The sequence below is a fragment of the Azospirillum sp. OGB3 genome (assembly GCF_014192915.1).
Classification (GTDB): domain Bacteria; phylum Pseudomonadota; class Alphaproteobacteria; order Azospirillales; family Azospirillaceae; genus Azospirillum.
Genome location: NZ_JACHYN010000024.1, coordinates 1 through 57,671, shown reverse-complemented (window position 1 = coordinate 57,671; position 57,671 = coordinate 1). Strand labels below are relative to the sequence as shown.

Annotated in this window: 42 protein-coding genes (1 of these 42 running past the window's edge); 25 read left to right on the top strand and 17 right to left on the bottom strand. The window is 67.9% G+C overall.

Annotation, left to right across the window (positions count from 1 at the left end; genetic code table 11):
- The 13 genes from FHW79_RS33595 to FHW79_RS29110 all read right to left on the bottom strand — a co-directional run.
- A protein-coding gene (locus FHW79_RS33595; protein ID WP_183182167.1) for a glycosyltransferase crosses the window boundary here: on the bottom strand, positions 1 to 759 show its 5' end (the start). 2,241 nt of this gene lie to the left of the window's left edge; only the first 759 of its 3,000 coding nucleotides appear in the window; it begins with the start codon at positions 757 to 759; its stop codon lies off the left edge, out of view.
- Positions 760 to 1,051: 292 nt separating this feature from the next.
- Positions 1,052 to 2,092 carry a UDP-glucose 4-epimerase GalE gene (galE, locus tag FHW79_RS29165; protein WP_183182166.1) on the bottom strand — a complete coding sequence of 347 codons (1,041 nt, stop codon included), beginning with the start codon at positions 2,090 to 2,092 and terminating at the stop codon, positions 1,052 to 1,054.
- 91 nt (positions 2,093 to 2,183) lie between these two features.
- Entirely contained in the window at positions 2,184 to 6,941 is a 4,758-nt protein-coding gene (locus FHW79_RS29160) for a glycosyltransferase (protein WP_183182165.1), read from the bottom strand.
- Positions 6,942 to 7,030: 89 nt separating this feature from the next.
- A complete protein-coding gene (locus tag FHW79_RS29155; protein WP_183182164.1) occupies positions 7,031 to 7,969 on the bottom strand; it encodes an NAD(P)-dependent oxidoreductase in 939 nt (312 codons plus the stop codon).
- Positions 7,966 to 8,532, bottom strand: a complete 567-nt coding sequence (gene rfbC / locus FHW79_RS29150) for a dTDP-4-dehydrorhamnose 3,5-epimerase (protein WP_094305474.1) — start codon at positions 8,530 to 8,532, stop codon at positions 7,966 to 7,968. Before rfbC (FHW79_RS29150) ends, FHW79_RS29155 begins: the two co-directional genes overlap by 4 nt.
- Before the next feature lie 18 nt (positions 8,533 to 8,550).
- Entirely contained in the window at positions 8,551 to 9,597 is a 1,047-nt protein-coding gene (locus FHW79_RS29145) for an SDR family oxidoreductase (RefSeq protein ID WP_183182162.1), read from the bottom strand.
- A gap of 58 nt (positions 9,598 to 9,655) precedes the next feature.
- Positions 9,656 to 10,426, bottom strand: a complete 771-nt coding sequence (rfbF, locus tag FHW79_RS29140; protein ID WP_183182160.1) for a glucose-1-phosphate cytidylyltransferase — start codon at positions 10,424 to 10,426, stop codon at positions 9,656 to 9,658.
- A 496-nt stretch (positions 10,427 to 10,922) separates the two neighbouring features.
- Positions 10,923 to 13,466 (bottom strand): glycosyltransferase, encoded by a 2,544-nt coding sequence (locus tag FHW79_RS29135; RefSeq protein ID WP_183182159.1) that lies wholly within the window; start codon positions 13,464 to 13,466, stop codon positions 10,923 to 10,925.
- 17 nt (positions 13,467 to 13,483) lie between these two features.
- Positions 13,484 to 14,563 (bottom strand): glycosyltransferase family 61 protein, encoded by a 1,080-nt coding sequence (locus FHW79_RS29130; protein ID WP_183182157.1) that lies wholly within the window; start codon positions 14,561 to 14,563, stop codon positions 13,484 to 13,486.
- A 152-nt stretch (positions 14,564 to 14,715) separates the two neighbouring features.
- Positions 14,716 to 16,188, bottom strand: coding sequence for a mannose-1-phosphate guanylyltransferase/mannose-6-phosphate isomerase (locus FHW79_RS29125; RefSeq protein WP_183182156.1), 1,473 nt, complete (start codon positions 16,186 to 16,188; stop codon positions 14,716 to 14,718).
- Between the two features lie 146 nt (positions 16,189 to 16,334).
- Positions 16,335 to 17,378 (bottom strand): rhamnan synthesis F family protein, encoded by a 1,044-nt coding sequence (locus FHW79_RS29120; RefSeq protein WP_183182154.1) that lies wholly within the window; start codon positions 17,376 to 17,378, stop codon positions 16,335 to 16,337.
- A gap of 43 nt (positions 17,379 to 17,421) precedes the next feature.
- Positions 17,422 to 19,182, bottom strand: coding sequence for a class I SAM-dependent methyltransferase (locus tag FHW79_RS29115; protein ID WP_183182152.1), 1,761 nt, complete (start codon positions 19,180 to 19,182; stop codon positions 17,422 to 17,424).
- A gap of 159 nt (positions 19,183 to 19,341) precedes the next feature.
- Complete coding sequence (locus tag FHW79_RS29110) at positions 19,342 to 20,808, bottom strand: DUF2142 domain-containing protein (protein WP_183182150.1); 1,467 nt, start codon at positions 20,806 to 20,808, stop codon at positions 19,342 to 19,344.
- Between the two features lie 192 nt (positions 20,809 to 21,000).
- Here FHW79_RS29110 and FHW79_RS29105 point away from each other — a divergent pair, with 192 nt between their 5' ends.
- From FHW79_RS29105 to rffA, 8 genes are all read left to right on the top strand, one after another.
- A complete protein-coding gene (locus FHW79_RS29105) occupies positions 21,001 to 22,506 on the top strand; it encodes a glycosyltransferase (RefSeq protein ID WP_183182148.1) in 1,506 nt (501 codons plus the stop codon).
- 165 nt (positions 22,507 to 22,671) lie between these two features.
- On the top strand, positions 22,672 to 23,577 hold the full coding sequence (gene cysD / locus FHW79_RS29100) for a sulfate adenylyltransferase subunit CysD (protein ID WP_183182147.1): 906 nt from the start codon (positions 22,672 to 22,674) through the stop codon (positions 23,575 to 23,577).
- On the top strand, positions 23,577 to 25,481 hold the full coding sequence (gene cysC, locus FHW79_RS29095) for an adenylyl-sulfate kinase (protein ID WP_183182145.1): 1,905 nt from the start codon (positions 23,577 to 23,579) through the stop codon (positions 25,479 to 25,481). Before cysD ends, cysC begins: the two co-directional genes overlap by 1 nt.
- Positions 25,482 to 25,602: 121 nt before the next feature.
- Entirely contained in the window at positions 25,603 to 26,562 is a 960-nt protein-coding gene (locus FHW79_RS29090) for a UDP-glucuronic acid decarboxylase family protein (protein ID WP_183182143.1), read from the top strand.
- Between the two features lie 483 nt (positions 26,563 to 27,045).
- Complete coding sequence (locus tag FHW79_RS29085; RefSeq protein ID WP_183182174.1) at positions 27,046 to 27,984, top strand: replication protein RepA; 939 nt, start codon at positions 27,046 to 27,048, stop codon at positions 27,982 to 27,984.
- Between the two features lie 173 nt (positions 27,985 to 28,157).
- Complete coding sequence (locus FHW79_RS29080) at positions 28,158 to 29,225, top strand: glycosyltransferase family 4 protein (protein ID WP_348984310.1); 1,068 nt, start codon at positions 28,158 to 28,160, stop codon at positions 29,223 to 29,225.
- A 161-nt stretch (positions 29,226 to 29,386) separates the two neighbouring features.
- Positions 29,387 to 30,175, top strand: coding sequence for an ABC transporter permease (locus tag FHW79_RS29075; protein WP_183182141.1), 789 nt, complete (start codon positions 29,387 to 29,389; stop codon positions 30,173 to 30,175).
- 196 nt (positions 30,176 to 30,371) lie between these two features.
- On the top strand, positions 30,372 to 31,505 hold the full coding sequence (gene rffA, locus FHW79_RS29070; RefSeq protein ID WP_183182140.1) for a dTDP-4-amino-4,6-dideoxygalactose transaminase: 1,134 nt from the start codon (positions 30,372 to 30,374) through the stop codon (positions 31,503 to 31,505).
- A gap of 24 nt (positions 31,506 to 31,529) precedes the next feature.
- Here the strand turns inward: rffA and FHW79_RS29065 are convergent, their stop codons facing one another.
- Together FHW79_RS29065 and FHW79_RS33000 are read right to left on the bottom strand one after the other, a co-directional pair.
- Positions 31,530 to 32,408, bottom strand: coding sequence for a class I SAM-dependent methyltransferase (locus FHW79_RS29065; RefSeq protein ID WP_211108539.1), 879 nt, complete (start codon positions 32,406 to 32,408; stop codon positions 31,530 to 31,532).
- A 62-nt stretch (positions 32,409 to 32,470) separates the two neighbouring features.
- Complete coding sequence (locus tag FHW79_RS33000) at positions 32,471 to 32,908, bottom strand: EamA family transporter (protein ID WP_183182139.1); 438 nt, start codon at positions 32,906 to 32,908, stop codon at positions 32,471 to 32,473.
- Between the two features lie 81 nt (positions 32,909 to 32,989).
- Here FHW79_RS33000 and FHW79_RS29055 point away from each other — a divergent pair, with 81 nt between their 5' ends.
- The 5 genes from FHW79_RS29055 to FHW79_RS29035 are packed head-to-tail and all read left to right on the top strand — an operon-like array spanning position 32,990 to position 36,929.
- Positions 32,990 to 33,694 carry a WbqC family protein gene (locus FHW79_RS29055; protein WP_183182137.1) on the top strand — a complete coding sequence of 235 codons (705 nt, stop codon included), beginning with the start codon at positions 32,990 to 32,992 and terminating at the stop codon, positions 33,692 to 33,694.
- A complete protein-coding gene (locus FHW79_RS29050) occupies positions 33,691 to 34,635 on the top strand; it encodes a glycosyltransferase family 2 protein (protein ID WP_183182136.1) in 945 nt (314 codons plus the stop codon). Before FHW79_RS29055 ends, FHW79_RS29050 begins: the two co-directional genes overlap by 4 nt.
- Positions 34,632 to 35,270, top strand: coding sequence for a class I SAM-dependent methyltransferase (locus FHW79_RS29045; protein WP_183182134.1), 639 nt, complete (start codon positions 34,632 to 34,634; stop codon positions 35,268 to 35,270). The genes FHW79_RS29050 and FHW79_RS29045 overlap by 4 nt, the downstream gene beginning before the upstream one ends.
- Complete coding sequence (locus FHW79_RS29040) at positions 35,267 to 35,929, top strand: acetyltransferase (protein ID WP_183182132.1); 663 nt, start codon at positions 35,267 to 35,269, stop codon at positions 35,927 to 35,929. The genes FHW79_RS29045 and FHW79_RS29040 overlap by 4 nt, the downstream gene beginning before the upstream one ends.
- 31 nt (positions 35,930 to 35,960) lie before the next feature.
- Positions 35,961 to 36,929, top strand: coding sequence for a hypothetical protein (locus FHW79_RS29035; protein ID WP_183182131.1), 969 nt, complete (start codon positions 35,961 to 35,963; stop codon positions 36,927 to 36,929).
- 34 nt (positions 36,930 to 36,963) lie between these two features.
- Here the strand turns inward: FHW79_RS29035 and FHW79_RS29030 are convergent, their stop codons facing one another.
- A complete protein-coding gene (locus FHW79_RS29030) occupies positions 36,964 to 37,791 on the bottom strand; it encodes a phytanoyl-CoA dioxygenase family protein (protein ID WP_183182130.1) in 828 nt (275 codons plus the stop codon).
- 13 nt (positions 37,792 to 37,804) lie between these two features.
- Positions 37,805 to 38,929 (bottom strand): class I SAM-dependent methyltransferase, encoded by a 1,125-nt coding sequence (locus FHW79_RS29025; protein ID WP_183182129.1) that lies wholly within the window; start codon positions 38,927 to 38,929, stop codon positions 37,805 to 37,807.
- Between the two features lie 457 nt (positions 38,930 to 39,386).
- On the opposite strand from FHW79_RS29025, the gene FHW79_RS29020 reads away from it, so the two are divergent.
- The 12 genes from FHW79_RS29020 (at position 39,387) to FHW79_RS28965 (ending at position 57,626) form a co-directional block, all read left to right on the top strand.
- Positions 39,387 to 41,363, top strand: a complete 1,977-nt coding sequence (locus FHW79_RS29020; protein ID WP_211108538.1) for a hypothetical protein — start codon at positions 39,387 to 39,389, stop codon at positions 41,361 to 41,363.
- Between the two features lie 253 nt (positions 41,364 to 41,616).
- Positions 41,617 to 44,910 (top strand): glycosyltransferase, encoded by a 3,294-nt coding sequence (locus FHW79_RS29015; RefSeq protein ID WP_183182124.1) that lies wholly within the window; start codon positions 41,617 to 41,619, stop codon positions 44,908 to 44,910.
- A 3-nt stretch (positions 44,911 to 44,913) separates the two neighbouring features.
- Positions 44,914 to 45,465 (top strand): dTDP-4-dehydrorhamnose 3,5-epimerase, encoded by a 552-nt coding sequence (gene rfbC, locus FHW79_RS29010; protein WP_183182123.1) that lies wholly within the window; start codon positions 44,914 to 44,916, stop codon positions 45,463 to 45,465.
- Positions 45,466 to 45,483: 18 nt separating this feature from the next.
- Positions 45,484 to 46,539 carry a dTDP-glucose 4,6-dehydratase gene (gene rfbB / locus FHW79_RS29005; RefSeq protein WP_183182122.1) on the top strand — a complete coding sequence of 352 codons (1,056 nt, stop codon included), beginning with the start codon at positions 45,484 to 45,486 and terminating at the stop codon, positions 46,537 to 46,539.
- Complete coding sequence (gene rfbD / locus FHW79_RS29000) at positions 46,536 to 47,423, top strand: dTDP-4-dehydrorhamnose reductase (protein WP_183182121.1); 888 nt, start codon at positions 46,536 to 46,538, stop codon at positions 47,421 to 47,423. Before rfbB ends, rfbD begins: the two co-directional genes overlap by 4 nt.
- Before the next feature lie 27 nt (positions 47,424 to 47,450).
- Positions 47,451 to 48,314: a glucose-1-phosphate thymidylyltransferase RfbA gene (gene rfbA, locus FHW79_RS28995; RefSeq protein WP_183182119.1), complete on the top strand. Its 864-nt coding sequence runs from the start codon at positions 47,451 to 47,453 to the stop codon at positions 48,312 to 48,314.
- Between the two features lie 167 nt (positions 48,315 to 48,481).
- The gene (locus tag FHW79_RS28990; protein WP_183182118.1) at positions 48,482 to 51,298 is read left to right on the top strand and encodes a glycosyltransferase; all 2,817 of its coding nucleotides are present in this window, start codon (positions 48,482 to 48,484) and stop codon (positions 51,296 to 51,298) included.
- A complete protein-coding gene (locus FHW79_RS28985; RefSeq protein ID WP_183182117.1) occupies positions 51,295 to 53,208 on the top strand; it encodes a glycosyltransferase in 1,914 nt (637 codons plus the stop codon). Before FHW79_RS28990 ends, FHW79_RS28985 begins: the two co-directional genes overlap by 4 nt.
- 45 nt (positions 53,209 to 53,253) lie before the next feature.
- Positions 53,254 to 54,360, top strand: coding sequence for a UDP-N-acetylglucosamine 2-epimerase (non-hydrolyzing) (wecB, locus tag FHW79_RS28980; RefSeq protein WP_183182116.1), 1,107 nt, complete (start codon positions 53,254 to 53,256; stop codon positions 54,358 to 54,360).
- 24 nt (positions 54,361 to 54,384) lie between these two features.
- Positions 54,385 to 56,226 (top strand): class I SAM-dependent methyltransferase, encoded by a 1,842-nt coding sequence (locus FHW79_RS28975; protein WP_183182115.1) that lies wholly within the window; start codon positions 54,385 to 54,387, stop codon positions 56,224 to 56,226.
- A gap of 88 nt (positions 56,227 to 56,314) precedes the next feature.
- A complete protein-coding gene (locus tag FHW79_RS28970) occupies positions 56,315 to 56,668 on the top strand; it encodes a 4-amino-4-deoxy-L-arabinose-phospho-UDP flippase (RefSeq protein WP_183182114.1) in 354 nt (117 codons plus the stop codon).
- A gap of 265 nt (positions 56,669 to 56,933) precedes the next feature.
- Complete coding sequence (locus FHW79_RS28965; RefSeq protein WP_183182113.1) at positions 56,934 to 57,626, top strand: acyltransferase; 693 nt, start codon at positions 56,934 to 56,936, stop codon at positions 57,624 to 57,626.
- Positions 57,627 to 57,671: the final 45 nt, after the last annotated feature.

The following is a 57,671-nucleotide window of genomic DNA, read 5'->3' as shown; positions in this document are numbered from 1 at the left end:
ATCCACGCCATGCAGCTTGACCGCGATGCTCAGGACATCGCTTCCCAGATTCTCCCTTGAGATGTCCAGGTGGAAGCCGTGGCGGGTGCTGCCGTACTCGTCGAAAAGATCGGTCCTGACGCCATCGGCCAGAACCGTGAAGGTCTTCTCGTTGGCGGAGACATCAAGCTTCACCGGCCCGGACCCAGGGGTCTTGTTGATGATCCAGCCGGAAATCTTATGGAAGTCCACGGAATCGATGAATCCGCGGTAGTCCGCCTGGTAGGTCCTCGGCGAACCGTGAAGCGGGACCCCGTTGCAGCGCACCTCGATCGTGTGCGGACGGCCGTCGACGCAGATCGGGGGCAGCGGAATCGAGTAGGCGGAATTCCTGATGTGGATGCCCGTCGAGGCGAGGTCGGCGCGGGGATGGTCCGCCGTCGCGCTGCCGCTCGGCACGCCATCCACGTACAAGTCGACGCGGCACGGGTCCGTGAAGGAGCGCGGGCAGCACCAGCCCTCTGCCGCCCCATCCTTGATGTAGTCGAAGAATCCGTCGAACTGGTCCTTGCCCAGGAAATAGGGGCCTCCCGGCAACGGGGCCAGCACGCCGTCTTCCTGGACGGCGAACACCTCGACCTTGTGCGCGGCGCCGCTGAAGAACCGGCCGGGCAGCGGGATGCGGAAGCCCGTGTGGGCTTCCGGGCCGTTGCCGAGATACGGGAAGTGGCAGTTGGCGATGCTCTGGGCGATCGTCTGCCCGTCTATATGGACGACCACCCTCGCATGGTCTTCGCAGCCCTCTCCCCAGCTTGCCCAACCAGTGGCGAAGACACCGGAGAAACCTTCAAAGCGTCCCCTCAGATCGACTTCATTCGACGTGGCTTGCATCATTCGGAGACTCTTTGTTGCGTCCATAGGGGCGATCCAACTTTCTAAAGCCGCTCTTCCGGCCGAGCAAACACGACACGTCCCAAAGGCCGGAAAACCGCCCCAGGCGCAAAGTAGTAAGAGGAACGACCGAATGGATTACGTGGTCCGGCCCGTTCTGACAAGTCCAGAATCGGAGACATTATTTTTTCTCCGCTCCTGTCTCCTTGCCGTCGGGTGACCGGCACCGGACCGCTTCCTGACTGACTGTGTACTCCCGTTGTCGCCACCGCCACGCATCGGCGATTTGCACGTCGAGGTCATCGCGCTGCGGTCGCCATTTCAGCAAGGCGCGGGCTTTCCTGGCATCGCCCACCAGAACCGGCGGATCACCCGGCCGCCGCGGCCCCACCGTCAACGGCACCCGCCGGCCGGTGACACGCTCGGCCGCATCGGCCACCTGTCGGATCGAGAACCCCTGGCCGTTGCCCAGGTTCAGCGCCACGCTGTCGCCGCCGTCGAGCAGATGGCGCAGCGCCCGGACATGGGCGTCCGCCAGATCGGAAACGTGGATGTAGTCGCGCACGCAGGTGCCGTCCGGGGTGTCGTAGTCGTCGCCGTTGACCGTCAGATGCGGAATGCGGCCCAGCGCGGCATCCAGGGCCAGGGGAATCAGATGGGTTTCCGGATCGTGGTTCTCTCCGATCTCACCCTCCGGATCGGCGCCGGCGGCGTTGAAGTAGCGCAGGATCACGGCACGCAGGCCGGAGGCGGCACCGACGTCCATGATCATCCGCTCCACCATCAGCTTGCTGGCCCCGTACGGATTCACCGGCTGCTGAGGGTGATCCTCCGGAATGGGGGTCACCCGAGGCGCGCCATAAGTGGCGCAGGTGCTGGAGAAGACCAGCATCCCGACCTCCGCCGCGGCCATGGCTTCAAGCAGCGTCAGCGTCCCCGCCACGTTGTTCCGGTAATAGCGCAACGGCTTGGCCACCGACTCCCCGACATAAGCGTATGCGGCGAAATGAAGCACAGCCACGGGTTGATGTTCGGCAAAGGCCCGGTCGAGCGCGGCGCGGTCGGCGAGATCGCCCTGCAGCAGCGGCCCCCAGCGAACCGCGTCGCGACGGCCATGCTCCAGGCTGTCGAAGGTCACCGGCAGGAAGCCGGCCGCCGCCAGGGCCTTGCAGGCGTGGCTGCCGACATAGCCGGCGCCGCCCGTCACCAGCACGGCCGTCATGGAGCACCTTTTCCGGTCCCGGCATCCCCGCGTTCGGGATCGCCACGGTCCACTGCCCGCATCCAGCGCGCACGCTTCATCTTCGCCGTCCTCAGACCGTAAGAAGCATGACGAGCTTCTTGTTCTTCCGCAATGTCTCTTCCATGATCCGCAAGTATTCACCCGCCACACGACTTGCATCGAACAGCTTGTCGAACACATAGCGCGCGTTGGCTTTGTGTTCGGCGTAGAGACCGGGTTCCGTCATGTAGCGCAGCATCAATCCCGCGAGATCGCCGGCCTGGAACGACAGCACCCCGCGCAACGGCAGCACCAGGGCGGCGGCGCGCCCATCGGCCGACACCATCTCCGCGATCGAGCCGTTGTCCGTCGTGACCGCAGGAATGCCGCAGGCGAAATACTCGATGATGGTGGACGGCAGGGATTCCGACAGGAAGCGGCTGGGCAGCAGCCCGGCGTCGCACTGCGCCACCACCTCCACCACGCGGGGCATCTGGCCGAGGAAATCGACGGCGTCCAGCCCGGCGAAGCGCTCGGCCAGCTCGTCGGCGTACGGGCCGCCGCCGACCAGCACGAGACGGGCGCGCTTCCCGCCGCGTTGCGCGGGCGGCAGGGCGTTGATGCCGGCCACGGCCTCGATCGCCTCCTCCCAGCCCTTTTCCGGAATGGCGCGCGAGCAGAGGCAGAACACGAACTCGTCCGCGGCCCGCCGCAGCCGGGTCCGGGGCGCCTTGGGCACTTCCGCCGGATCGAAGCCGTTGAAGAGCTGCACGGTCGCCTTTGGCACCGGCAGGCCGTATTGGCTGAAAACCTGGAGGTTGCGCGTCGTGGAGTAGATGATTCCGGAAGCCGATTGCAGCAGAGACGGCACCAGGCCGTGGAACTCCGGGTCCCAGTCCGGATGGGTCATCAGCCCCTCGTAGCAGCCGTGCATCCGCAGGAACCAGGGGACGCCGAGGCCACGGGTGACGGCATGGGCCAAGCGGTCGGCCCACCAGACATGGGACAGCACGACGTCGATCCGATGGAACGCGATCAGGTCGCGCAGCAGGCGGATGCGGTCGGGCCCCTCGGCCAGTTGGTTGGGATTGTGGCCATGGTCGTGCCGGGCGGCCCACTCCGTCATCCCCAGCGTGCCTTCCAATGGCAGGACGCGGTCGCTCACCAGCCCGGTGACATCGGGGTCGCAGAGCGCCGGGCGGGCGTTGACGATGAAGCTGTCGTGCGCTCCGGCCAGGGCGTTGGCCAAGCGGATCGCGGCGGTCTGCCCGCCCCCCACCTCGGCGTCGGGAAGCACGGTCAGAATGCGCAGCCGCCGCGCGGAACCGTCCGGGTGGATGCTGCGGTGGAGGTCCGACAGGACGGACGCGAAGGCGGGGTTCTCGAACATCCCCGGCCGCCGGAGGTCATGCTGCCGGGTCAGCCGGTCGTACTCGTAGGCCGACCAGGCGACGCTGCGGCACTTGGCCTGCGCCGGCACCCGGAAGGTGTGGAACAGCTCCCGCTTGACGGCCAGGGCCTCGCCGATCGCCCGGTCTTCCTTTTCGATGTTGTGCGTGACCGTCTTCGGATGGCGGCGGTGATGGTTCAGGACCTGCGGGACGAAGGCGATCCGGCCGCCCTGGATGGTGTGCGCGTAGAACCACCAATCCCCGCACAGGCGGTATTCCAGGAGCTTCGCCTCCACCGCGCCGGGATCGGGCCGGCGGAAGACGACCGCACTGGCGTTGGGAATGCTGTTCTTCTGGCTCAGCGCCAGAGCCACCTCCTCCTCCGCCGGCACGCAGTACCAGCCGCGCCAGTGCGTCGGGGAAAGCTCGTCCGTGTAGCCGTGATAGTCCGGGGCGTAGATCTCCCCGTTCGGGCCGGCGATGTCCGACTGCGCAAAGGCCAGCTTCACCGCGTCGTCGTAGAATTCCGGAACCACGCGCTCCAGAAAATCCGGCTCGCACCAATCGTCGGATTCCGCAATCCACACGAGGTCTCCGGACACCAGGGAGAAACCGCGCAGCCATTGCCGGAAGGTGCTGCCGTTGTTCTGTTCGTTGACGACGACGCGGAACGGCACCGGAGAGACGGCGGCGTAGCGGCGCGCGATCGCCACGCTGTCGTCCTCGGACCGGTTGTCGATGAAGACGATCTCGTCGGGAAGCCGGGTCTGCTTCAGGATGCTTTCGATCCGCTGCGGCAGATAGGCGGCGTAATTGTAGTTCGGGATGATGACGGAAACCGTCAGCGTCCGCTGTTGGCGGTAATGGAAGGCCTGCGCCAGCAGCTCCTCGAAACGGGCGGCGTACCGGTCCCAGCCGCAGTCACGGGCGATCCGCGCCGCCGTGATCTCCCCCCGGCGCCGCGTGGCCGCCGGATCGGCGAGGAGCCGGCCCAGGGCCACGGCCATCGCGCGCGCGTCCGCGTAGGGGACGACGACGCCCTGCCCGTCGCCCAGCATCTCCACGGCCCCGCCGGCTCCCTCGAAGGCAACGACCGGAAGCCCGTGCGACAGGGCCTCCATGTTCACCATGGGGAACGGGTCCTCCCGCGAGGTGAGCGCGAACGCATCGGCGGCGGCGAAGTAAGGTGCCGGCTCGGCCCGCGGCCCGGCCAGGATGACGCGGTCGGCAACGCCCAGGCGGACCGCGTCATGCTCCAGCCAGCGGCGGAAGCGCCCGTCGTAGCCGTCGCCGACCCAGACGAACCAGGTGTCCGACGCGCGCCCGGCGTCGGCCGACAGCAGGGAATGGGCGGCAAGGACGAACAGGTCCGCGCCCTTGCGCATGTCCACCGTGCCGCAGCCCAGGACGATCCGGGCGTCGGGTGGAAGCCGGAACTCCTCCCTCACCCGCCGGCGGGCGGCGGTGCGGTCGAGACCGGCCGGCGGACGCTCGGTGCCGTTGCGGATCGCCACGACCTTGCCGGGATCGAGCGCGTAATGGGAGACCAGCGCGTCGCGCACGCACTCGGAGGGGCATAGGATTCGGCTCGCCGCCCGGTCGATCCGCGCCACGGTCGCAGCCCCGTCCAGGAAGGCTTCGATCGAGGTCGGCAGTTCGTGCAGCCACGCCAGAACCGGCACGCCCCAGCGTCCGAACATCTCGGCGTACTCCGCGCAGGCCGCCGTGTTGACGACGACCAGACAACGGGTCGAATCCTCGCGGAACAGCCGGGCCACACGATCGATGGCCGCCGCCCGCGCGCCGCCGCCGCCGCCGCCGCCGGCCGCGACGTCCGCGATCCGCAAGGTCGGAACCAGCGCGGCGAACTGCGGCGTCAGATCGCCGTCCTCGTTCACCAGGACCCGGCAGTCCAGGTCCGGCCGCGTGGCAAGCTGTTCGAGCAGGCGCAGGATGCACAGCGGCGCGCCGGTCCGGTTGGCGATGTGGGTGACGAACAGGACCCGGAAAGGCTTCCGCCCGAGCCCGGCCGCCGTCCCTGCCGGACCATCGTGACACCATGGCAGATCCGCGAAGCCTTCCGTCCCGGCGGTTCCGCCGGAACGCCCGCGGTGGCGCAGGAAATGGAGGAAGGGCGGTTCGGCGGAGCCGCGCAGCTCCGGGTGCAGGTTGCGGTAAGCCCCGGGGTCGAAACCGGCGTTCGGGCGGCGGTCTTCGAACACGCCATAGTCCAGGAAATGCGCCAGCGGATCGCATCCCCCCTCGCGCACGTCCGCGTTGGCGTCCAGATAGTAGGCCGGATCGAAGTCGGCGTGCGGCCGGAGCCGCTCCCCCGCGCCGCGCCGCATGTAATGGTCGAGCGGATCGGTCCCGGGCGGCAGGTCGGCCGATGCCGAGGACCGGTAGAAGGCCGGGTCGAACAGCGGATTGGGCGACCGGCCCTCGGCCCGTCCGTTCGTCAGGAAATGCGCCAGCGGATTCACGCCGGCATCGCCGACATCCCGATGGGCGTCGAGGTAGAAGGCCGTGTCGAAATAGGGATGCGGCTTGCAGCCCTTGGCGGTTCCGATCTCGACGTAATGCTCGACCGGATTGAGGCCGGACGCACGGGCGTCGGCGTGGCGTTCCAGATAATAGCGAACGTCGAACAGCGGGTTGGGCTGGCATCCCTGCGCAAGGCCGACCGCCAGGAAATGAGCGAGCGGGTTCACGCCCGGGGCTGCGTCCGGATAGCTGTCCGTGTAGAAGCGGCCGTCGAAATAGGGCGAGGGCGCGCGGCCCTCGGCCGCGCCCTCGCGAACGTAATGGATGAGAGGGTTGTACCGCCGGGCCACGGCCTCGCTTTGCAGAACGCAGGCGGCCTGGGGAAACAGCGGATTCGCGCGCTCCGCCAATCCGGGATCCATTCCCAGATAAAAGCGCACGTCGAACATCGGGTTGGGGTCCCGCCCCTCGAACCCGCCGACGGCCAGGAAATGCACGAAAGCCGGACAGGCCGAAAGGTCCACGTCCGGGTTCCGGCGGATGTAGAAGGCCGTGTCGAACAACGGCGACGGATCGAGCCCCAGGGCGAGCCCGAACCGCACGAAATGGAGAAGCGCGTCGTTCGGCGGCGGCAGGCCATGCTGCCGGAAGAGGCCGCCGTAATGGGCCTCGTCGAACAGGCCCGACACGGCGATCCAGTCCATCAGGGCCGCCTCTCCCGCCGACGGCGGGGCCGGCGGAGCCGCCAGGGTGAAGCGAAGCGCTGCCGCCGCCTGCACCGAACGAACGGCCGCCGCCTCCCGCCGCGCGCGGCCGGTGGTCTCGGCGACCATGTCCATGGCCCGGCGGCGCTCGTCGGCCAGCCGGCTCTCAGACGCCGTGCGCTGGGCCTTCGCCTCGTCCAGTTCGGCCTGAAGCGCCGCGATGCGCGATGCCGCCGCATCCGCGGCTATGACCGGCTTGACGAGTTTCATGAACGTCCGCGACCCCAGCGTCTGTCATGATGGTGTTCGGCGAAGAACAGCCTCAGATACCCTGCGAAAGGCAAGCATCGAGCGCATGTTCAAGCCAGCAGGCCAAACTCCCGGCAATAAGCCGCGATGGCGTCCCAGGCGTCCCTCTCCGACCAGCCGAGCGCCGCGGCGTCCACCCGGTCGGTGTTGATCCGGACCATCGGCTCGCTGAAGTCGGTCTGTTCCATCAACTCCACCCGGCAATCGAGACCGACGCGCGGCCGCAACTCCGCGGCGTAGCGCACCGCGAAGGCTCCCTGGCTCTCGACATAGCCGCTGACGTTCCTGCGGTAGAAGCCCGGAGACTCCGGCAGCTCCGCGCAGAAGGCCGCATAGGACAAGGCGAGCAGATCGACGTGGATGTTGTCCCGGGCGTAGAGAGGCGTCTTCACCGAAGCCGTTTCGCCCTTGCTCCAGCACTTCAGCAGATAGGCGCAGAAGCGCGGCTCCTCGAACGGGCCGAAGGGGTTCGGAATGACGAACTTTCCCATCGGCATGCCGACGGCCGCCGTCCAGTACCGGAAGGTCTGGTCGGTCAGGCCCTTGGACAGGCCGTAGGGGGAGAAGGCGTGCAGGGGCTGCGTGCCGGCTCCTTCGTCCTGCTCGAACACGCTTCCCGTCAGGACGACTCCGCGGGACCCCTGGTCGGCCAGCCGGCGCAGGAGGACCGGCAGGTTGCGGGTGTTCTCGGCAAGGGCACCGGCCGCGTCGAAATCCGGGCTGCGGTAGTTGGTGACGTTGGCCGCGTGATGGCACAGCAGATCCCATCCGCCGGCCTGCACGAGATCAAGGAACCGCGCTTCGCCGAACACGCAGTCGGGCACGATCTCCGCGACCCCGCCCAGGCGGCGCACCCGCTCGCCGCGCACGCCGTCGTACCCCTCCGGCGCGCCGCGGAGGGTGGCGACAACATGGTGGCCGGCCTGATGCAGCGCCCGGGCGATCCAATAGCCCGTAAAGGAGCTGGCGCCCGTCAGGAGGATCTTCATACCAGCCCCCGCAGGCGCTCCACGCCGTGCCATTCCGGATCAAAATCGCGCCAGTTGCGATCCTTGTCCGAAATCTCGGTCGGCGCGATCGGCCATTCCACGCCGAAGCGCGGGTCGTTGTACCGCACGCCCCGCTCGTTGTCCGGACCGTAGAAGGCGCTGACCAGATAGAGCGCCTCGGTGTTGTCGGTCAGCGTGATGAAGCCGTGCGCGAAGCCCTGCGGCACGTACATCATCAGCCGGTTCTCCTCGTTCAGCTCGGCCCCGAACCACTTGCCGTAGGTCGGGGAGTCGGGCCGCAGGTCGAGGAGCACGTCGTAGAGCGCGCCCTTCAGGCAGCGCACCACCTTCACCTCCGCGTCGGGGGTGAGCTGGTAGTGCAGGCCGCGCAGCGTGCCCGCCTTGGCGCTGAGCGAGTTGTTGATCTGCACGAAGCGGGTGCACAGCCCGGCTTCGGCGAACTCGCGCTCGCAGAAGAAGCGGGCGAAGAAGCCACGGTCGTCGCCGCGCTTCTCCAGCTCGATCAGGTGGGCGCCGTGCAGGGGGGTCTTGTGGAACTTCATCGCGTCGGCTCCCGTGGCTCAGCGGATCCAGTGGAGGTCTTCGCCGAGGCGGCCCTCCTCCATGTGGCGCTCCAGCACCTTCAGGCGCATGAACTGCGAGTTGCGGAAGGACGCGTCGCGGAAGTTCATGCCCTCCAGCCCGTTCTTCAGGCCGAGGATGGCCTCGGCAAGCGACACCTGCGGCTGGTGGCCGGGCGCCAGCTCCCGGTACAGCGAGAAGTCGACGCTGTAGGAGCGCTTGTCCGGCGGAGCATCGGTGTTGATGCTGACGCGGGTGCCCGGAATCGCCTCGGCGACGGCGCCGGCCAGATCGCGGACCTGATAGTTCCACTCGTTGCAGCCGGTGTTGACGGCCAGGAACTGGCCCCCGTTGCCGGCCTCGCGATGGATCGCCCAGTCGATCGCGCGCGCCATGTCCTCGACATGGATCAGCGGGCGCCAGGGGGTACCGTCGCTCAGCACGGTGATCTCGCCGGCCGCCAGGGCGCAGGCCACGAAGTCGTTCAGCACGAGGTCGAGGCGGGTGCGCGGCGACATGCCGCAGGCGGTGGCGAAGCGCAGGGCCGTGGACACCATGCCGCCGAGATCAATGGTCTGCAGCCCCCGCTCGGTCGCCACCTTGGAGCGCGCGTAGGCGGTCAGCGGGTTGAGCTGGTCCGTCTCGCGGCGCGGGCCGCCCTCGGCCGCGCCGTACATGCTGCAGCTCGACGCGAAGACGTAGTTCTTCACGCCGGCGTCGCGCGCCAGTTCGGCCGTGCGCACGGCGGCCCGGTGATTGATGTCGTCGGTCACCGCTTCGTAGCGGTTGCCCATCGGGTCGTTCGACACGGCCGCCAGCTGCACGACCGCGTCGACGCCCTCCAGCAGCGACTTCGGCAGGAGACGGGCATCACCGAAATGCTGAACGTCGGCCTGCGCCTCCGGGAGAAGGCCCGCGCCGGTCAGGCAATGGCCGAAGAAGCCGGAATCGTAGCCGATGATGACGGCGTGGGGATACCGGGCGCGCAGGTAACGGGTCAGCACCGGGCCGACGTAGCCCATGTTGCCGGTGATCAGGATCTTCATCGTGCGTCTCTACAGTCGAAGGCGGGGCGTGGGGCTGATCGGGCGGGAAGCGGATGGCTTACCAGCTTTTCCAGGGAGGATTGCCGCCGTTCCAGAGATCTTCCAGGTACCGCTTGTCGCGCAGCGTGTCCATCGGCTGCCAGAAGCCGTGGTGGAAGTAGACGCTGAGCTCGTTGTCCTTGGCGAGGTGTTCCAGCGGCTCGCGCTCCCAGACGGTCGCGTCGCCGTCGATGTAGCGGCCGACCTGCGGCGACAGGACGAAGAAGCCGCCGTTGATCCAGCCGCCGTCGCCCAGGGGCTTCTCCTCGAAGGCGATGACCCGCGTCCCCTCGTAGCGCAGCGAGCCGAAGCGGCCGGGAGGCTGCACGGCCGTGACCGTGGCCAGGCGCCCTTCGCGCTTGTGCAGGTCGATGCCGGCCCGGATGTCGACGTCGCCCACGCCGTCGCCGTAGGTCAGGCAAAACGCCTCGTCGGCCTCGACGTAGGGCAGGATGCGCTTGATGCGCCCGCCGATCATCGTCTCCTCGCCCGTGTCGACCAGCGTGACGCGCCACGGCTCGGCGTAGTTCTGATGAATCTCCATGCCGTTCGCGCGCATGTCGAAGGTCACGTCAGACATGTGCAGAAAATAGTTCGCAAAATACTCTTTAATGAAATATCCTTTGTATCCCAGACAGACAACAAACTCGTTGATGCCATGGGATGAGTACATCTTCATAATGTGCCAAAGTATAGGGCGGCCACCAATCTCGACCATAGGCTTCGGCCGGGTTGCCGTTTCTTCAGATATTCTCGTACCCAGACCGCCCGCCAATATAACCGCTTTCATAGCACACTCTCCTTAAATTTTCCCGCCTCGACTCTTGGCTCTCGTGCTTTTCAATTTTCAGCCATACATGGCCTTATTTGGAAATGAAGAACTTCTTCCAATATACTTTCTGTATTTTTGAATTTCTCAAAGCCCACAATCGGGCCTACCAAAAGTTATTACAGCAGCCCGCCGTTTTCGGTCGGGGCTCCGGCGTTTCGGAAGCATGCGAAGGATGTGTGGACGCCTGGGGATGGTGACGAAGGGGGATTGGCTTCCTTCACCGCGAACATGCGAAGAAGCGTTCTTGCACGCCCCGTCTCCGGCTTCCCCAGTCATAATAGCCTTTGTCATAACCTAGTTACGCCAAGTGCCCTAGGCACCGGCACCATCCGGCATAAAGGTAAAAAATTCAATAAAACAGTTCATGAGTATTGTTAAAATCCAGAAACATTCCCGGCGGATGAGCGGAGAAGCGGCATGATGCCGGCAAGTCATGGCATCGGCCTGCAAAAGGTCACCGCAGGCCTTTCACGCGCAGCAAGGCGGACAGGGCCGCCTCCGGTGCGATCGGCGACACGATGAAACCGTTCGGCCAATGGCGCAGCCGCTCGGCCGGTGCGCCGATGTCGAAGGCGCCGACCGGCAGGCCCAGCCCGACCATCTCATCCAGCACGTAGCAGTAGGTTTCCGGCCAGATCGACGGCAGGAAGACCGCGTGGCAGCCCCGTTCGGCCAGAAGCCTGGGAAGCTGCTCCGGCTCGTAGCGGCCGTTGTCGTGGAAATGCGCCGAATCCAGCCGCCGGTCGATGTTGCCGAACAGCTCGAACTGGACCGGCAGCCGGTGCGCCTCCGCCAGCCGCACCATCCCGGCCAGCATCGCGGCGCCCTTGGCGACGTTGAGGCCGCCGACAACGGCGACGCGGACGACCGGCCCCGGAACCGGCGGAGGCAGGGGCTTCACGGCCACATGGTCGGCCAAGTGAGGGATAATCCGTACCCGCTCGTCCGGCAGCGTGAAGGCCCGGCGCAGAACGGCAAGCGCGCTCCGCGAGAAGACGATGTGGCGGTCGGCCAGATCGAACAGCTCCTGCCACGCCCGGCGGCGGGCGGCCATGTCGAAGTCCGTGCCGGGGATGGCGGCGGCCCCAGGATCGGCCCCAGGATCGGCCCCGGAATCGGATCCGGGATCGACGGCGCTTCCCTCCCGCCAGCGGGTGTGCGCGTTCGCCGGGGCGCAGGTCCGGCAGCGCTCCAGCGTCGGCACGCCGCAGTAGCGGTCCTCGGAATCGATCAGGTTCAACGAGGGGCAGACCGGGAAATAGTCGTGATGCAGCAGCCTCAGCGGCACGACCCGCCCATCGCCGCCCTGCCGGAGCGTCCGGACGAAAGCCATGGCCCTGTCCACGTCCGCGTAGCCGACCAGGGAATTGACCACGATCTCCGAGAGCGGCAGCGCGGAGGCCAGGGCGGCCAGGTCGGCAAGGTCGTTCGCGGGGAAGCGGAAGGCGGTGCCCCCGTGCAGCAGCTCGATGTCCAGCGCGCCTTCGGGCATGCCGAGAACCGGCTCGGCGGTTGGCCGCACCAGCAGGACCGACTGACCCTGCGCCTGCAGGCGCGCGACCTCCTTGGCGCGGAAGGTGGCGGCCCCGCCCGTGCCCGGATGGTCGAACAGCAGCACCGTCCGCGGGCGCCCGGGCGCGCCCCGCATCGCCAGGACACAGGCGGCCGCCGCGGCCCGGATGGGGCGCAGCGGGTCGGCGCGGATGAAGTCCTGCACCTCCGCGTCGAACTCCGGGTAGCGATGCCGGATCACCGCCCCGGACGCCTCGACCAAAGCCGCCTTCTCCGCGCTGGGGAAGCTGCCACCGTGGCGATGGTGGACGTAGAGGCCGGGCACGATCACGTTGGTGAAGCCGTGTCTCATGGCGCGCCGGCACCAGTCCACCTCCTCGCCGTAGCCGCGCCCGAAGGCCGCCCCGTCGAAAAAGCCGATTTCCCGCAGCGCTCGACGGTTCAGGGCCATGCAGAAACCGACGCCGGTCGGCGCCTCGACCGGCGGCAGCCCGGCCATGGCCGCGAAGGCGGCATCGATCTCCCCGATCGGGGCGTCGAGAAACGGCGGGTTGTCCTCCGGCATGGTGGGGAAGCCGCAGATGGTGCCGGCGTTCGTGAACGGGGTGGTGCTGGCGATCGACGGACTCGCCTCGATCGGGCCGACCAGCCGCTCCAGCCAGCCGGCAGGCACCTCCACGTCGGTGTTCAGCAGGACAATGTGGCCGTCCGGGTTGAGGCGGGTCGCCACCTCCATCCCATCGGTCACCGCCTTCAGGTAGCCTTCGTTGCGCGGCTTGACCACGACCGTCACATGGTCGAGCGAGACGCCGAGCGCCACCAGGAAAGCCGTAATGCTGCGGTCCGGGTTGCCGTCGTCGACGAACACGATGCGGTGCCGCGGCTCCACCGTCTCCACCAGCGCGTGGACGAGCGGGGTCAGGAAGGCCTTGCCGCCGTAGACCGGCACGACGATGGACACGGGGGCGGCCAGCGGCGCGGGGAGCGGGGCGGCGGCCGGCGCACCGGCCCCCGGAGCGCCGCCGAACAGGCCGAGCGCCGCGCGCGCGCGGGTCAGCGGCGCCGGCAGGGCAGCGGCGTAGCGCAGGCCGCGCTCGGTCAGGAAGCGGTGCTCCACCGCCGGCACCGCGCGCTCGCAACCCACCTCCCAGCTGCGCAGCGACAGGCCCGTGCGCAGCATCAACGGGACGGCCTCCCGCTCCGCCCCGGCGCTGAGCCGCAAGGCGACGGCGGAGGTGCCCGGCGGCAGCGCCGCCACCACCACGAAGCCCGAACGCTCCGCCATCGGCTCGCCGAGGGCCAGGGCGACGTCCCGCCGGCCGATCCCCCGCTGGACGTGGAGGGCGGGCGGGCGGTTGCCATGGTCGACGACCACGTCGAAGCCGCAGAGGCCGTGCCGGTCGTGGAAGGCCCACCCTTCGACCCGCAGCTCGGTCCCGACCTCGATGCGTTCGATGAAGAACGCGAACGCCCCGTGCGTGGTCATCGCATCATGCTCCCGCTTCAATCCGCGAAAATCCGCTCCCGGTCCCTGGCGGACAGGACCAGGTCGGTGTCCCAGGGCATGACGCCCAGGACGGGGCCGCTCTGCGGGCAGCGAACCTCGGCGTAGTCGAGGCCGCGCAGCGTCGCGATGAACCAGAAGAAGGTGTCGGGCATGCCGGCGGGCGTCAGGGTCACGACCCGCGCGCCGGGCGGGGCGAAGGCGATGTTGGTCATCGCCGCCCCCATGACGCCGACGATCCGCCTGGCCCCCTTGAACAGGGACACCTGCTGGGGCAGCGTCAGGGCGCCCGGGTCGACCGGCGCGTAGCCCCGGGACTGGGCGTGGGCAATCAGATCGTCCTCGCCGACGACGCGACGGAAGCCGGTCGACCGGCGGGTGACGAACAGCCGCTCCGCCCCCGCCGGCGGGACGCGGGCGGCCAGGGCCTCCACGCTGTCGAGGACGAGCGGCGACATGTAGCCGCCATGCTCACTGAGCCCGTCCACCAGCAGCAGGTCGGCGAAGCGCCGGGGCGTGTCGTCGGCGACGATGGTCCGGGCCAGGTCGACGCCCAGCATGGACAGGGAGAAGGCCATTGTGTCGTTCAACTGGCCCGGCGCGTGGGCGACGAGGAAGCGCGCCTCCAGCTCCGGCAGGTGATGGTGGACGAGCTGCGCCTTGGGCAGCATCTCCATCAGCCAATGCCCGTAGTTGCCGATGCCGCGCTTCTTGCACAGCAGGACCGGGCCGCCGGCGTCCGGCTCGGCCGCCGGGCCGCCCCGCCCGATCGCCTCCAGCACCGCGGCCTGGGCCTGCTCGATCTCCCCCATGGAATGCTGGGTGATGGTCTCGCGGTAGAGGGTCCCGTCACGGTCGAACACCAGCCCTTCCTTGGCCACCCACACGTCGGTCAGGCGCAGGACGCGGACCGGGCGCTCCGGGAAACGCCGCGTGGTCCACGCCCATTCCATCGGCTGCAGGACGTCGGGGGGGATCAGCTCCTTGTTGACCACCCGCGGGTAGGCGGCGTCGAATCCCGGCGACATCAGGGACAGGATGACGGCGCCGTCGGGCAGGCTGATCGGTGTCGGGGGCATGCGGCGGGCTTCTTGACGGATTTTCCGTGGCGGAGGCCCATCCTATGGCGTCCCGACGTCAAAAAATCGATGCAAAATTTGAGCGCGGCGCGAACCGCGGCAACCACCTCCTCACAGCCCTGCCCTCACGGCCCCCCGTCACGGCCCCCCCGTCACGGGCGGCCGTAATGATCGTCGACACGGACGATGTCGTCCTCGCCCAGATAGGCGCCGGACTGCACCTCGATCAGGTTCAGCGGCACCTTGCCCGGATTTTCCAGCCGGTGCATCGTGCCCAGCGGAATGTAGACGGACTCGTTCTCGCGCAGCAGGATCTGCTCCTCGCCACGGGTGACCAGGGCCGTGCCGTTCACCACGACCCAATGCTCGGCGCGGTGATAGTGCTTCTGGAGCGACAGGCGGGCGCCGGGGGCCACCGTCAGCCGCTTCACCTGGAAGCGGTCGCCGGCGTGCAGCGACTGGTAATAGCCCCAGGGCCGATGGACGCGGCGATGCTGGCGCGGTTCGTCGCGGCCCTGCGCCTTCAGATGCTCGACCAGCGGCTTGATGTCCTGCGCCCGGTCCTTCGCAGCAACCAGGACAGCGTCCTCGGTGGCGACAACCACGGCGTCCTCCATGCCGAGCAGGGCGACGAGCGCGCCGTCTTCGCTGCGGACATAGCAGCCGCGGCTGTCCCAAGCGATCGCATCGCCGTGGCAAACGTTGCCGTCCTCGTCCTTGGCGCCGATGTCCCACAGCGCCGACCAGGCGCCGACGTCGGTCCAGCCAATGGCGCAGGGCACCACGGCGGCCGCGTCGGTGCGCTCCATCACGGCATGGTCGATGGAGATGGACGGGGCGGCGGCGAAGGATTCCTCCTCCAGCCGGAAGAAGTCGAGATCGGCGCGCCCCGCGGCGAGCGCGGCGCGGCAGGCGGCGAGCACGGCCGGCTCCCAGTGCTCCAGCTCCTCCAGATAGCGGCGCGCGGGCAGCAGGAACATGCCGCTGTTCCAGAAGACGTCCCCCTCGGCCAGGTACCGCTCGGCCTCCGCCCGCGGCGGCTTCTCGACGAAGGCCGCGACGCGGTAGGCATCCTTGTGCCCGTCCAGGGGGAGCCCCCGGCGGATGTAGCCGTAGCCGGTCTCCGGCGCGGTCGGCACGATGCCGAAGGTGGCGAGCCGGCCGGCGTCCGCCGCCCGCGCGGCGACGCCCACCGCCTCCAGGAAGGCCGCCTGGTCCTGGATGACATGGTCGGCCGGCAGCAGCAGCAGGCGTCCGTCGGGGTCCTGCTCCGCGACGATCAGGGCCGCGACGGCGGCGGCGGCGGCGGTGTTCCGGCCGACCGGCTCCAGCACGATCCGCGCCCCGCCCGGCACGCCTTCCTGGCCCTGGCCGCGCATCGGCCCGACCTGCCGCATCTGTTCGGCGATGACGAAGCGGTGCTCCTGGTTGCAGACGACCAGCGGCGGCGCGAAAAGCGCCGGGTCGGCGACCCGCAAGGCGGTTTCCTGCAGCATGGAGCGCTCCGAGCACAGCGGCAGGAACTGCTTGGGATATTGTTCCCGCGACATTGGCCAGAGCCTGACCCCGGAACCGCCGGACAGGATGACGGGGAAGATGCGGGCGTTATGCGAAGTGTTGGTCATGATCGCCGATCGTGTGCGTCGCAAGGGACCACCGCCCGACGTGCCGTGCGGCAGCAACCCATTGTGACTACGAGAGGTCTCTGATTCCTGTCAACTTGGCCAAAGTGGGTTCTCCTTTCAGCGCCCCGCTTGGCGTCGGCACCGCGTCAAACGCTGCGGTTCTTCAGAGACATCTCCAGATGGCGCAGGATGAGGTCGGTGTCGTAATCGGTGGAACTGCGGACCACCCGTTCCCAATAGTTCAGCAGCGGGATGTGCGCCGGGTTCTTCTGCAGCAGGTCGCGCTTGATGAATGGGAACTCCATGCGGGCGATCAGGTAATCCCAGAAGAAGTGCGTCCCGTTCAGCGGAACGCCGGCGTTGATCGTGTGGAAGACCTGCTGGATGAACCGCTTGCGCACCGGGTCCTGCAACGCGTCGCCGGTGACGTTGCCCTCCACCACCGCCTCGATCAGGGCGGCGGCGGCCTGCCGGTACGGGAAGGCGGCCCGGCAATGCAGTCCGGACCGGCGCAGCGCGCGGGTCAGCCCGATCTCGTACTTGCGCACGATCCACGTCTTGGACTGGACGTAGCGCAGCTGCCGCCAGAAGGCGGCGAAGGCCGGCGCGGTCAGGGCCGCCTTGTGGAACAGCAGGAAATAGCTCTGCAGATGGAAGGAGCGCTCCCAGCTGTCGGACGCCCCCCAGACATCGGCCTCCTCCGGGCCCATCCGGTCCAGCAGGCTGCCCAGATGGTACAAGGGGCCGTAGACGCTGTCGTTGGCGAGCAGCAGCATGTCCAGAGCGCCCAGATCCGGAACGGCCGCGATGCCTTCCTTGTAGGCGCCGAAGTCGTAGCCGACGTTGTCGCGCCGGATGACCAGGGCACAGATCTCCTGCAAGGCCTCCACCTGCATCAGGCGCGGCGCGTTGCTCACGAAGACGATGGCGAAGCCGATGTCGTGGAGCTGGCGCAGGTAATGCCGTACGAAGTCGTGGACCACGCCCTGCCGGTCGTAATGGACGAACACCACCACCCGGCGCGCGCCAGCCAAAGGCCGGTGCCCGTCCCAACGTTCGTGCACATAGCTTTCCTTGCGGAAGAAACTGGCGCCGTAAGAGAAATAGCCCCCCAGCAGCTTGATCTGGGCGATCATCCAGAAAAAGCCGATGCGCACGCGCGTAAGAAGACGGGCCAGAATGCTTGTCATCGGGACGGTGCCATCCTTGGCGCGGTCAAAAACGGGAGCGCGGTCAAACGGGAAGCCGCTGGGAGCGGGCCAACGCCCCGGCACGGTCGCGCAGATCGTCCGGCACCGCCGGCAGGCCCGGGGCGGGGGAGAGGAGGCCACGCAGCGCCTCGGCCGCCTGGGGCTTCTGCCCGGCGGCGGCCAGGGCCTCGGCCTGATGGTAGAGCGCCGGCCACAGCAGCGGGGTAGCCGGCTCGCGGCTCGCCTCGGCCGCCTTGGCGAACCATCCGGCGGCCGTCTTGAGCGCCTTGCGATGGTTGAGGGACAGAATGGCAAGCGCAAAGGCCGCCGAGGCCGTCTCCGCCGCTCCCCACTGCGAAAGGTCGTCCTCGACGTCCCGGGCGAGGCGGTCGGCGGCGGCGTAATGGCCCAGGTTGACCAGATCGATGAAGGTCTGCCGGCGCAGGCCGGTCAGGATGGCGGGCGGCATGCGCTCGCCCAGGATCGAGCTGGGCTCACGCGACAGGCGTTCGATGCCGGTGGCGGCGGCAAGCGGGTTGCTCCAGGCCAGGATGCCGGCGGCGTGGCCGCGGGCGCGCCAGGCGAGGTCGTCGGTCTCGCCGTCGTCGGCGCCGGCCGCCTGCAGGGCGGCGCGCGCCCGCTCGCCGGCCTCGCCCGCCGCCTGGAAGCAGAGGCGCGCCCGCTCGCGGTCGTCGTCGTGCAGCCAGGCCGCCATGCCCAGGCAGTAGAGGATGCCGCACAGGCTGAAGGGAGCGCGGTCGTGGAAGCCCGCGATGTCGGCCGGCCAGTCGGCCATCGACGGCAGGGCGTCCGGCTTGTCCAGTTCCAGGCCCCAGCGCGCCCGGCAGGCCTCGAGCACCGGAACCGCCGCCTCGCGCGCCTCGGCGAAGCGGCCGGCGTGGGTCAGCTCCTTGAAGCGGCGGTAGCGCAGGCCGAGGCCGAGCGGGGTGTCGGCGGCGACGGTCCTCGACCGTTCGGCGAGATAGTCGAGGTAGCGCGCCCGGTCGAACCGGCGCGACAGGTCGGCCGTTCCCTCCGTCATCGCGGCGGTGGCGCGCAGCGTCGGCCCGTGCTCGGACACCGAGACGGCGGTGAAGCCGGCGCGGCGCAGCAGCGCCGCGAAGCCCTCGCGGCTGTAGAGCGTGACGTGGTAGCCGGGGCTGAGCAGCGGCACCAGGACGCCAGCGGGGGTGTCGGGTGCGATTGCGCCGGCGTTGGGCGTGGTCAGCAGCAGCGTGCCGCCCGGCGCCAGCACGCCGCGCAGGATGGACAGGAAGCCCAGCGGCTCGAAGATGTGCTCGACCACCTCGGAGCAGAGGACAAGGTCGAAGGGGTCGGGCCCGGCGTCGGCCGGCGTGCGCAGGTAGATGGACGAGATGTCCAGCCCCAGCAGGTCGCGCCCGGCGCGGGCGGCGAAACCGGGGTCGATGCCCTGGACCGACCAGCCGAAGACGGTCCGCGCGACGTCGAGCGAGAAGCCGAAGCCGCAGCCAATCTCCAGGTAGCGGCGGACCTTGGACGGGTCGATGGCGGCCAGCGGCTCGGCCATCACGTCGATGCCGGCCCCCTGCTCCAGGTAGAAGGCGAGCGCGGCGTCGGTCGCCTGCGCGGTCTCATATTCCGGTTGCTGGAGCGTCGGGAAGAAGGCGGTGCCGCAGTGGCCGCACAGGGCCAGGGGCAGCAGCGGGTTGGGCGGGACGGCCGACTGGACGGTCAGGCGGACGGACTTCGGGCTGGCGTCGGCACAGGCCGGGCAAACCGCGTCGATGGGCGCGGCGCTGCTGGTGTTCCAGTCGATGTGCATCTGCTCACAACCTGCAAGGGGCCCGGATCGACCGGGAGAGGGAGTAAAGCCGCAATAGCAGAATACGCAACGGACAGGCAACCACGCTGACGCCGCGCTCCATCGCAGGCCACCCGTTTCCCGCCGCCCTTCCGATGGCCCACGGCCGTCGGGCGCGCCTCAGCCTCCGCAACAGACGCCGACGGGCCAGAGACTCCGCCAAACGTCCAGAACCTCCATGAGCACGGCCCCACCCAGGGCGAGGGCGGCGGCGAAGAGGGCGAGGCGCAAGCCCCCGCGCGCCCCGGCCGGACTCCAGGCGCCGGCCGCCGCGGCCAGTCCCAGCAGGACCAGCGCGTGCATGGGCAGGAAGTAGCGCCCCTGGACACCATCCACGGTGGCGGCGCCGACCGGCGTGTAGCCGACCCAGAAGGCCACCAGAAGGAGCAGCGCGTAGCCCGGCGCCGGAATCAGGCAGCCGGCCGCGAAGCCGAGGTCGCGCCGCCGCGCGCCGTCGCACAGGGACAGGGCCAGCAGAACCCAGAAGGCCGGCAGCACCCAACGGTCGGACGCGTAGCCGTGCCAGGGCTGGGGATGGCCGCCGTAGCGCCCGTAGCCGTCGCGCCACCACATCACCGCCCAGTCGCGCACCGTGGTGGCGAACACCCGCAGGCTGTCCAGAGGGTCGGCGCGCAGGCCGGCGAGTTGCGCCGCCGGATCGGCGGCGGTGCCCCAGTAGGGGCCCGGGACAAAGGGATAGGCGGCGTTCCACAGCACGGCGACGCCCAGCGCGACGGCGAGGCACAGGCCGCCCAGCCCAAGGCGCGACCGCCAGGAGCCCCCGGCGACCGCCGTGGGCAGGTAGAGAACCGCTCCGGCGAAGGGCGCCATGGTGAGCTTGAGCAGGCCCAACGCCGCCGACAGGGCGACCAGCCCGGCCCAGCCCCCCCAGCCGAGCGGCGCGCCGCGCTCGCGCAGGCGCCAGACCAGGGCCAGCATCAGGATGGGCAAGGTCAGGTTCAGGGGATCGGCGCTCAGCGAGCAGGCGCTTTGCAGGGCCACCGGCGACAGGGCGAGGGCCAGGACGGCAACCCGCCCCCCCGGAAGCGCCCGCAGTATCGTGGCGACCATCAGGGCGTAGACGGCGACATTGCTGACGCGCCCCGCCTGCATCTGGCCGAGCGGGCCCAGCCCGGCGGCGCGCCCCGCGGCGACGCCTGCGGCCTGCGGCAGGTAGGCGAGCGGCGCGAAGCTGGCCGAGCTGGGGAAGGCCACCATCTCCAGGGACCGCGGCTGGGCGGCGAGATGGTCGGACAGGGCCTGGGCCTCCGCGGGATCGACCGGTCCGCGCTTCTGTATCCGGTCGATGTGGTAGAGCATCTGGAGATAGCCGGCCCGGTCGATCGGCCCGCCCCAGGCGTTGGGACCCAGCGTTTCCGCCAGGAGATGCCCATCGGCGATCTGCAGCACGCGCTGCCAGTGGAAGGCCTCGTCCTGGCCGGCGAAGGGCGGCGTCCGTGCCAGAAGCAGCCCGCCGAACAGCAGGCCGTAGGCGATGGCCAGGACCGTGATCAGAAGGGGCTCCAGCCGGACGGCGACCCCCGCCCGCGCGGGGAGCCGGCGGCCGATGGACGTGCCGCTGGACATCTGCCTTATCCTCTTCCGTGATCCCTCGGGCCGGGCCCGGCTGGACAGAAGCACAACGCAGGCTTTCTTGGGAATCGCGAAGCGTCCTCGCCTCGCCACCGGAGGGCTGTTAGAGTGCGCGCCCCCACCCACCCCGACACCACCGCACCGGTTCCGCCGAAGGCCGAGGCCGGTTCCGCCGAAGGCCGAGGAATGTCCGCCACCCTCCTGCATCTCGATCCCGGCCTGCCTCCCCGCGTTCCGCCGCACCGCGACTTGGTCTGGGGCTTTTCCGGATGGGCTCGCCGCCCGGGCGCCCGCTTGCGCGCCGCCGCGGTGGTGGTCGGCACGGCGCGCTTCCCGGCCGCGGAACTGAACACGCTCCGTTTCGACGCCGAGGCCGCGCAACGCCGCCACGGCGTCGAGCCGGATCTGGCCTGCGGATTCTGGGGGCTGGCCACGCTGCCGGCGACCGCAGAAGGCGGGACGCAGAGCGCCATCCTGGCGCTGGAATGGACGGACGGCACGCGGGAGGAATGGCCGGCAGGCCCAGTCGCCGTGGAAGATGCGGCGCCCCCGCCGCCGGCCGGGTCACAGGAGAACGGGACACAACAGGACCGGCCGCCCGAAGGCGGGCCGCTCGTCGCCATCGCCATGGCCACCTACAACCCCGACCCGGCCCTGTTCCGGGCGCAAGTCGATTCCATCCGTTCCCAGACGCACGAACGCTGGGTGTGCCTGATCGAGGACGACGGTTCCGACGATGCCCACTGGCGGGACATCCTGGAGGCGACCGCCGGGGACGATCGCTTCCGCCCGGTGCGCAACGGCGTCAACCTCGGCTTCTACCGCAACTTCGAACGTGCTCTGGGCCGCGTCCCGGCCGAGGCGGACTTCGTCGCCCTGGCCGACCAGGACGACCGCTGGGCTCCCGGCCGGCTGGCCGCCCTGGTGAGCGCCCTGGCGGATGGCCGGGCGGGCGGGACCGTCCTCGCCTTCGGCAACATGAGGGTGGTGGACAGCGCCGGCCGGGTCGTGTCGGAGACCTTCTGGCCCGGCTTGGACAGCCGCCACGACAGCCTCGACGCGCTGCTGATGGCCAACGCCGTCACCGGCTGCGCCTGCCTGTTCCGGACCTCGCTTCTGCGGCTCGCCCTGCCCTTCCCGGCGCTCGGCCGGGGCGCCTACCACGACCACTGGATCGCCTGCTGCGCCGCGGCGGAGGGCACGATCGCCTATCTGCCGCAGTCGCTGGGCGACTATGTCCAGCACGGGGCCAACAGCCTGGGCTACCGGCGCCGCCCCGGCCTGCGGCTGGCCGCCAAGCTGGCCGCCGCCCTCGCCCTCGCCCCGGCCCTGGCACTCGCAGCCCAGTCGGCGACGGCCCGCCGGCGGCTGGCCAAGCCGCTGCACCTGCTGATCGGCCTGCCGGATGCCGAGCTGGTCTGCCGGGCCGCCTTCGCCGAAACGCTGCGCCGGCGCGTCGGTCCGACGGAGACGCCGGGGGCCGGACCGGAGAGCGCGGCGCAGCGGACAGCGGTGGACACCTTCCTGCCCGGGCCGCGGCCGGGCCGCCGCCTGCTGGCCGCCCTGCTGCGCCGCGCGCCGCGCGGGCGGGCCTTCCGCGGGGTGGCGGCACGCCTCCTCACGGGGCTGGCCATCGGTCGGCTGGCGGGCCTGCTGGCGCGGCTGCGCCCTCCCTCCGGAGTGGGACGGTAACAAAACTGGGCGAACCCGCCAAAGTTCTTGGCACACTGGCTCACGTTGCGGTAAGCCCGGCAACAGCCCGTCTTGGTTGTTCATCCGGCCTCTCCATCCGCCTGTTCGGACCGTCCGTCTGTTCGGTTCGTCTGCTTTCAGGCCACATGTTTGTTTAGGAATCCAATGCCGAACCTGCCGGATGACTTGCGACTGCTCGAAGCGGAATCGATCGCCATCCTGCGCGAGGTCGCGGCGGCCTTCGCCCGGCCGGTCCTGCTCTATTCCATCGGCAAGGACAGCGGCGTCCTGCTGCATCTGGCGCGCAAGGCCTTCCATCCCGGACGAGTGCCCTTTCCGCTGCTCCACGTCGACACCGGCTGGAAGTTCCGCGACATGATCGCCTTCCGCAACGAGACGGCACGCCGGCTGGAACTGGACCTGATCGTCCACATGAACCGGGAGGGCGTCGCGCGGGGGATCGACCCGATCCGCTCCGGCTCCGCCGTCCACACCCGCGTCATGAAGACGGAGGCGCTGCGCCAAGCGCTCGACCAGCATGGTTTCGACGCCGCCATCGGCGGCGCGCGGCGCGACGAGGAGAAGAGCCGCGCCAAGGAGCGCGTCTTCTCCGTCCGCACCGCCAGCCACAGCTGGGACCCGCGCGACCAGCGGCCGGAGCCGTGGCGTCTCTGGAACACGCGCATCCGGCCGGGGGAGTCGGTCCGCGTCTTTCCGCTGTCCAACTGGACCGAGATGGACGTCTGGCGCTACGTCGCGGCGGAGGGGCTGCCGGTGGTGCCGCTCTACTTCGCGGCGGAGCGCCCGGTCGTCCATCGTGCCGGCACCCTGATCATGGTGGACGACGACCGCCTGCCGCTGAACCCCGGCGAAACGCCGGAGATGCGCCGGGTCCGCTTCCGCACGCTCGGCTGCTACCCGCTGAGCGGGGCCATCGAGTCCAGCGCCGAAACGGTGGAGGACATCATCGCGGAGATGCGGGCGTCGCGAACCTCCGAACGGCAGGGTCGCCTGATCGACGGCGATGAGCCCGCCTCCATGGAGCGCAAGAAGCGCGAGGGCTATTTCTGATGAGCGCCGGCACCGGACACAATCCCGCATCCACGTCCACTCCCTCGCGGGGACTTCTGCGCTTCCTGACCTGCGGGTCGGTGGACGACGGCAAGTCCACGCTGATCGGCCGGCTGCTGCACGACGCCGGGCTGGTGCCCGACGACCAGCTGGCGCAGGTGCTGCGCGACAGCCGCGGCCGCACCGACGAGGAGGGCGGGATCGACTTCTCGCTGCTGGTGGACGGGCTGGAGGCCGAGCGCGAGCAGGGGATCACCATCGACGTCGCCCACCGCTTCTTCGCCACCGACCGGCGCAGCTTCATTGTCGCCGACGCGCCGGGGCACGAGCAGTACACCCGCAACATGGCCACCGCCGCCTCCACCGCCGCCCTCGCGGTGCTGCTGGTCGATGCGCGCAAGGGCCTGCTGACGCAGACGCGCCGCCACGCCGTCGTCTGCTCCCTGATGGGCATCCGCCACGTCGTGCTGGCGATCAACAAGATGGATCTGGCCGGCTGCGAGGAGGCGGTCTTCACCGCCATCGCGCAGGACTTTGCGGATTTCGCCGCCCCGCTCGGCTTCGCCACGGTGACGGCGATCCCGCTGTCGGCGCGACGCGGCGACAACGTCGTCCACCGCTCCGCCGCCATGGACTGGTATCGGGGCCCCGCCCTGCTGGAGCATCTGGAAACGGCGGCGGTCGAGGATGGGGACGCGCTCGCCGGGCCGTTGCGCTTCCTGGTGGAATGGGTGAACCGTCCGAATGCGGACTTCCGCGGCCTGTCCGGGACTCTGCTGTCAGGCCGGCTGGCGCCGGGTGACGCGGTGACGGTGTGGCCGTCGGGGCGGCGCGCGCGGGTCGCCCGCGTCGTCACCTTCGACGGCGACCGGCCGCTGGCGCGGGCTGGCGACGCGGTGACCGTGACGCTGGAGGAGGCGGTGGACGCTGCGCGCGGCGACCTGCTGGCCGGCGCGGAGGACGACGCGGGCGCGTCGCCGGAGGTGGCCGACCAGTTCGCCGCGCACCTGCTGTGGATGGCCGAGGAGCCGCTGATCCCCGGCCGCTCCTACCTGATGCGGGTCGGCGCGCGCTGGATGCCGGCGACCGTCACCGCGCTGCGCCACGCGGTGAATGTGGAAACGCTGGAGCACACCGCCGCCGCGACGCTGGTCATGAACGCGGTCGGCCTGTGCAACCTGTCCACGGCGGCGCCCATAGCCTTCGACGCCTACGCGGCCAACCGTCACACCGGCTCCTTCATCCTGGTGGACCGCTTCTCCAACCGGACCGTCGGCGCCGGGATGATCCTGCACCCGCTGCGCCGCGCCGCCAACCTGCACCGCCAGGAGTTGGCCGTCTCGGCGGCGGAGCGTGCCGCGGCCAAGGGGCAGCGCCCGGCGGTCCTGTGGTTCACCGGCCTGTCAGGGGCCGGCAAGTCCACCGTCGCCAACCGGCTGGAGCGGCAGCTGCACGCACTCGGCCACCACACCATGATGCTGGACGGAGACAACGTCCGGCTGGGGCTCAACCGCGACCTCGGCTTCACCGACGCCGACCGGGTCGAGAACATCCGGCGCGTGGGGGAGGTGGCGAAGCTGATGGCGGAGGCCGGGCTGATCGTGCTCTGCGCCTTCATTGCTCCCTTCCGGGCCGAGCGGGAGGCCCTGCGGGCCCTGTTCCCGGAAGGGCAGTTCCTAGAAGTGTTCGTGGACACGCCGTTGGAAGAGTGCGTGAGGCGCGACCCCAAGGGGCTCTACGCCAAGGCCCAGGCCGGGAGCCTGCGCAACTTCACCGGCGTCGATTCCCCTTACGAACGGCCGGAGACGCCGGACCTGCGGCTCGACACCACGACGGAGGACGCCGACGCGCTCGCCGCACGGGTGGTGGAGGACCTGCGCGCGCGGGGCGTTCTCGGCATCTGATCGGCAGCGCGCACGCGCCCCCAAATCTCTGGACATCCAGCCACCGGCGCGCGCATTCCTCCCCCAGGGGCCGAACCGCCCGGAAAAGCATTGCCAGAGAACCGTCGCCCAGGAGGACAGCATGGCCGGAATCCGCAGCTACAATCGACGCGTCCTGGTGACCGGTGGCGCCGGCTTCCTCGGCTCGCACCTGTGCGAGCGCCTCCTCGCGCGCGGCGACGAGGTGGTGTGCGTGGACAACTACTTCACCGGCTCGCGCACGAACATCGCCCATCTGCTGAACAAGCCGAACTTCGAGGCGATCCGGCACGACGTCACCTTTCCACTCTATGTCGAGGTGGACGAGATCTACAACCTCGCCTGCCCGGCCTCGCCGGTCCATTACCAGCACGACCCCGTGCAGACGACAAAGACCAGCGTGCACGGCGCCATCAACATGCTGGGGCTGGCCAAGCGGCTGAACGCCCGCATCCTCCAGGCCTCGACCAGCGAGGTCTACGGCGACCCCGCCGTCCACCCCCAGCCGGAGGAGTATTGGGGCAACGTCAACCCCATCGGCCCGCGGTCCTGCTACGACGAGGGCAAGCGCTGCGCCGAGACGCTGTTCTTCGACTACCATCGCCAGCATCGGCTGGCGATCAAGGTGATGCGCATCTTCAACACCTACGGGCCACGGATGCACCCCAACGACGGCCGCGTCGTTTCCAACTTCATCATGCAGGCGCTGCGGGGCGAGCCGATCACCGTCTACGGCGACGGCGCGCAGACGCGGTCCTTCTGCTACGTCGACGACCTGATCGACGGCATGCTGCGGCTGATGGACTCCGACGCCGCCATCACCGGCCCGATCAACATCGGCAACCCCGGCGAATTCACCATGCTGGAACTCGCCGAGCAGGTGATCGCGCTGACCGGCTCGCGCTCGGCCATCGAACACCGCCCGCTGCCCCAGGACGATCCCCGGCAGCGCCGCCCCGACATCGCCAAGGCCAAGGCCCTGCTCGGCTGGGAACCGGCGGTGCCGCTGCGCGACGGGCTGGCGCGCACGATCGACGATTTCCGCCGCCGCTTCTTCACCTGACACCGGGCACGGGCGGGCTCCGCGAGGTTGGAGTCTTGTCGCGCCCCCATCCGATCCGTCGCGCCCGGCCGGCTCCCCTCCATCCCTCCGACCGCGTCGCCGCATGGGAAACGCCCCCCGCCACGTCCAAGCCAGGGCCTGGCAATGGCGGAATCATGGCCGGGACGAGTCGCCCGGCGACTCGCGTCATCCCCGATTCGCTGCAAACCCACGATTCGCAAGGCGAAATCTGGAGTTTTGTCGCGTCACCCCAAGCTTCCACAGGTGGAACGGGTTATCCACTGGAATGTTGTCGCGGGATTCCTGGACTCTTGTCGCGCGACTCGCGATTCTCTACTGGAGTCTTGTCGCTCAAACAAATAGGTAAATCTAGTAACCTTACAAATAGTCTGCGCGACAAGATTCCAAATTGCCGCCATCAACCTGCCGTGTTATGGATCGAAACCTAAGTTGACCTGGAACAAACGGCGAGAACAGCGCGCTATGGGCCAGTTGCATCGCCTGATCAGTCAGGTGGGCCGCGAGCAGGCGAAAGCACTCCAGAGCGATCCGGAGCAGCGCTCGCTGGTCGACATCGCTGCGGCGGTCTTGGAAGAGGAACGGCAGGAGCTTGGCATTACCTATTCAGGTTTTGCCTTGACCGCCCTTCCCCATCGCCGTTTGCCCGACGACCAACCCTGGGAGCGGCGCGGTCACCGGATTCGTCTGCTGATCGAGCCCGGTCGACTGCCGGTGCGCGGCGGTGGTTTCAAGCTCTACGGCGTTCCGTACGGAAGCCGGGCGCGGATGATCCTGCTCTATCTGCAAACCCGTGCCCTCCAGACCGACAGCCGCGAGGTCGAGCTGGGGCGCAGCATGCACGATTGGCTGGACCGCATGGGGTTGTCGGTGGGCGGGCAAACCTATCGCGACATCCGAGAACAGGCGTCGCGCATCGCCGCCTGCAATCTGACCTTCGCCTGGGAGGACGCCAACAGCCTGGGCTTCGAGAAGGACTCGATCGTCAAGGGCGGCATCCATTTCTCGTCGGAACACAATTCGCCGCAAGGCACGCTGTGGGAAGACCGCGTCCTCCTCTCCGAAGCCTTTTTCCGCGAACTGAAGGCCCATCCGGTGCCCATTTGGGAGCCGGCGCTGCGGCACATCCAGAACAACAGCACGAGCATCGACATCTACATCTGGCTGGCCTACCGGCTGCACAGCCTGAACAAGGCCACGACCATCACCTGGCCGGCGGTGTTCGAGCAGTTCGGCGCCGGCTACGCCCGGCTGCGCGATTTCCGGAAGCGCTTCATCGAGGCGCTGCAACTGGCGCTCGCGGTCTATCCCGATGCACGGGTCGAGGTGGAGGAGCATGGGCTTCTCCTGCACCCCTCGCCTCCGCCGATTCCGGAACGCAAGATGACGCAGCTCATGCGCTGACCCCACTGCGGAGGGACGCGACAAGACTCCAAGCGTCCTTCCTGTCCGCCCGGTCACGACGAGCCTTCCACCGTCGGCTTTCACCGGGCTTTCCGGCCGCCTCCCAACAGGCCGAACCAGATGACGGCAAAGCGTTGCGCCCAACGGAACGGACGACACCCGGGTCGGTCGCGGTGACCGGTCCCTCGGTTCTGATGCTCACCCGCTACGGCCGGTTGGGCGCGAGCAGCCGTCTGCGCTTCCTCGCTTATCTGCCGGCCCTGCGCGACGCGGGCCTCCAGGTGGCCGAAGCCCCATTGCTCGACGACGATTACCTGCGCAGGCTTTATGGTGGCGAGCCTGCCGACCGGGCGCGCATCGCCGCGGCCTATGCCCGGCGCTTGGCGGTTCTCCGGGGTGTGCGGCGCCACGACGTGGTGTGGCTGGAAAAGGAAGCCTTGCCCTGGTTGCCCTTCAAGGCGGAGGCCGCGGCGGGGCTTGGCCGCATCCCTTACGTCATGGACATCGACGACGCTTGGTTCGAGCGCTACGCCGGCCACCGGCTGGCACCGGTGCGGGCTCTGCTCGGCGGCAAGTTCGCGACGCTCGCCCGCAACGCGCGGATCGTTCTGGCCGGCAACCCCTACCTCGCCGATTGGGCGCGCGGTGCCGGCTGTCGCGATGTCCGCCTCCTGCCGACGGTGGTGGAGCCCGAGCGCTATCCGCTGCTTCCCTTCCCCGGCGAAGCCGGCCTGACGACCGTGGGATGGATCGGCTCGCCATCCACAGCGCGCTATCTCGGCATGGTCGGCGGAGCGCTCGCCCGTCTCGGGCCGGCCCTGCGGCTGCGGGTTATCGGGGCCTCGGACCTCGTCCTGCCGGTGCCGGCGGACTGCGTGCCCTGGCGCGAGGACAGCGAAACCAGCGAATTGGGGCGTTTCGACATCGGCATCATGCCCCTGCCGGACAGCCCCTGGGAACGCGGCAAGTGCGGCTACAAGCTGATCCAGTACATGGCGGCCGGCCGGCCGGTCGTCGCCTCCCCGGTCGGCGTCAACACCATCCTCGTGCGGCATGGGGTGAACGGCTTTCTCGCCGACGGCGAAGACGCCTGGGCCGACGCCCTCGGCCGGCTGGCCGCCGACCCGGACTTGCGCACCCGCATGGGGGCGGCGGGCCGGCGGCTGGTCGAAGAGCGCTACGCGCTGTCCGTCACCGCGCCACAACTGGTCGGGGCTCTGCGGGACGCGGCCGGAGGCTGAAGGCCGTCCGTGGAACGTGGCCGGGCCCGTTTTGGAACATGATTGAACAGGATGGCGGCGACCGCTATGGTCCCCTCACCGAAGCAAGGGAATTTTGAAACTTGTTGAGCACGCCCTCTGCGAATCCTCTGGGCGCGGGGTTCGGCGCCGGTCCATCCGCCATGTTCCGCACCATCTGGCATCACCGGCGCTTGATTGCGCGTTTGGCCAAGCGGGAACTGACGGCACGCTACCGGGGGTCCTTGCTGGGGATGCTGTGGGCGGTCATCAACCCCTTGCTCATGCTGGGCGTCTATACCTTCGTCTTCACGACGGTCTTCCAGGCCCGCTGGGGAACCGGCGACAGCGGCAGCCCGCAATTCGCTCTGCTTCTCTTCTCCGGCCTCATTCTGTTCACGATCCTGTCCGATTGCGTCAGCCGCGCGCCCGGGTTGTTGCTGGAGAACGCCAGCTATATCAAGAAGGTGGTCTTTCCGTTGGAGATTCTACCCGTCACCGTTCTGGCGGTGGCGCTCGTCAACGCCGCGATCGGGCTGGTCATCCTGCTGCTGTTCCACCTGCTGTTCCTGGGCCTGCCCCCGGCAACCGTGTTGCTGCTGCCGCTGGTCATCGCGCCGTTGTCCCTGACAGCCCTGGGGTTGTCCTGGTTCCTGGCTTCGGCCGGCGTGTTCCTGCGCGACATTCGGCAGGTGGTGGGCGTCTGCATCACGATGCTGATGTTTCTCAGCCCAATCTTCTATCCGGTGTCGGCGGTGCCGGAGCGGTTCCGCGTCTTCATCCATCTCAATCCGTTGACCCCGATCCTGGAACAGTCGAAAGACCTTCTGTTCTGGGGCCGCATCCCCTCCCCGGTTGATTGGGGCTTGTCCATGCTGGCCGCCTGGGTCATCGCCTGGCTGGGCTACGTCTGGTTCACGAAGACCCGCAGGGGGTTTGCCGACGTCGTCTGATGCGGCCGGATGAGGCGTACCGTCGGCGCATTGTCGGCATGGCGTCTCGAACAACAGTGCTTTCGAAAAGGTGGGAACGCCCACTGGGACAAGCTATACACGGGAAACGCGGGGTGGCCGCGGAGCCCATGACAGCAACGGAGGGAACCGCAATCCGTCCCCGTTGCTGCGCGGCAGCGATGAGGATGTTCAACCGATGAAGGTTCCCTTCAATCTGCCCGTTGCCGCAGGCCGCGAGCTCGAGCGGATACGGGATGCCATTGACCGCGGCCAGTTGGCCGGGGATGGGCATTACACACGCCTGTGCCATGGTTGGCTGTCGGAGTTCACCGGCGCTCAGGCCGCCTTGCTGACTCATTCCTGCACGGCTGCGTTGGAAATGGCCGCGATCCTCCTCGACGTCAGGCCGGGCGACGAGGTCATCATGCCGTCCTTCACCTTCGTCTCGACCGCGAACGCCGTCGTGCTGCGGGGGGGCGTGCCGGTGTTCGTGGACATCCGTCCCGACACCCTGAACATCGACGAGGCCTTGATCGACGCCGCCATCACCCCCCGCACCAAGGCCATTTGCGTGGTCCACTACGCCGGCGTGGTGGCCGAGATGGACGCGATCTGCGCCATTGCCCGCCGTCACGGCCTGGCCGTGGTCGAGGACGCGGCGCACGCCTTCGGCTCCAGATACCGGGGGCAATCGGCCGGAGCCATCGGCGACCTGGCGACCTTCAGTTTCCACGAGACCAAGAACATCATTTCGGGAGAGGGCGGCGCCCTGCTTCTGCGGGATCGCACCTACGCCGACCGGGCCGAGATCATCCGTGACAAGGGCACCAACCGGAAACAGTTCTTCCGTGGGCAGGTCGACAAATACACCTGGGTCGATGTGGGCTCCTCCTACTTGCCGGGCGAACTGATCGCGTCGTTCCTTTACGGCCAGTTGGAGCGCTCCGACGTCATCCAGGCCGAGCGCATGGCAAACTGGACGCGCTACGATGCTGCTTTCGCCGGCTACCGGCGTCGTGGTGTGGGGCTTCCCTTCGTGCCGCCGCACTGCACGCACAACGCCCATCTTTATTACCTCCTGATGCCGAGCCTGGAGGCGCGCCAAGAGATGATCGCCCGCCTTCTGAAGGACGAGATCCACGCGCCCTTCCATTATGTCCCGCTTCATTCCGCCCCTGCCGGAGAGCGCTTCGGCAGGGCGTGCGGGGACCTGCCGGTAACGCAGGACATCAGCGCGCGGCTGTTCCGGCTGCCGCTCTACCCGAAGATGGGCAACGCCTTGGACCGCGTCATCGAGCGCGTCAGCCACCACATCGAGGCCATCCTCTGACGGCCGGATGGCTGCGGCATCCGCTCAAGGGCGCTTACGGGCAACCACCACGCGGCTTCCGCCGGCGGGCCAGCGGGCACCGCGCAGCGACAGCGCCACCTCGGCATCGGTGACGGCGCCCAGCAGACGGTTTGCCGCTGGAGAAATCGCGAATTCCGCCGTATGGGTGGCGCGCCCGGCCGGGCGCAGGCCGGACAGCAGGCGGGATGCGAGAAGAAGCGGCAGAAGCAAGGCGACGAAGGAGGTCGAGAAGACGATCTCGAAGCCGGCCGCGCCCAGCTTCCTCTCAAGCTCGCCGCGCCGGTAGCGGCGCACGTGATGCGCAATCCGGTCGGTCTCGCTCCACAGGAACGGATGCTGGGGAACCGTGACGATCGCGCCGCCACCCGGCGTGGCGGCACCGGCCAACTCGGCCAGAACGGCCTCATCCTCCTCCACATGCTCGATCACGTCGAAGGCCCCCACCAGATCGAAGGCGTGCCGAACCGGTATCCGGCGCGCGTCCATCTGCAGGAACTCGGTCGTGGCGCCGAGGCGTGCGCGGGCATGCATCAGTCCGGACGGATGCAGTTCGCTTCCCACCAGCCGGTCCCAGGAACGCAGCCGGCCCACGGCCTCCAGAACGGCTCCGTTGCCGCAGCCGACCTCCAGGAAGCTCCGCGCCTGCGGGAAGAAACGGTCGATGAGCCCGGCGAGAAGACGGTTGCGGGTGCGGAACCAGAAGTGCCTGTCCTCTTGAACCCGGAGCGCCTCGAAGCCGGCCGGGTCGATTCCCGACACCGTGTCGGCCAGTTCCGGTGCGAACAACGGGATGCCGTCGGTCACCGCAACGCCGTGGCCGCAGGCGGGGCAACGCCAATCCGCCGGCCACAGGGGCTCTCCGTGCAGGATGGGATGCGACATGGCGCAGGCCGGACACAAACGGCGGCCCAGAGCGGCCCCTCCTCCCGGCATGACGCGCGCGGTCAACGGAACACCGCGTTGATGGCCACCCCGAGGACAACCAGGACCAAACCGACCATCTGCATCGCGTTGATCGTCTCGCCCAGGAACAGAACGGCCCCGCCTGGCACCAGAACGAAGCTCAGAGCCATGAAAGGATAGGCATAGGCGACGGGGAGCGAGCGCACGGCCAGCATCCAGCACAGGGCCGCCAAGCCGGCGGCGGCAAAGCCGCTGATGACCAGCGGATCGAGCAGCATGCGCAGGAGGTAGGAACCGGCGTTTCCGCTCTCGTTGCTTGCCAGCACCCCTGCCCGGGCTTTAATGATCAGTTGGCCGTACAGGGTAAGGAACAACGTGCCGGCGATGAAGAAGTAATGGGGCATGGAGTTGACCTGGGAGGGAAACTGGGAGATGGCCTGGAGGATGGCCAGGGATTTGCCGACGGACGGGTTGCCCACCCGCCCGGAACCGTTGGCTTCATACCATCGGAGCCGCTGGTACCGCCAGAGCGACGCCGCGCGCCGATCAACGGGGAGCCGATGAAGGTTTCAATCATCCAGTCCTGCTATATCCCATGGAAGGGCTTCTTCGATCTGGTCGGGCGGACCGATCTTCACGTCATCCTGGACGGCGCCCAGTACGCCAAAAGGCACTGGCACAACCGCAACCGCATCATGACGCCGGATGGGCCGATCTGGTTGACCATCCCGGTCGTGACGAAGTCGCGCTTCGAGCAGCCGATCGAGGAGGTCGGCTTCGCCGAGCCCTGGGCTGAAAAGCATTGGCGCTCCATCGAACTCGCCTACCGGCGCGCGCCCTTCTTCGCCGATGAGGCGCCCGCTCTCAAGGCCTTGTACGAGCAGGCGGACCGCCTCACGCTCCTGACGGAGGTGAACGAGCTGTTCCTCACCGCGCTGATGCGCCGGCTCGGCCTTGCGACGAGGATCGTCCGCGACCGGGCGCTCGACGCGCAGGGCCGGCGCGGGGACCGGCTCCTGGATATCTGCCGCAAGGTCGGCGCCACCCGCTACCTGTCAGGACCGTCGGCGCGGGATTACCTGGATGAGGCCCCTTTCGAGGAAATGGGGGTTGCGGTGGACTGGATGGACTATGGACCCTATCCGGTCTATTCGCAGCGCGGCCCCGCCTTCGACCACGCGGTTTCGGTGATCGACGTCCTGTTCGCGCTCGGCCCCGATGCTGCCGCCCACTGCCGCCCCCTTGCCGAGGTCGCATCTCCGTGAAACTTTCCTTTGTCACGACCATCTATCGCACCGCTGGCGACATCGAGCCCTTTGCCGAACGGGCTGCGGAAGCCGCCCACCGGCTGGGCTTCGAGCATGAGGTCGTGTTCGTCAACGACGGGTCTCCCGACGACGGGCTCGACGTCGCGCTCGCTCTGGCCGAGCGCGACCCCCACATCGTCGTCGTCGATCTGTCGCGGAACTTCGGGCAGCACAAGGCCTTGTGGACGGGACTCGGCATCGCCACGGGCGACCTCGTCATGGTCATGGACGGCGACCTCGAGGAAGACCCGCTCTGGGCCGTGGAGTTCCACCAAGTGCTGGTCGGGAAGCGGGCGGAGGTGGTCTACGGGGTGCAGAGCCGGCCGAAGGGCAACCCGCTCTACCAGGCCTGCCGCAACGGCTTCTACCGCCTGCTCGACATCCTCAGCGACCTCGATTTCCCGCGCGACGTCGCGACGGCCCGGCTGATGACGCGGCGCTATGTCGATGCGCTGCTCTCCTTCGAGGAGCGGGAGATCTTTCTGGTCGGCATCATGCACGTGGCCGGATTCCGCCAAGTCCCGTTTCCGATCCACAAGGACTCGCGCTCGCCGACCTCCTACACGGTCAAGAAGCTGCTGCGCCTGTTCCTGATGGCGATCACGTCCTTCTCCATCGCACCGCTCATCGGGGTGTTCCTGGCGGGCATCCTGGTCAGCGTCGGCGCCCTGGTCGCCATCTTCGCCCTGCTCGCGCGCTACTTCATCACCGGGATCGGGGTGCCGGGCTGGACGTCGGTGATGGTGGCGCTGGTCCTGTTCTGCGGCTTCCTGACCTTCGTCAACGGCCTGCTGGCCATTTACATCGGGACGATCTTCCTGGAGGTGAAACGGCGGCCGCGCGCCATCGTGGCCTCGGTCCATCGGGTCAGCCCCGCCCTGGAGGAGATCCGGCCATGACGCGCTCCCCTCTGCTCCACCGCATCGCGGACTATTACGACGGCAAGCTGGCGGCGCACGGCGCCACGGCCCGGGGCGTGGACTGGCGGGACGAGCGCAGCCAGGAACTGCGCTTCGCCCGCCTCCTGGATCTGGTCGGCGACGACCCTTCGGGGACCATCGCGGAGCTTGGATGCGGCTACGGTGCCCTGGCCGCCCACCTGAGGCGCACCGGGCGGGCGAATCCGTACCATGGCTACGACATTTCCGCCGAGATGGTCCGGACGGCGCGCACCGTCCAGGCCGGCCTGGACGACGTGCAATTCGACGAGGGCGACGCTCCAGCTGAGGCCGACTACATCGTCGCCAGCGGCATCTTCAACGTCCGCTTCGACGTTCCGGACGACGATTGGCGCCCGTTCGTCCGCGGCACCATCGAGACCATGGCGGGACGGGCCCGGCGTGGCATCGCCTTCAACCTTCTGACCGCCTATTCGGACCGCGACCGCATGGACCCGAGGCTCTACTACGCCTCGCCGTCGAAGATGCTCGACTGGTGCATCGGGCGGTTCGGGCGCCATGTGGCTTTGAGGCACGACTACGGCCTGTACGAGTTCACGGTTCTGGTCCGCACCGCACCGAAGGAAACCCCATGAGGCCCATCGTCGTCTTCGGTGCCGGCGACATCGCCGAACTCGCCGACTTCTACTTCGCGCGGGAAGCCGACCGGGAGGTCGTGGCCTTCGTCGTGGACGCCGCCTACCGCGACGGGGACGAACGGTTCGGCCGTCCCCTCGTCGCCCTGGAGGAGGTGGCGGCGCGCTTTCCGCCCGACCGCCACGACGCCTTCGTGGCGCTGTCCTATCAGTCGATGAACCGGCTGCGGGCCGCCAAATGCGCGGCGCTGAAGGCGCTCGGCTACCGGCTCGCCAGCTACGTCAGCCCACGGGCGACGGTCTACACCGACCGCATCGGGGAGAACGCCTTCATCCTGGAGGACAACACCATCCAGCCCTTCGTGACGATCGGCGACAACGTCACGCTGTGGAGCGGCAACCACATCGGGCACCACAGCAGCATCGGCGACAACGCATTCATCACGTCCCACGTGGTGGTGTCCGGCGGCGTGCGGGTCGGCGCGAACTGCTTCGTTGGGGTGAACGCGACGATTCGGGACCACGTCGCGCTGGGAGACTTCACGCTGGTCGGCGCCGGCGGGCTGATCATCAAGGACACCGCCCCCGAAAGCGTCCACATGGTGGCCGACCACACGCAGGAACGGCGGGTCAAAAGCACGCGTCTCAAGTCCATCTGACGCCGCGTCCAGGCCGGGAGCACTGAGCAGCATGGCGAATCTTCCCTTTCGGAACGTCTGGCGGCCGCTGGGGCGCGTGCAGAGCGGGCCTGCCGCCGGCTCCCACGGCATCGGGGCCTGGGCCGCCAGCCACGCCAGCTATCCAACGGTGCTGCCGCTGTCCGGTCACCGGATACGGGTCTTCTTTTCCGTGCGCGACGCGCACAACCGCTCCTCCGTCGCAGCGGTCGACATCGGTCTGGACGGCGACCGCTTCGAGACGCTCGGCCCGCCGCGCGGTCCGCTGCTGTCGCCGGGAGCGCGGGGCGCCTTCGACGCGGACGGCGTCACCATGGGTTGCGTCGTTCCGTGGGACGGGCGGCTGTACGGCTTCTACCTCGGCTGGACGGTCCTCCGAACCGTGCCGTTCACCAACTTCATCGGTCTGGCCGTCGGCGGTGCCGCCGTGGGAGACTCGGAAGGAGGCGGCGCTTTCGAGTGCGCCTCGCCGGTCCCGGTCGTTGGACGCAGCCGGGAGAACCCGCTCACCGTCGGCTATCCCTGGGTGATCCGCGACGGCGACGGCTGGCGCATGTGGTTCGGTTCGCACCTCTCCTGGGGGGCGGAGGGGCTGCAGATGGTCCATGTGGTGAAGGAGGCGCGCTCCGCCAACCTGATGACCTGGACGCCGTCCGACCGGGTGGTCGTCGGCCTCGCCGGCTCCGCCGATCCCCAGGAATTCGCGGTGTCCCGCCCCTGTGTATTGCGGGAGCCGGACGGCACGCTGTCGATGTGGTACGCACGGCGCCGGCCCGGCTATGCGCTCGGCTTCGCCCGCTCCACCGACGGGGAGACCTGGGAGCGGCACGACGACCTGCGTTTCGTCGGCACGCCCGAATCCTGGGAGGATTCGGAACGGACCTATCCCTGCGTCTTCGACCACGCGGGCCGCCGCTACATGCTGTACAACGGCAACGGCTACGGGCGCGAGGGCTTCGGCCTGGCGATCCTGGAGGAGTGACGGCGGGCGCAGCGCCCGCCGATGCCATGGGTGATCACCCCTGGAGCTTCCGGCGCCGTTCCGCAAAATACTCGGCGTCGGAGCGTGGCGTCGCCACCTCGTAGCCGAGCAGGCGGCGCAGATCGGGATCGTCCGTAAAATGTTCCCCGAGGAAGGCCGGCAAATCGATCTGCTGGCGAAGGATGGGGGAAACATAGACGTTGTTGACGGCGCGCCGTGGAACCGGCGTGCGGTTGGTGGCGCCGGTGTGGAAGATCATCGAATCAAGGACGATGTAGCATCCCCGCGGCGCCGTCACCTGGATGGCGCACCGTCCGACAAACTGTTCCGACGGGAATTCCTCCTGCTTGTGGGTGGCCGGCAGGACCAACGTCGCCCCATTGTCGGTCGTGAATTCGTCCAGGCAGAACAGGGCGTTGATCGCCAATGGACGTGAGAAGACAACGTGCTGGTACGGAAGGTCCCGGTGCCAGGCCGCCTGGTTGTAGGTCTGGAAATCGGGCGGGTTGATGACGCCGTTCTGCTGCGAGAGGACCTGATAGCCGCCGATGAGCCGAGCAGCGATTTCCCTGATCCGCGGGTTGAGCGCGAGGGCGAGCAGGCGGCGGTCGTAAGCGAAGGGGACGCGAACCGTGTTGTGCTCGTCGATGGGCTCGAGCGTCTCGCGGCCGCCGGCCGCTGCATGAGCGGCGGCATGGGCGGCGTCGAAGGCTTGGGAAAAAGCGGCAAGCTCCGTCTCGTCGTACCCGCCGTCGATGAGGGCATAGCCGAGCGTCCGCAGGGATTCGATCGCGGCATCGACCGGGTTTTCCACCGGGACGCGTTCCCGGATCCCGTAGCTCTGGGTGATGTGTCCGGTCATATCGTCTCCTGGATCAATGGCGGATCGACGGGGGCAGGGTCAAAGGCAGGCCGCCATCGGCGAGTATCCTGGCGGCGACGGCGCCCTGGGCCGCCGGATGCACGGCGACAAGCGTGGCCCAGCCGGATGCGTGGTCGTCGACGGCGTACGGGGCGACCACCCGGTCGAGCGGCCAGGCTTCCGAGGGGCGGTCGAGCACGAGCCGCTCGACGCATGCCCAACTGCGTGGTGCGTAAGCGCGCAGGAGCGCGGCCATCTGTCCCGCACCAAACATCTGAACCGGCCGCCCAAGCCGCAGGATGTCGTGGGTGAAACGGTCATCGAGAGTGCGCCAAGCCTGGAGATAGGCTGCCGCATCGCCAGCCGTCCCATTGTCTGACGTCCCGTTGTCCGGCATGGCTGCATCCCGGCCGGCGTTGGTCGGCCCGGTCTCGCGAATGGTGGCGTCGGCGGCCAGGACGAACAACTGAAAACCCGCAAGCGATCCGCTCAAAGGGCGATGGGCCTGGAGCCGCAAGCCGGCCTTGGCCGTGAAGCATGCCATGGCCGCGGGCGTGATGGTCCACAGGTGATCGAAAAAGAGGAGTTCGTTGCCGGCTGGCGTAGCTGCCGGACAGATCACCGCGACGCTGCTGGAAGGGCTTCGGTCGGTCGACCGCAGAAGACGCCTGAGGGTCGCCAGGAACGCAACCGGATCGGCCGCGTGCTCGATGGTGTTGATGGATACGACGGCATCGAAGGTTTCGCGGCCGTCCAGAAGCTGTTCCGGAAAGCCGCGCCGCAGCCGCAGCCTGCCACCCGCGCCGGTGCGGGGCTGTGGTTGAGCGGGATCAATGCCGACGGCGTGGATGAACGTGTTTTCGGCAAGCAGGGCCGAGAGCATGGCGCCAGATCCGCAGCCGACGTCGAGCAGGCGTGCGCCGGGTCCGAGGGGGATGATGGCGTTGGCAATCACGTCGGCGTAAGCCCGCCCGCGTGCGTCCTCCGCGGTGCCGGTCATCGCAGGCAGGCTGTAATCGTGGTCATAAATGGCGGCGACCCCCTCGGGGCTCAGGCGGTGCCTGTGACGGATGAGGCCGCAAGCGGTGCAGCGCAGCTTGTCGAGGGGACAGGAATGGATGCGCCCATCGCTCAGCATGGCGCGATCCGCGATAGGGATCGGCAGCGCGTCAACTTGCGTCGAACCACAGGCCGGGCAAGGCTCTGGTGTGCCGGCCCCCGTCGTCATGCGGATGTGCGCATGGTGCGAAAGGCCCATTGCCTACAGAAGTTGCGCATAGCGACGTTCATCCAAGTCTGACGGCCGGATACTATACGGGCATCGGCAACAGTCGATCAACCAAGGCATCGGGCAAGGCATCGGGCATCCGGAGCGTGGAACATGGACCGGATACGGAGGCCGTTTCAGCCCGTCTCGACGCAGAAGCCACGGTTGAAGGGCGCCTGAAAGAAAGGTAGAACCCCCCGATCGGAGCGTGAGCCGATCCTGGTTCTTTTCTGCACCGCCGATGTATGACGGGCGTCGATTATCCCAATTTTCAGATAAGTCCCAACAGAGTTGGCAAGCATCTTCTGGCGTTTTTTCAGGGTGAGCCATGATCAAGGCCGTATCGTTTCGTGATTCTGCATTTATTAACAAGATGAAAATTCTAATTTCCTTGTTAATTGTAGCCGCTGCGTCGGCTTTGGTGTTTGGGTTGTCCTTCAATTATGGATTTGAATGGGGCGATGTCGGCTCCTACGCGCAAACCGTCTACGAAATCCATCGTGGTGCGGTTCCCGGCGACTTCGTCGGCTATGGGGTGCTCTGGTACGCGATCGGCGTGGCCGTGTTCAAGGTCACCGGGGTCAATTACACGGCGATTCTGCTGACGCTCCACGCTGTCATAGGCCTGGTTGCGTGCCTTCTGTTTCTTGGCACCTGGCTCGCGACCCGGCGGGTCTGGGTGTCCCTGCTGGTGGCGGTCATCTTCATCCTGGTGCCGCCCTTCACCGCATCGGCGGTGCGTTCCCTGTCCCTCGGCCTCAATCTGGTCGCCTTGGTGTTGCTGGCGCGGGCTCCGGTCGGGCGTGGCGGGCCGGAGTTGCTGGCAGCATCGGCGGCGGTCGGCATCACCTTCATGCTCCGGCCGGATTTCGGGTATTTCTTCGTGCTCTGCCTCTGGGGGCTTCTGGTCCTGCGCTGCTGGTATGCCGACGGCACGGGGGTGGGGCGCCTGCTCGGCCTTCTGCGCTCCAGCCTCCTGATGGCGGCGGCCATCGCCGCGACGATGGCGCCCCTTTTCATTCACGCCTCCCTGCGTGGGTATCTGCCGGCTATCCTCGACGATTACCTGACCTATCCGCGGCGCATCGCCTACTTCATCCTGGAATCGCCGAGCCTGTCGAACATGGCCGGGGGCACGACCTCCGACGCGGGCTTCCTGCGCATCCTGCCGGTTTCCGCGCTGTTCGGGAGCGACAACGGCGACCGCGTCTTCGCGTTCCTGATCTATTCGACCATGCTCGCCCTCGCCGCTTTCGCGGCCTATGTCGCATGGCGCTGGATTCGGCGTCCGGGCGACGCGCGGGAAAACCTCCTGAACGTGGCGGTCCTGTTGATCGCCGGCAGTCAATGGCCGATCTTCGCCCTCTTCCGGCCGGGTTGGATTCACTTCGCGACCTTCATGCACGCCTATCTGCTGCTGGCCGCGGTCGCCGCCGTCCGGTTGATGTCCGTGCTGTCGCTCCGCACGAACGCCGCCGCGCGGGCGGCCTCCTGGGCCGCCTTGTTCGTTCTGGCGGCACAGGCCGGGCTTTTCGTCCTGCATGGCGTCCAGGTGCCGGGGGTCGGCGTCCTGGCCCAGCGGCAAGGTCGCGACGCGCGGATGAGCATCGACCCCGGCATCGATGTCATGGTGTCCACGGCGGAAAAGCAGCAGTACGAGACGATCAACCGCATCATCCGCGCCAATTCGGGACCGGATGACCGCATCGTCTGCGTTCCCTACTGCCCTGGCTACGCCTTCATGGCGGAGCGGCGGATGCTGTTCAAGGAGCACTATGTCGACGACAACACGCCGAACATCCGTCCGGGCTGGATCGACCAAGCGATCGGGTTGACGGACTCCGTACGGCCGCCGGTCATCATCGTCCAGGACTGGGCGCCCAACGAGACGGAAGCTTCGCGCTTCGTCGTCTGGGCGGCGCGCTATATGGACGTCGTGCGCGAGCGCTACCGCACCGTCGTCCCGATCCCCGGGGGTTCAGCCTATATCCTGGAGCAGGCTGCGGGGCAGGGTCGGACCGCCAAGGTCAAAGCCTATGGCCCGACCGCGACCCCGGTCAACGTGCCGTTCAACCAGCAGCCCGACGGCAGTTCGGCGCTCTGGCTGTCGGTTCCTGGCCTCAGCGGCGCAGCCCAAGTGCGGCTCGACGGAGTGCCGCTGGCGAGCGCGGTGGCCGGCGACGTGGTCTCGGCCCTGGTTCCGGCCGATCGGATCGCCGCACCGGGACGGCACTGGCTGGAGGTGGTGGATCCGGCGGCTGGTCTGCGGACGGAGCCCGTTCCCTTCGACGTGACCAGTCCCTGAGAAGCCCCGCGTCCATGGCGACGGCCCACGGCATAGGGTCGCCGCCATGGACGCGGGCGGCCACCTTGCATTTTGAAGTGTGCCAGCGTAACTCTGCCGCCGGTCGCTGAGCCAGTGGGGGCGGCCCGGAGGCGATCGGGTTTGACAGCCCGCCTCTTCTTAAAGGATACCTGTTCGTCATTTCCAGACAAGCCCAGGAGTTCCGGCTGCAGTGTCGGGCGAGGCAAGACAAGAGGCGACTGTGGATTTGTGCATGAAGGTTCCGGGATATGATAATCCGGGCCGCCTGTTCCGACCGATCAGCCTGCTTGATCCTGATCTCGTCACAGCCCCGTCGCCTTGGCTTGGTCATACGCCTTTCGCCTTCTGGATCATCGACGCGTTGCGACCGGCGCGTTTTGTCGAGCTTGGGACCCACAGCGGCAATTCTTACGCCGCCTTTTGCCAAGCGGTGCACTGTCTCGGGGTGTCGACGGCCTGCGCCGCCGTCGACACCTGGATTGGCGACCCGCAGGCCGGTCATTACGGCGAGGAGGTTTACCGGACCTTCGCGGCGTACCATGACCCCCGTTACAGCGCCTTTTCGCGCCTGATGCGCATGACTTTCGACGAGGCGGTCCCGCACTTCGCGGACGGCTCGATCGACCTCCTGCACATTGACGGCTTGCACAGCTACGAGGCGGTGCGCCACGACTTCGAGACTTGGCGGCCGAAGATGAGCCGCCGTGGCGTGGTTCTGTTCCACGACGTCGCCGAGCGCCGCGACGGCTTCGGTGTGTGGCGGCTGTGGGAGGAGCTGTCGGCGGCGCACCCTTCCTTCACCTTCCCGCACAGCCACGGGCTCGGCGTGCTCGGCGTCGGGGACGACCTCCCCGAGGCGGTGCGCGCGCTGTTCGCCGCGCAGGCGGAGGGCGGCGACGCCCTGGACACGACCCGGCGGCTGTTCCAGAGGCTGGGGGAGCGGGTGGTGCGGGGCGAGGCCATCCAGGAGATGGAGGAGCGGGAACGGCGTCTGCGGGTTGCCGCCGCCGACGACCGCAAGGCGGCCCAGGACGAGCTTGCGGCGCTGCGCGCCACCGTCGCGTCGCTGCGACAGGAGGTCGCGGACCGCGACCGGGCCGTCGCCGACGCCGAGGGCCGCCTGCGCAAGCGGGAGCTGGACATCGCTGCGCAGAAAAGGACGGCCGACGAGCTGCGCGATCTCCTGGCCCAGCGGGAGCAGCAGATCGGGACCATCCTGGCCTCGACCTCCTGGAAAATGTCGGCCCCCGTGCGCCAGTGCGGCCGCATCTACCACGAGCTGAACCGCGCCTACCATCGCTGCGTCCACCGGATGACGCTGGTGCCGCACAGCGACCTGAAGCCCACCGACGGCGGCGGCTACGAGAGCACCGGAAGCGATCCCGCCTTCCTGCTGCGGTCCAGCCTCGGGCGGCTGCCCAGCCGCTGGTGCGTCGTTTCCTACAAGGTGCTGCGGGCCTCCGCCCCGCTCACCCCCCTCCTCTACGCGGACGGCGGGCAGGGATTCGACGAGCGGACGGCGATCCGCCTGCCGGTGGACACCATCGGCGAGACCTCCCAGCTCGCCCTGCTGCCGCCAAAGACCCAGGCCCTGCGCTTCGACCCGGCCACCCGGCCGCTGTCCTTCGAGATCGCCGACTTCACGATCCGCGAAATCGGGCGGGCCCACCTGCTGCTGGACTACGCGCGGCGCAACCCGCGGCGCCTGCTGGCGCAGTTCGTGCGGCACGGCTGGCAGGCGACCAAGCAGCAGGTCGCCCAGGACCTGCTGCCGGGGGACCGGGCCGCCGATTACGCGACCTGGGTGCGGCTGTACGATACGCTGGACTCCGAGGAGCTTGCCGCCATCCGGGCCGACATGGAGCGGCTGGCGCGGCGCCCGCTGATCTCGGTGGTCATGCCGGTCTACAACACGCCGGAGCCCTATCTGCGCGAGGCCCTGGACTCCGTCTTGGCCCAGATCTACCCGGACTGGGAGCTGTGCATCGCCGACGACGCCTCCACGGCGCCGCATGTCGCCCCGCTGCTCGCCGAGTACCAGGCCCGCGACCGCCGCATCAAGGTGGTCCGGCGGGCGGCGAACGGCCACATTTCGGCCGCCAGCAACAGCGCTCTGGAACTGGCGTCCGGCGAGTTCGTCGCCCTGATGGACCATGACGACCGGCTGACTCCGCACGCGCTCTACATGGTCGCGGCCGAACTGAACCGTCATCCCGACGCCGACATCCTCTATTCCGACGAGGACAAGATCGACGCCGCGGGCCGGCGGTACGACCCGCATTTCAAGTCGGGCTTCAACCTCGACCTGCTCCACGGCCAGAACATGGTCAACCACCTCGGCGTGTTCCGTCGCGCGCTGATCGAGCGTGCCGGCGGTTTCCGCGAGGGGTTCGAGGGCAGCCAGGACTACGACCTCACCCTGCGCGTGGTCGAGGCCACCACACCGGAGCGCATCCGCCACATCCCGGCGGTGCTCTACCACTGGCGGGTCTTTGCGGAGTCCGCCGCCTTCTCCACGGTCGATCTGCCGAGGGCCACGGCGGCGGCCCATCGGGCTCTGACCGAGCATTTCCAGCGGCGCGGCATCCAGGCCACGGTGGAAATCTCCCCCTCCACCCACCGCTTCACCCGCATCCGCTACGCCCTGCCCGACCCGCTGCCCCGCGTGTCGCTGATCGTGCCGACGCGCGACAAGGTCGACCTGCTGAAGGGCTGCGTGGACGGGCTGCTTCAGCGCACCGACTATCCCGACCTCGAAGTCGTCATCGTGGACAACAACAGCGAGGAGGCGAAGACCTTCGCCTACTTCGACACGCTGAAGGACGACCCGCGGGTGCGCATCCTGCGTTACGAGGCGCCCTTCAACTACTCCTCCATCAACAATTTCGCCGTCGCGCAGGCGACCGGCTCGGTGATCGGCCTGATCAACAACGACATCGAGGTGATGGGGGCGGACTGGCTGAAGGAGATGGTCAGCCACGCGCTGCGCCCCGAGGTTGGGGCGGTCGGCGCCAAGCTCTACTACGCCGACGGGACCGTCCAGCACGCCGGCGTCATCACCGGCATCTGCGGCGTGGCCGGCCACGGGCACAAGGGGCTGCCCCGCGACGCCCACGGCTATTTCAGCCGTGCCCAGCTGACGCAGGACCTGTCCTGCGTCACCGCGGCCTGCCTGATCATGCGCCGGTCGGTGTTCGACGAGGTCGGCGGCCTGGACGAGGTGAACCTGGCCGTGGCCTTCAACGATGTGGACTTCTGCCTGCGCATCCGCGACCAGGGCTATCTGGTCGTATGGACGCCCTTCGCCGAGCTGTACCACCTGGAGTCCGCGTCGCGCGGCCCCGACACGGCGCCCGACAAGGTCCAGCGGTTCCTGAGCGAGGTCAATTACATGCGCCGCCGCTGGGGCGATCGTCTGGCGCAGGACCCCTACTACAACCCAAATTTGTCCCTGGACGCCGAGGACTTCGGACTGGCCTTCCCTCCGCGCGTCACGAAGCCCTGGCTCGACAAGGAAAGCACCTGACCCATGGACGTCATCGCTCTCGACATTCCCGACGTGAAGATCATCCGTCCGAAGAAGTTCGGTGATCACCGTGGCTTCTTCTCGGAAACCTACAGCAAGAAGGCGTTCGAGGCGGCGGGGCTGCGTTACGACTTCGTGCAGGACAACCAATCCCTGTCGGCCGAGGTGGGCACGGTGCGGGGCCTGCACTTCCAACTCCCGCCCTTCGCCCAGGACAAGCTGGTGCGCGTGGTCCGCGGCGCCATCCTCGACGTCGCGGTCGACATCCGCAAGGATTCGCCCACCTACGGCCGCCATGTCAGCGCGGTGATCAGCGCCGCGGAGTGGAACCAGATCTTGGTTCCCATCGGCTTTGCGCACGGATTCTGCACGCTGGAACCCAATACCGAAGTGGTATACAAGGTCACGAACTTCTATTCGGCCGCGCATGACCGCGGTCTGTTGTGGAACGATCCGGATTTGGGGATCGACTGGCCGGTCGCGGCGGACAAGGCCTTGCTGTCGGACAAGGATCTCAAGAACCCGCGGCTTGCCGAACTGGGCGAGTGTTTCTGAGAAGGGGCAGGTGTCTTGATGAAGCGTATTCTCGTCACGGGCGGAGCTGGTTTCATCGGCTCGGCCGTCGTCCGTCAACTCCTCGCCGAGACCGACGCCTTCGTTGTCAACCTCGACAAGCTGACCTACGCCGCCAACCTGTCCTCGCTGCCCGGGGCCGCGGGCAACCCCCGCTACGCGTTCGAGAAGGTCGACATCTGCGACGGCGACGAACTGCGCCGCGTCTTCGCGGAGCACCGGCCGGACGCCGTCATGCATCTGGCCGCGGAGTCCCACGTGGACCGCTCCATCGACGGGCCGGGCGAGTTCATCCAGACCAACGTCGTGGGCACCTTCCGCCTGCTGGAGGCGGCGCGCGGCTACTGGATGGGGCTGCCGGCCGACGAGCGCGCGTCCTTCCGCTTCCACCACATCTCCACCGACGAGGTGTTCGGCACGCTGGGCGACGACGGCTTCTTCACCGAGACGACCGCCTACAGCCCGAACTCGCCCTATTCGGCCAGCAAGGCGTCGAGCGACCATCTGGTGCGGGCGTGGCACGAGACCTACGGCCTGCCGGTGGTCCTGACCAACTGCTCGAACAACTACGGCCCCTACCATTTTCCGGAGAAGCTGATCCCGCTGATGATCCTGAAGGGTCTGAAGGGGGAGCCGCTGCCGGTCTACGGCAAGGGCGACAACGTCCGCGACTGGCTCTACGTCGAGGACCACGCCCGCGCCCTGCGGCTGGTGCTGGAGAAGGGCGTGATCGGCGAAAGCTACAACATCGGCGGCTACAACGAGCGCACCAACCTGGACGTGGTGCGGACGCTGTGCGCGTTGCTGGACGAGCTGGCCCCGGCCGGCGCGCCGCACGACCGGCTGATCACCTTCGTCGCCGACCGGCCGGGCCACGACAAGCGCTATGCCATCGACGCCTCCAAGATCACCCGCGAACTGGGCTGGACCCCGCAGGAGACCTTCGAGACCGGCCTGCGCAAGACGGTCGAGTGGTACCTGGAGAACCGCTCCTGGTGGGAAGCCATCCTGAACGGCTCCTACCGCGGCGAGCGGCTGGGGCTGGACGCGGCATGAAGATCCTCATCCTCGGCACCAGCGGGCAGGTCGGCACCGAACTGATGCGGGCCGCCTGGCCGCCGGGCACGGAGCTGGTCGGGCTGGCCCGGCCGGAGGTCGACATGGCCCGGCCGGAGACGGTGGCGGCGGCGGTGGCGGAGCACGCCCCCGCCCTCGTCGTCAACGCCACCGCCTACACCGCCGTGGACAAGGCCGAGGGCGACCGGGAGGCCGCTTTCGCCGTCAACCGCGATGGCCCGGCCCGCCTCGCCGCGGCCTGCGCGGCGCGCGGCGCGGCGCTCATCCACATCTCCACCGACTATGTCTTCGACGGCACCAAGCCGGCGCCCTACACGGAGGACGACCCGGTCGCCCCGCTCGGCGCCTACGGCGCCAGCAAGGAGGCCGGCGAGGCGGCGGTGCGCGCTGCGTTGCCGCGGCACGTCATCCTGCGCACCTCCTGGGTCTACGCCGCGCACGGCGCCAACTTCGTCAAGACCATGCTGCGCTTCGGGCGCGAGCGCGAGGAGATGCGCGTGGTCGCCGACCAGCACGGCGCGCCGACGGCGGCGTCCGACATCGCCGCCGCGATCGTGACCATCGCCGGGCGGATTTCCGCCGGCAATGACGTCCCCTGGGGCACCTACCACTTCACCGGAACGGGCGAGACGACCTGGCACGGCTTCGCCGAGCGCGTCTTCCAGCGGCTGGAGGCGGCCACCGGCCGGCGCCCGCGGCTGCTGGCCATCGCGACGGCCGACTACCCCACCCCGGCCCGCCGGCCGGCCAACTCCCGGCTGGACTGCACCCGCATCCGCACCGCGTTCGGCATCGCGGCACCGCTCTGGGAGGACAGCCTGGAGCGTGTGCTGGACGAGCTGCTTTCCTCCCCCGCATCCTAAGACGATTCCACGACAGGCGGCGCGATCATGAAGGGCATCATCCTGGCCGGCGGGTCCGGCACCCGGCTTTATCCGGTGACGCGGGCGATCAGCAAGCAGCTCCTGCCGATCTACGACAAGCCGATGATCTATTTCCCGCTCAGCACGCTGATGCTGGCGGGGATTCAGGACATCCTGATCATCACCACGCCGCACGACCAGGCGCTGTTCCAGACCGTGCTCGGCGACGGGTCGCAGTGGGGCATCAACCTGACCTACGCGGTGCAGCCCTCGCCCGACGGCCTCGCCCAGGCCTTCATCATCGGCCGCGAGTTCGTCGGCAACGACAGCTGCGCGCTGGTGCTGGGCGACAACATCTTCTACGGACATGGCCTGACCAGCCTGCTGCGCGCGGCCGGCGAGAACACCCAGGGCGCCCGCGTCTTCGCCTACGGCGTCCGCGATCCGGAGCGCTACGGCGTGGTCGAGTTCGACGCGCAGGGCCGGGCGCTCAGCATCGAGGAGAAGCCGGTCAACCCGCGCTCCAAATGGGCGGTCACCGGGCTGTACTTCTACGACAACGACGTTCTGGACATCGCCGCGGCGGTGAAGCCCTCGGCACGCGGCGAGCTGGAGATCACCTCGGTCAACGCCGCCTACCTGGAGGCGGGCCGCCTGTCGGTCGAGCAGATGGGCCGCGGCTACGGCTGGTTCGACACCGGCACCCACGACAGCCTGCTGGAGGCGGCGGAGTTCGTCCGCACCATCCAGCACCGGCAGGGCCTGCAGATCGCCTGCCCGGAGGAGATCGCCTTCATCTCCGGCTGGATCGACGCCGAGCAGGTGCGCCGCCTCGCCGAGCCGCTGAAGAAGAACGAGTATGGCCGCTACCTGCTGAGCCTGACCGAGTAGGGCGGATACAGACGACGCCTTTGCTCCCCTCACAATTCTCCGGCAGGGTCCGAAGCGGTTGAAGGATGGCGCCTCCGAGCGTTGTCCGGATTTTTCGCTGGCCGCCCCTGCTGTACAGCAGGACGTGTTCGGCTTGAACCGTCGCAACAGAACGGAACGTTGACCCAATGCGCGCTTTGCTTCTTTCTCGGCTGGCCCGGTTCGTGGCCATCCCGCCCGCCGGCAGAACGGACAAAGCCGCGTCGACATCCCGGATCGAGGCGCTGTTCGACCCTGTCTTCTACCAGGAAACCAACCCCGACGTGGCGGCAGAGGGGGGCGACCCGCTGGAACACTACCGGCTGTTCGGCTGGAAGGAGGGCCGCGACCCGCACCCGCTGTTCTGCGTCCGCTTCTACCTGGAGACCAACCCCGACATTGCGGCGGCGGGGGTCGAGCCGCTGGAGCATTATCTGAACTTCGGCTGGCAGGAGGGTCGAGACCCGCATCCGCTGTTCGACGTGGCGTTCTACCGGGGCAGCAGCCCGGACGTCGCGGCGGCGGGGATCGAGCCGCTAGAGCATTATCTGGACTTCGGCTGGCAGGAGGGCCGAAACCCGCACCCGCTGTTCGACGTGGCGTTCTACCGGAACAGCAACCCGGACGTTGCGGCGACGGGGATCGAGCCGCTCGGTCATTACCTGCGCAACGGCTGGAAGGAGGGCCGCGACCCGCACCCGCTGTTCGACGTGACGTTCTACCAGGACAGCAACCCCGACATCGCGGCGGCGGGGATCGAGCCGCTGGAGCATTATCTGCGCAGCGGCTGGATGGAAGGGCGCGACCCCCAGCCGTTGTTCGAGACGGACGTCTACCGGCGGGAAAACCCGGACATCATTGCGGAAGGCATCAACCCGCTCGTCCACTACGCTGTCTTCGGCCGTCACGAGGAGCGGAGAGCGACCCGCATCGCCCCGGTTGCCGGCTTCTCCGACCGGGAAACCGCCGCCGACCTGCTGCCCTTCGCGCTGCCGCGCCCGGCGGCGCCCGAGGTGTCGGTCATCGTGCCCGTCCACGGGAAGCTGGACCTGACCGTGCGCTGCCTGCACGCGCTGAGCCGCCACCGATCGCGCCACGGCTTCGAGGTGGTGGTGGTCGACGACGGCTCGGACGCGGAAACCCGGGACGGGCTGGCACGCATCGATGGTCTCGTCCTGCACCGGAACGAGCGGGCTGGCGGTTTCATCGAAGCCTGCAACCGCGGAGCGGAACTGGCCTCCGGGCGCCATCTGCTGTTCCTGAACAACGACACGGTGGTGCTGGATGGTTGGCTGGACGAGCTGGTCGACGCCTTCGCAGTCCTTCCCCAGGCCGGCGCCGTCGGGTCGGCGCTGATTTATCCCTCCGGCCGCCTGCAGGAGGCCGGCGCCGTCGTCTGGCGCGACGGCACCGCCGCCAACCTCGGGCGGAACCGGGACCCGCAGAACCCGGCCTTCTCCCACGCGCGGGAGGTCGACTACTGCTCGGGCGCCAGCCTCATGGTCCCCGCCGCCCTCTTCCGGCGGCTCGGCGGCTTCGACCGGCGCTATGCCCCGGCCTATTACGAGGACAGCGACCTCTGCCTGCGCATCCGCGAGGCCGGCTTTCGCGTCTACTGCCAGCCGCTGTCGGCCGTTGTTCACATCGAGGGCGGCACCGCCGGCACCGACCCCTCGCAGGGGATGAAGCGGTTCCAGGCCGTCAACCGCGCAACCTTCGCCGAGCGGTGGGCCTCCCTGCTGGCTGCGCAGCCGGCTCCGCACCCCGTCGACGCCCACCGCCTGAAGCGCTCCGGGCAGCGCCGTGTGCTGGTGGTCGACCACGATCTGCCCCATCCCAACGCCGATGCCGGCTCCGTGGTCACCATGGAGATGATCCGGCTGTTCCAACGTCTTGGTTATGAGGTGGTCTTCGCCGCGGTCCGCATACCGCAAGGCCGCGGCGAAGACATCCGTGCGCTGGAACGCATGGGCGTGGAGGTGGTGCGTGCGCCCTACTTCACGTCCGCGGCCGACTATGTCGAAGCCTACGGGGACTCGTGCGATCTGGTCTTCATGGTGCGCTATGTGGTCGCGGCCATGATCCTGCCGCACATCGGCCGGCTCGCCGTCCGGCCGAAAACCATTCTCTTGAACGCCGATCTGCATTACTTGCGGGCTGAGCGTCAGGCAGCACTCTACGATGATTCCGCTCTCGCCGCGGCAGCCGTGCAGGAGAAGGTGGCCGAGTTGGCGATCCTGCGCGCCGTGGATGCGACCATCACCCACAGCGCCGTGGAGCGCGAGATCCTGCGCGTCGAGGCGCCGGGTACGCTGGTCGAGGTGCTGCCCTGGATCGCCAGCCCGGTCAATGACTCCCCTGGTCCGGCCGGCCGCCGGGATATCCTGTTCGTGGGCGGCTTTGGCCACGCTCCGAACGTGGATGCGATGGTCGCCTTCGTGGTCAACCTGTGGCCGCGCCTGCGCGCCCGGCTGCCCGGAGCCCGGCTGCGCATCGCCGGCAGCCACGCCGGGGCGGCGGTCCACGCGCTGAAGCAGGAGGACGTCCTTGTGCTGGGCCATGTCGAGGATCTGCGGGCGGAGATGAACCAAGCGCGCGTCTCCATCGCGCCGCTGCGCTGGGGCGCCGGTCTGAAGGGCAAGGTGGCGACGGCCATGGCCTTCGGCTTGCCTTCCGTCGTCAGTCCGATCGCCGCGGAAAGCATGGGCCTGACCAATGGACGCGACGCTCTGATCGCGGAGCTGGACGATGCCTTCGTGGAGGCCGTCGCCCGTCTCTACGAGGACGACGCGTTGTGGACGGACGTGGCGCGCAATGGCCTGGACTTCGTGGCCCGCCACTGGTCGCCGGAGCGGGGCCTCGCGACGCTGCGTCACCTCATGACGCGCGCCAAGATTCCACCCACCCATGAGATCAGCGACCAGGTCGAAGCCCTGGTCCGTCAGCGCGCCGGGGCCGCAAGATGAAATCCAGCCCGATGCATCCGTACGACGTCTTCGTGTTTCCGGTCATCGACTGGACCTTCCGGCACCAGCGGCCGCAGCAGCTCGCCCTGGAGCTGGCCCGCCGCGGCCACCGCATCTTCTACCTGACGGTGGACTTCGCGCCGGCCGACACCGCGCGCCCCTATCTCTTCTGGGACCAGCCGGAGGAGAACGTGTTCGTCGTGCAGCTCCGCTGCCCCGGCGAGGCGCCGTCGATCTACAAGCAGATGCCGACGCCGGAACAGACGGCGGCCTTGCTCGACGCCATCGACGCGCTGCGCCGCAACTGCGCGGTCGGCACGACGGTGTCCATCGTGGACCTGCCCTTCTGGCGGCCGATCGCCACGGCGATGCAGGGCAACCTCACCGTCTACGACTGCATGGACTACCATCCGGGCTTCCTCAACAACGAGTCCTCCATGCTGGTCGAGGAGGATCGGCTGATCCACGAGGCGGACCTCGTGCTGACCACCGCGGCGGGGCTGTCGGAGATCGTCGGGCGTCTGCGCGAGAACACGCTGATCCGCAACGCCTGCGACGTGACTCATTTCCTGCGCAGGCCGGACCGTCCCGTGCGCCGATTGAGCGAGCGGCCGGTCGTCGGCTATTTCGGGGCGATCGACCACTGGTTCGACGTGGACCTGCTGGTGGCTTCCGCCCAGGCCTACCCGGACTGGGACTTTGTGCTGATCGGCAATTCGCACGGCTCCGACATCTCCCCGGCGCGGAATCTCCCCAACGTCCGGTTTCTGGGGGAGATCCCCTACGCCATCCTGCCGGAATACGCGCACGGCTTCGACGTCTGCATCATTCCCTTCCTGATCACCGAGCTGACGCTGAACACCAACCCGGTGAAGATGTACGAGTATCTCGCCACCGGCCGGCCGATGGTCGGGACGGCGATGCCGGAGATCCGGATCGGCCGCGACGGGCTGGTCTTCGTCGGCGAGGACCATCAGGACTTCATCGCCAAGCTGGGTCAGGCCATGGCGGTGCACGACGACCCTCGGCTGGTCGAGGAGCGCATCGCCTACGCCAAGGCGCAGACCTGGTCGGCCCGCATCGCCCAGTTCGACGAGGCGCTTGCTCCCTTCTTCCCGAAGGTCAGCGTCGTCGTCCTGGTCTACAACGGGCTGGAGCTGACCCGGCGCTGCCTGGACAGCATCGCGGCCAACAGCCACTACCCCAACCTGGAGCTGATCCTGGTCGACAACGCCTCGCCCGAGACCGCGGTGCGCGACCTTCTCGTCGATTTCGCCAAGGACCGGCCTTGGGTGAAGCTGGTGCTGAACGACCGCAACCTCGGCTTCTCCGGCGGCAACAACGCGGGGCTGCGCGTCGCCACCGGCGATTACCTGGTCCTGCTCAACAACGACACCCAGGTCACGCGTGGCTGGATCTTCGACCTGCTGCGCCACTTCCGCCGCGACCCGGCGATCGGCCCAAGGATCGGCATGGTCGGGCCGGTGACGAACAACATCGGCAACGAGGCCCGGATCGAGATCGCCTACGACGGGCACGAAGCGATGTGCGCCGCGTCCCGCCCCTATGTGGAGGCGCGCCGCGGCCGGAGGCTGCCGTCCGACACGGTGGCCTTCTTCTGCGTGATGTTCAGCCGCGCGGTGTTCGAGGCGGTCGGTGAGCTTGACGAGATCTTCGGCATTGGCATGTTCGAGGACGACGACTATTGCCGTCGGACGCGCGACGCCGGATTCACGGTGGTGATCGCGGACGACGTCTTCGTCCACCATGAGCTGTCGGCCAGCCTCAACGCCCTGGGGCTGGAACGGCGGCAGAAGCTGTTCGAGGAGAACAAGCGTCTTTATGAGCAGAAGTGGGGAGCCTGGACACCGCACAAGTACCGCGAAGCCGAAGCCCCGCAGTCCGTCTGAACCGCCCCAGCCTTTGCCCCAGCTTTCCCGGATCGAAGCGACCCCATGACCAAGACCATCCTCTGCATCGTCGGCACCCGGCCGGAAGCCATCAAGATGGCGCCCGTGATCCTCGCGCTGCGCCGGGAACCCTGGGCCAGGGTGGTGGTGGTGGCGACCGCCCAGCACCGGGAACTGGCCGACGAGGTGCTGAGCCTGTTCGGGATCGCGCCCGACGTCGACCTCGACCTGATGCAGCCCAACCAGAAGCTGGCCGACCTGACGGCCCGCGCCCTGGTGGGGCTGGACCGGGTGATCGGCGACACGTCCCCGGACATGGTGATCGCCCAGGGCGACACGACGTCGGTGATGGCTGCGGCGACCGCCTGCTTCTACCGCCAGGTGCCCTTCCTGCATGTCGAAGCGGGGCTGCGCAGTTTCGACATGCAGAATCCCTTCCCGGAGGAGTTCAACCGGATCGTCGCCAGCCGGATCGCCACGCTGCACTTCGCCCCGACGGCGAGCGCGCGCCGGCATCTTCTGGACGAGAAGGTCCCCGACGGCGACATCGTCGTCACCGGCAACACGGTGATCGACGCGCTGCACATGGTGGCAGCCCAGGATCTGCCTCTACCCGTCGCCATCGCCCCCGACCGGCGGCTGGTGCTGGTGACGGTCCACCGCCGCGAGAATTTCGGGGAGCCGATCCAGGACATCTGCCGGGCAATCCGCACGCTGGTCGAGGAACACGACGACATCGAGGTGCTGTGGCCGGTCCACCCCAACCCGAACGTCACGGGCGTCGCCCATGAGACGCTCGGCTCCAACCCGCGCATCCACCTTGTCAAGCCGCAGCCCTACGGCGGATTCGTCGCAGCCATGAAGCGGGCCCACCTCATCCTCAGCGATTCCGGCGGCGTGCAGGAGGAGGCGCCGGCCCTGGCGCGTCCGGTCCTGGTCCTGCGGCGCGAGACGGAGCGGCCGGAGGCGATCGAGGCCGGCGTGGTCCGGCTGATCGGCACCGACGCCGACGTCATCCTCCGGCACGGCCGGGAGCTGCTGCGCGACGCCGAGGCCTATCGTCGCATGGCGCGGGGCGAGTCCCCATATGGAGACGGGCACGCCAGCGGGCGCATCGTGGACGCCATCAAGGCCCGCTTCCTGGCGCCCTGAGCGGCCCGTCTTTCGAGGAACAGCATGTCTCACCCCGTTTCCAGTGCCGTCGCGGACCTGCTCGGCCGGCCGTCGATCTTCCGGACGCCCGGCTGGTTGCCGGAAAGCACATGGCACATGCACATCCCCTTCGCCTTCCTGCTGATGGACCTGCTGCGTCCCGGCCGGCTGGTCGAGCTGGGGACGCAGAAGGGCGCCTCCTACTGCGCCTTCTGCGAGGGGGCGGCGGCCTTCGGCACCGGCACCCGCCTGTCCGCGGTCGACCACTGGGACGGAGACCACCAGACCGGTGCCTACGCCCGCGACACCTACGACGTCCTGCGGGCGCATCACGACCCGCTCTACGGCGGCTTCTCGACCCTGCTCCGGGAGTCCTTCGACGACGCGCGTCCGCGCTTCGAGGACGGTTCGATCGACCTGCTGCACATCGACGGCCTGCACACCTACGAGGCGGTGCGCCACGATTTCGAGACTTGGTTGCCGAAGATGAGCCGGTCCGGCGTCATCCTGATGCACGACACCGAGGTGCGCACCGGCGACTTCGGCGTCTGGCGCTTCTGGGAGGAGATCCGGGAACGCTACCCCACCCTGAACTTCCCCTTTGGCTACGGTCTGGGCGTCGTCGCGGTCGGCGAGGCGGTGCCGGACTTCCTGCTCGAGCTCTGCCGCTTGCCCGAGGCGGAGAAGGCGGCGCTCTACGCGCTGTTCGAGGCGCTCGGCGACCGCGTCCGGCTCCTCAACGAACATCAGGAAGCCAGCCGCAACGCCGCGACCTATCTGGAGCAGGGACTCCAGATGCAGAAGGTCTACACCGAATTCAAGGCCACGGCCGAAGCGCAGATCGAAACGGCCATGGCCCAGTACCAAGCCATGTTCGCCCAGGCGACCGCCCTGCAGACCGAGGTGGTCGCCCTCATCACGGAACGGGACGCGCTGATGGCGGGGCGTCCGGCACCTTCACCTCTGGCCGAGAACACGACGATGGAAACGCAAGCCGCCTTGGCCAGCGATGCCGGGCCCAGCAACAAGGACGCCGTCGCGACGCGCGCCGCCGGCGTGGAGGCCGGTGAGACGGCCGCCCCGCGCGGTGAGATTTTCCGGCCGGATCCCGCCCGGCGGGTCGAGTTCCAGTGCAACGTTTGCGGCACCCGGATCGTCTGCACCGGCGACAAGATCGGCCGGGAGACCGCGTCCTGCGAAGGCTGCGGCTCGACCGTCCGCATGCGGTCGATCATCCACCTGCTGAGCACCGCTCTGTATGGCCGCTCAATCCCTCTGCCGGAGTTCCCGCAGGATCCGGCGGTGGTCGGCAAGGGCCTGAGCGACTGGGTCGGCTATGCCGAGCCCCTTCGGGAAAAATTCAGCTACACCAACACCTTCTACCACCAGGAGCCGCTTCTCGACATCGAGAACGTCCCGGCCGCCCTTCAAGGATCCAGCAATTTCCTGATCTCCACCGACGTGTTCGAGCACACGCTTGGCCCTGCCCTGAAGGCGTTCGCCGGTGCCTTCGACCTGCTGAAGCCCGGCGGGTGGCTGATTCTGACGGTTCCGTTCACCCTGGACGACCAGACGGTCGAGCATTACCCCCAGCTGAGCGATTTCACGGTTGCCAAGCTGGGCGAGACCTACCTCGTGGTCGGGCAGACCGCCGACGGCGAGTACGAGCTGTACCGGGATCCCGTTTTCCACGGCGGTCCGGGACAGACCCTGGAGATGCGGGTCTTCTGCCGCAAGGACGTGGAGGCCAACCTCCGGGCGGCCGGCTTCACGGACATCCGCTTCCTTGAGGAGTCGGTGCCGGAGTACGGCATTCTCCTCACCGAGAATTGGAGCCTGCCGGTTCTCGCCCGCAAGCCGCTGTAACGAGCGACCGGAGGGGCGCGCACCGGTCCCCGCCGACGCGCGCCCGGAAGATTGCTGCCGTCAGGGTCGTTTTGGAAGAGTGATTGGCATGACGATTTCTCAGATACTTATGCTTGCGGCCTTTTCTGCCCTGCTTTCCGCCGGGCAGATCCTGTTCAAGTTTACCGCCATCCGGATCAACGGGCTTGATGGGACAGCGTTGATCCGGCATCTCATAAGCGATTACTATTTCATTTCCGCTCTGGCGACGTACGGTCTTTCGACCTTGGTCTGGGTTCTGATCCTTCGTCAAGTTCCGTTGAGCCGCGCCTATCCGTTCGCGTCGCTGGCGCTGATCATTGTTCCGGTCGCGAGCGTGTTCTTTTTCAATGAAACGCTGGGCATCAAGTATTTCATCGGCTTGGCCCTCGTCATCCTTGGAATGCTGGTGCTGTCGTCATAACGAAAGGGGCCGGGCCTGCCCGCGCCGGTTGCCGCTCCATCCCTGGAACGGGGTGGCGGCACGGTCGATCCACCCAGAGGCCCGCCCGGACGCCATCCGGGCCTTGAGCTGGCGCATCTTCACCGTCGCCTGACCGCCATTACGCAAGCAATCACTCATGCGTTGCGACCTTTAACGGTCCAGAGGGATTGAATTGCTCTCCGTCCAGTTGCCGTGTTATTGGATAATACAAATAAGTTTTTCGCAAACTTTGCGGATTTAGCAAATGGGCTTCTTGCGGCTTTACTTGTCTTTGGTTGTGGTTGTGTCTCATCTTGGGAGTGTGCCGTTTTTCCCAGCATTTGATCCGGGAATGGCGGTGTTTTGCTTTTTCATCATATCTGGATATTATGCGGCATATGCCCTGAACGAGGTGTATGTTGGGAATGGCAGCGTTAAAAGATACTATCTGAACCGTGTTATCAGGTTATGGCCAATTTACGCTGTTAGCATATTGATTTTGTGGCCAACCGGTCTGGTCCATCAAGTGTTTTCCCGAGCAATGGAGCTGCCTACAGCGTCGACTGTCGCTGTCGTTGTAAGTAATGTATTGATAGTAGGCATAGATGTATTTAGCCATATTAGTCTAGCGCCATCAGATGTTTTTATCGCTCCATTTGGAACGGCAAGCCATAATGGATCGACATATATTCTTAACCTTCCAGCTTGGTCCTTGTCGATAGAGCTGCTGTTTTATGCTGTGGCGCCTTTCGTTGTGCGCGATGTGAAGCGCTCTGTGGTGTTTACTATCTGTGGCTTGCTCTTCTGTGTGTTTTGGAAATACAATCAAGGAATGTTTTCTGGACTTCGTCCGGATTTGTTTTATACGCACTTCATGGTCTATTTTGGGCTGGGCTCGTCGAGCTATTGGCTTATACCAAGTCCTGCGGAGTACGACTCATGCGGCGATTCCCGCTGAGCCGGGCGGTGTGATTCACGGGAGGGACCACAGCGACGAGGTCCC

Coding starts and splice junctions, on each gene's coding strand:
- galE (WP_183182166.1), bottom strand. CDS start 2,092: ATGACGGCCGTGCTGGTGACGGGCGGCGCCGGCTATGTCGGCAGCCAC.
- FHW79_RS29160 (WP_183182165.1), bottom strand. CDS start 6,941: ATGAAACTCGTCAAGCCGGTCATAGCCGCGGATGCGGCGGCATCGCGC.
- FHW79_RS29155 (WP_183182164.1), bottom strand. CDS start 7,969: ATGAAGATCCTCCTGACGGGCGCCAGCTCCTTTACGGGCTATTGGATC.
- rfbC (WP_094305474.1), bottom strand. CDS start 8,532: ATGAAGTTCCACAAGACCCCCCTGCACGGCGCCCACCTGATCGAGCTG.
- FHW79_RS29145 (WP_183182162.1), bottom strand. CDS start 9,597: ATGAAGATCCTGATCACCGGCAACATGGGCTACGTCGGCCCGGTGCTG.
- rfbF (WP_183182160.1), bottom strand. CDS start 10,426: ATGAAAGCGGTTATATTGGCGGGCGGTCTGGGTACGAGAATATCTGAA.
- FHW79_RS29135 (WP_183182159.1), bottom strand. CDS start 13,466: ATGACCACGCACGGGGCGTTCGCGTTCTTCATCGAACGCATCGAGGTC.
- FHW79_RS29130 (WP_183182157.1), bottom strand. CDS start 14,563: ATGCCCCCGACACCGATCAGCCTGCCCGACGGCGCCGTCATCCTGTCC.
- FHW79_RS29125 (WP_183182156.1), bottom strand. CDS start 16,188: ATGACCAACACTTCGCATAACGCCCGCATCTTCCCCGTCATCCTGTCC.
- FHW79_RS29120 (WP_183182154.1), bottom strand. CDS start 17,378: ATGACAAGCATTCTGGCCCGTCTTCTTACGCGCGTGCGCATCGGCTTT.
- FHW79_RS29115 (WP_183182152.1), bottom strand. CDS start 19,182: ATGCACATCGACTGGAACACCAGCAGCGCCGCGCCCATCGACGCGGTT.
- FHW79_RS29110 (WP_183182150.1), bottom strand. CDS start 20,808: ATGTCCAGCGGCACGTCCATCGGCCGCCGGCTCCCCGCGCGGGCGGGG.
- FHW79_RS29105 (WP_183182148.1), top strand. CDS start 21,001: ATGTCCGCCACCCTCCTGCATCTCGATCCCGGCCTGCCTCCCCGCGTT.
- cysD (WP_183182147.1), top strand. CDS start 22,672: ATGCCGAACCTGCCGGATGACTTGCGACTGCTCGAAGCGGAATCGATC.
- cysC (WP_183182145.1), top strand. CDS start 23,577: ATGAGCGCCGGCACCGGACACAATCCCGCATCCACGTCCACTCCCTCG.
- FHW79_RS29090 (WP_183182143.1), top strand. CDS start 25,603: ATGGCCGGAATCCGCAGCTACAATCGACGCGTCCTGGTGACCGGTGGC.
- FHW79_RS29085 (WP_183182174.1), top strand. CDS start 27,046: ATGGGCCAGTTGCATCGCCTGATCAGTCAGGTGGGCCGCGAGCAGGCG.
- FHW79_RS29075 (WP_183182141.1), top strand. CDS start 29,387: ATGTTCCGCACCATCTGGCATCACCGGCGCTTGATTGCGCGTTTGGCC.
- rffA (WP_183182140.1), top strand. CDS start 30,372: ATGAAGGTTCCCTTCAATCTGCCCGTTGCCGCAGGCCGCGAGCTCGAG.
- FHW79_RS29065 (WP_211108539.1), bottom strand. CDS start 32,408: ATGTCGCATCCCATCCTGCACGGAGAGCCCCTGTGGCCGGCGGATTGG.
- FHW79_RS29055 (WP_183182137.1), top strand. CDS start 32,990: ATGAAGGTTTCAATCATCCAGTCCTGCTATATCCCATGGAAGGGCTTC.
- FHW79_RS29045 (WP_183182134.1), top strand. CDS start 34,632: ATGACGCGCTCCCCTCTGCTCCACCGCATCGCGGACTATTACGACGGC.
- FHW79_RS29040 (WP_183182132.1), top strand. CDS start 35,267: ATGAGGCCCATCGTCGTCTTCGGTGCCGGCGACATCGCCGAACTCGCC.
- FHW79_RS29035 (WP_183182131.1), top strand. CDS start 35,961: ATGGCGAATCTTCCCTTTCGGAACGTCTGGCGGCCGCTGGGGCGCGTG.
- FHW79_RS29030 (WP_183182130.1), bottom strand. CDS start 37,791: ATGACCGGACACATCACCCAGAGCTACGGGATCCGGGAACGCGTCCCG.
- FHW79_RS29025 (WP_183182129.1), bottom strand. CDS start 38,929: ATGCTGAGCGATGGGCGCATCCATTCCTGTCCCCTCGACAAGCTGCGC.
- FHW79_RS29020 (WP_211108538.1), top strand. CDS start 39,387: ATGATCAAGGCCGTATCGTTTCGTGATTCTGCATTTATTAACAAGATG.
- FHW79_RS29015 (WP_183182124.1), top strand. CDS start 41,617: ATGAAGGTTCCGGGATATGATAATCCGGGCCGCCTGTTCCGACCGATC.
- rfbC (WP_183182123.1), top strand. CDS start 44,914: ATGGACGTCATCGCTCTCGACATTCCCGACGTGAAGATCATCCGTCCG.
- rfbB (WP_183182122.1), top strand. CDS start 45,484: ATGAAGCGTATTCTCGTCACGGGCGGAGCTGGTTTCATCGGCTCGGCC.
- rfbD (WP_183182121.1), top strand. CDS start 46,536: ATGAAGATCCTCATCCTCGGCACCAGCGGGCAGGTCGGCACCGAACTG.
- rfbA (WP_183182119.1), top strand. CDS start 47,451: ATGAAGGGCATCATCCTGGCCGGCGGGTCCGGCACCCGGCTTTATCCG.
- FHW79_RS28990 (WP_183182118.1), top strand. CDS start 48,482: ATGCGCGCTTTGCTTCTTTCTCGGCTGGCCCGGTTCGTGGCCATCCCG.
- FHW79_RS28985 (WP_183182117.1), top strand. CDS start 51,295: ATGAAATCCAGCCCGATGCATCCGTACGACGTCTTCGTGTTTCCGGTC.
- wecB (WP_183182116.1), top strand. CDS start 53,254: ATGACCAAGACCATCCTCTGCATCGTCGGCACCCGGCCGGAAGCCATC.
- FHW79_RS28975 (WP_183182115.1), top strand. CDS start 54,385: ATGTCTCACCCCGTTTCCAGTGCCGTCGCGGACCTGCTCGGCCGGCCG.
- FHW79_RS28970 (WP_183182114.1), top strand. CDS start 56,315: ATGACGATTTCTCAGATACTTATGCTTGCGGCCTTTTCTGCCCTGCTT.
- FHW79_RS28965 (WP_183182113.1), top strand. CDS start 56,934: ATGGGCTTCTTGCGGCTTTACTTGTCTTTGGTTGTGGTTGTGTCTCAT.